Source organism: Microbacterium sp. NPDC089189 (assembly GCF_040685095.1).
Taxonomy (GTDB): Bacteria; Actinomycetota; Actinomycetes; order Actinomycetales; family Microbacteriaceae; genus Microbacterium.
This window is the reverse complement of sequence record NZ_JBFBHG010000019.1, coordinates 1-57,188: the sequence shown is the minus strand read 5'-3', so window position 1 is coordinate 57,188 and position 57,188 is coordinate 1. Positions and strand designations below refer to the sequence as shown.

Below are 57,188 nucleotides of genomic sequence, written 5' to 3'. Positions count from 1 at the left end.
GAACTGCCACGTGACGATGTTGATGATTGAGCCGAGGATGTTGTCGGGCGAGAGCAGCTGCGGTGAACCGAAGCCGATCGCCCTCATGACCTGGGCGATCGGACCGAAGTTGTCGCCGTATAGGTACCCCCACATCAGGGTTGCGACGACCCCGGGGACGGCGTAGGGCACGAAGATGGCCAGTCGCGCGAACTTGCCGCCGCGCACTCTGGCGCTGTCGAGCGCGAGAGCGAAGACGAGGGCCAGGATGAGCATGATCGGCACCTGGATGACCAGGAAGAGACACATCCGCAGGACGCCCCCGATGAACCGCTCATCTGTGAGCGCGCGGGCGTAGTTCTCGAGCCCGACGAAGGCACCGCCGCCGATGAGCTGCGTCTTGAACAGACTCAGGTACCCCGCGTAGAACAGCGGGAGTAGGAGCATCGTGACGAAGAGGATCATGAACGGCGCGATGAAGACGTAGGCCGCGGTGTTCTTGCGGCGCTTGTCGCTCCAGCGCGTGCGCCCGAGAGCTGTGGTGCTCATCGGCGTCGCCTTTCTACTGAGGGTCGAGGGGGCGACGGGAGCGGGGCACTCGCCCCGCTCCCGCGCGGTCATTCGGTGACGACGGTGAAGCCCTGGGCTTCGCCGTAGGAGACCAACTCGTCCTTCCACTCCTCGAGCGCGGCCATCAGGTCGCCCTTCTCGGTGATGGCTGCGCCGAGGGTTTCCTTGAAGCTCGAGCTCGCGTAGTCGTTGTACGGAAGCCACTGCCAGTCGGCCGCAACGGTCTCGGAGATGTCGGCGAAGACGGCGTTGACCTTCTGACCCGCGTAGAACTCCAGCTCCTGGTCGCGCACAGCGGGTGATTCCAGAGTCTCGGTCAGCGACGGGAAGATGAACTGCTCCGTCGCGAGGCTCTCGGTGGCATCGCTGTTGGTCGTCAGGAACTTGGCGAACTCGGCCGCCACGATCTTCGCATCGGAGTCGGCGGTCACGGCGATCGCCGATCCGCCCTGGTTGCCCGAGGCGGGCTTGGCCGCATCCCACTGCGGCATCGGCGTGGCCTGCCACAGACCGCTTGTGTCACTGGCGGTCCCCTGCAGGAAGACGGGGCCCCAGGCGGCGGCGAGCCAGCTGGCGTAGCGTCCGCCGGCGATGCTCTGGTACCAGTTGTCATCGAGCTGAGGAGCGGTGTCGACGAGGTCGCGCTGGATCAGATCGTCCCAGTACTCGATGACGCGCGTGACTTCTTCGGACTCGAGATCGATCGTGACCGTCTTGTCGCCGTCGTAACCGAACGGGCGCGCGCCCGACTGCCACAGCAGCGCGAGGATCGGGGAGAAGCTGTTACCCGGCAGATCCGAGATGTACGAGCCGGTCTTCTCTTTGATCGCCGCCGCCGCGGTCGCGTACTCGTCCCACGTCGTCGGCACCTCGACTCCCGCGGCCTCGAAGATATCAGTGCGGTAGAGCTGCCCGGTGGGCCCGAGGTCCTGCGGAAGACCCCACACGGCGTCATCGGTGGAGACGACGCCCCACGCGCTGGGCGCGAAGTCCTCGGCGAGATCGGCGGCACCGTACGGAGTGAGATCGAGAACGGTTCCGGTGAGAGTGAAAGAGGGCAGGAACGAGTACTCGATCTGCACGACGTCGGGAACGTCGCCGGACTTCGCCGCCGCGCGCAGCTTCTGGTACTGCGCCGTCGCACCGCCCTGATTCGAGAGCTTCACCGTGATCTCCGGGTGCAGCTCTTCGAACATGTCGATCTGGTTCTGGATGTCGGGCACCCACGACCAGAAGTCGATCGTGGTGGGTGTGCTCAACGCCTCGTCGATCTGATCCTGGGTCACCGTCTCGGCGTTGCCTGCGTTCCCGGACCCGGGTGCGCCGCACGCGGCGAGCATCAGGGCCGACGAGGCGATGAGCGCGCTGAGGGCGACCCCGCGGCGACGTTGCACTGTGGTCATTGGTGTTCTCCTCTGGGGTGCTGCGCCCGCGACAGGACCCACGAAGGAACGGTCGGCCTGAACGAGTCAGGGACCGCCGGAGTTCTCACCCACGACGGCAGCGGCGTAAGAGGACGTTATCACACGAGAAACGTGGAACGTATGCTTTAAAGAATTCCTGGCACCGAAGAAGAATCCCCATCGTCAGCCGCGTCGGACTCGCTCGGCTGGGGCACACCGAGCGACAGCAGGTCGATCTCGTCGCGCGCGGTCACCAGGATCGACCGCATGATCGCGTAGGCGGCCTCGGGATCGCGACGCTGGATCGCGCCCGCCACATCCACGTGCAGCTGGAGGGCGACGCTCGCAGGGCGATCGGGCACGAGCCCGTGCTCGGTGCGACTGACGAGCACCTGTCCCACCAGCTGATCGAGACGCGAGAACATCGGGTTGCCCGACAGTTCCAGAATGCGGGCGTGGAAGAGGATGTCGAGGCTCAGGAAGCGCTCGTCATCACCCTGCTCGCCGGCCGCCCACAGCTCTCCTGACAAGGCGATCAGCTCACTCACCTGCTGGGATGTCGCGTGCGTGGCCGCCAACCGCGCGGCCTCCGGCTCGATCGCGGCGCGCAACTCGACCAGGGAGACCAGCTGGCGCGAGCGGTCCGGGGAGTTGAGCCGCCACCGGATGACCTGCGGGTCGTAGAGGTTCCAGTCTGCTTCGGGCAGGACCACCACTCCGACCCGCCGCCGTGACGCGACCAGCCGCATGGCTTCGAGCACACGAACCGTCTCACGCGCAACGGAGCGGGAGATCCCGCACCGCTCCTCGATCTCCTCGAGGGTGAGGCTCGCGCCGGGCAGCACCTCCCCCGCGCAGATGAGCTGGCCGAGTTCGTCCAGTGCGCGGGAGTGCTGTCCGGGTAGCGACACCAGCGAGCTGGCGGGCGAAGTCGACATGTATGAGAAGTTACCAGTCTTCGACTGACTAAAAGACATACGTTATAGTCCAGACGAAGACATTTATGCCCAGTTCGGTCGGTGGAGACAGGACGGGGTCCCCGAGACGAGGACACCATGCAGATAACGCGAATCGAGACATTCCTGGTGCCGCCGCGATGGCTATTCGTGCGCGTCGAGACCGACAGCGGCATCGTCGGATGGGGTGAGCCCGTCGTGGAAGGACGCGCCGAGACCGTCCGCACAGCGGTCGAACAGCTCTCGGAGCTGCTCATCGGCGCCGATCCGCTGCGCATCCAGGATCACTGGCAGGTCATGACGAAGGGGTCGTTCTACCGCGGCGGTCCCATCCTCTCGAGCGCCGTCGCCGGGCTCGATCAAGCGCTGTGGGACATCGCGGGCAAGGAAGCAGGACTGCCGGTGCACGTGCTGCTGGGCGGCCCCGTGCGCGATCGCATCCGGATGTACGGGTGGGTCGGCGGCGATGAACCCGCCGAGGTCGCCGACGCGATCTCGGAGCGCCTCGCGCAGGGGCTCACCGCGGTCAAGATGAATGCCTCCGGCCGCTTCGACCGCATCTCGAACAACCGCGGCATCGACGAGGTCGTGGCCCGCGTCGCAGCCGCCCGCGAGGTACTCGGTGACACGGGAGACGTCGGCATCGACTTCCACGGTCGCATCAGCCTGCCTGACGCGAGACGGATCATCCCGGAGCTCGAATCCCTGCGGCCCATGTTCGTCGAAGAGGCGACGACGCCCGAGAACAGTCACCTGTTGCGCCGGATCACCGAGAGCACGTCGATCCCGATCGCCACCGGCGAGCGCCTCTATAGCCGCCACGAGTTCCTTCCCGTGCTGCAGTCCGGCATCGCGATCGCGCAACCCGACCTGTCCCACGCGGGGGGCATCTCCGAGGTCCACCGCATCGCGAGTCTCGCCGAGATCTACGACGTGCAGTTGGCTCCGCACTGCCCGCTGGGCCCCATCGCTCTTGCCGCGAGTCTTCAGATCGGCTTCGCGGTTCCCAACTACTTCATCCAGGAGCAGAGCATCGGCATTCACTACAACGAGGGCGGAGAAGTGCTCGACTACGTCGCCGACACCTCCGTCTTCGACTTCTCGTCCGGGTACGTCGATCGGCTCACGGCGCCGGGACTCGGCATCGAGGTCGATGAAAAGGCCGTGCGCGACGCCGCCGCACGGGGCCACGCCTGGCGCGGGCCGATCTGGCGCCACTCCGACGGAAGCTTCGCGGAATGGTGACGCCGGAGGAACTGCTCGCGCTGCTGCGGGACGAGCGGCTGATGCCGATCATCCGCAGTGATTCCGCGGAGGCCGCGGCCTCGATCGGGCACGCGCTCATCGCTGGCGGCTACACCATGCTCGAGGTCTCGCTGACGACGCCGGGCGCGCTGAACGTCATCACCGAACTGTCGCGCACATCTGCGGAGGTGGGGGCGGGCACCGTGCTGACCTCGGCCGATGCTGAGGCAGCGCGCGACGCGGGCGCATCATTCATCGTCACGCCCGCCGTCGCCGAATCGATCCCCGCGGCGGTGCGAATGGAACTACCGGTCCTGGCGGGAGCATTGACTCCCACCGAGATCGTCGCCGCCGTCGCGGCGGGTGCGACCGCGGTCAAGCTTTTCCCTGCCGAGCTGGGCGGCGTCGACTACTTCACCGCGTTGCGGGCGCCGTTCCCCGACGTTCCGCTGATCCCCGTCGGCGGCGTGACCCTGACGTCGGGCCGCGCCTACCTCGATCGCGGGGCGCTCGCGCTGGGGCTGGGCTCGCCGCTCACGGGAAAGGCCTCCGATCCCGTGGATGTCGCAGCGATCGGGGCGCGCGCGGAGGCATTCCGCCGGATGGTGCGAGGCGAAGAGTGACCGCGGTCGTCACTTTCGGCGAGGCGCTCGTCGCCGTCCGCACGCACGGGCGACTCAGCCTCGGGGCCCCTATGTCGGCGACGCCGGCGGGCGCCGAGATGAATGTCGCCATCGGTCTGGCGCGACTCGGCCACGACGCGCGCTGGGTCGGCGCGTTGGGCGTCGACCCAGCCGGAGATCTGGTGGCGCGCACCCTGCGCGCCGAGGGCGTCGACACCGTCGGAGTCCGTCGCGACGCCACCGCGCCCACCGGGCTGATGCTCGTCGATATGCCTGTGGGCCTGCCGCCCATCGTGACCTACCACCGCCGCGACTCCGCGGGCTCGCAGCTGTCCGAGCAGGATGTCGCCGACCTGGGCGCCGCGCAGATCCTCCACGTGTCCGGGGTGACGCCCGCACTGTCGGCGACGGCTCGGCGAGCGACGTCCACCGCCATCGACGCCGCGCGCACCGCAGGGACACGGGTGTCGTTCGACGTGAACTTCCGCGCGAAGCTGTGGCCTCGCGAGGAAGCGGCGGCCGTGCTGGCTCCACTCGCCGCGCGCGCAGACATCGTGATCGCGTCGGAGGACGAGCTCGCACTCGTCACGGCTACCGGCGACGAGGCGAAGAGCATTGCAGCTCTCCTGGAGGCGGGCGTTCGTGAGGTGGTCGTCAAACGAGGGAGTCGGGGCGCCGACCACACGGACGCGAACGGCGTCATCTCATGCAGCGCCCACCCGGCGAACGAGGTCAACAGCATCGGTGCCGGCGACGCCTTCACCGCGGGATACCTGTCGGGTCTTCTTGACGGCCTCCCCGTACGCGAGCGGATGCGACGCGGAGCGTTCTGCGGCGCACTCGCGGTCAGCGGGCACGGCGACTGGGAGCAGGCCCCGTTCCGCGCCGACCTCGCCTCGTTGGAGGCTCGGAGCTCCGAGGCCGCGCGCTGACGGGAGGGAGCCGATCGCCCGAGCCGGATATCTCCGCGAAACCGGGGGGCGCTATCGTTTCCTCATGATCCCGATGGAGAACCTCCTCGCCTTCGCGATCGCGTCGGTCGTCATCATCGTGATCCCCGGCCCGAGCGTGCTCTTCGTCATCGGCCGCTCCATCGCCCTCGGTCGTCGCGCGGGCGTGCTGAGCGTCATCGGCAACGCGCTGGGCACGGTCCCGGCGGTGGTCGCCGTCGCTTTCGGCGTCGGCGCGATCGTCGCCTCATCGCTCGTCGCGTTCACGGCGATCAAGATCGCGGGCGCGGCCTACCTCGTCTACCTCGGCGTCCAAGCGATCCGCCATCGACACGAGCACGCCGGCCGCCCTGACCGCACCCCGGCATCCACGGCGACGCTCTTGCGCCAAGGCTTCATCGTCGGCCTCACCAACCCCAAGACGATCGCCTTCTTCGTCGCGGTGCTGCCCCAGTTCGTCGACCCTGCAGCGGGCGCCGTGTGGGCACAGCTGCTCCTCCTCGGGCTCACGTTCCAGACGCTCGCTCTGGCCTGCGACAGCGTGTGGGCGCTGGCGGCCGGCACCGCCCGGGCGTGGTTCGCGAGGTCGCCCCGTCGCATCTCCGCGCTTTCGGGTGCCGGCGGCGTCATGATGATCGGCCTCGGCGGCACGCTCGCACTGACCGGATCGAAGAGCTGACCCGCCTCGCTGCGTGGTGACCGATCCGCGCCGCGACGGCGAACGGGGCCGTCGGGCAGGATGAAGAGCATGGCCGACGACCCGCGCACGGTGATGCAGCAACTGACGGACACCACGACCGACGGCCCGGTGTTCTTCATCGCGGCGCTGCCGTGGGTGCGGGCGGCGCAGGACGGTGAGCCCGCGCCGCAGCGCGGGATCTCGTTGGTGCACGCGGCGCAGACACTTGCGGATTACGCGACGCTCGACCAACTGACCAGCCACGTCGGGATGGGCTACAACTCGTTGCTGATCGGCCAACGCATCGGCCTGATGCGCGGAGGCGAGGTGGCAGCGGCCTGGCCCGTGGACAACACCGGGTGGCCGTGGTCGGGAACACGCGAAAAGGGTGCCGCGTGGGCCTTCCGCGCGGACTCCACGCGCGGCTACCAGCGACACCCCACATCCAGTCGGGGGATCGTCGTGTCGCACGGCGACCTGACGGACGTCATCGACGCGGTCGCCGCGGCATCGGCCGAGGATCCCGACGAGACGTTCGTCGTCGCCGGCCAGTGCTACTTCCAACCTCACTGGCACTGACGCGGGGTCGACGCAGGAGCGGCCCTGGACGCGGCACCCTTCTTCGTTCTTCGCCTCCAACTTCTGGCTCTACAGGGCTACGACGTTCGCCTTCGTCACCGACCGCGGTGGCGCGTGAGAGCTGTGGAAGACCTTGGCCGAACGCGATCGCTCGCTGGGCTATCCCGAGAAGTTCAGCGAGAACATCCCCGACGCCAACTGGACCATCTCGGCCACGGTCACCCTCACCGACGACAAGATCGCTCCGTACATCGAGAAGATCACGGGCCGCGATCCCCGCAACGGCAAGATCGTCACGGGCGGTCCGTGCAACATCAAGGACTCGAGCTGGCTGTACGGCTTCACGATGAGCCGCCAACCGCACTTCGCGGCACAAGACCCGCAGAAGGAGCTGGTGGTCTGGCTGTACGGCTTGTTCTCCGACAAGCCAGGTGACTACGTCAAGAAGACGATCCGCGAGTGCACCGGCGCGGAGTTGACGGCGGAATGGCTCTTCCACCTGGGAGTTCCGGTCGATCAGATCGACGATCTCGCCCACAACTCCGCCCGCACGATCCCGTGCAACATGCCCTACATCACGTCCTACTTCATGCCGCGCGCCGTGGGCGACCGCCTGCTCGTCGTGCCGGAAGGCTCGAAGAACCTGGCATTCATCGGCAACTTCGCCGAGACGGAGCGCGACACCGTCTTCACCACCGAGTACTCGGTGCGCACCGCGATGGAAGCGGTGTACACCCTGCTGAACGTCGACCGCGGTGTGCCCGAGGTCTTCGCCTCATCGTTCGACGCCCGGATGCTGATGAACGCGCTCTACTACCTCAACGACAAGAAGCCGCTCGCGGAGATCAAGCTGCCGCTGGTGGGCCGTCTGGTCGAGAAGGCGGCGCTCGCGAAGGTCAAAGGCACGTACATCGAGGAGCTCCTCGCGGACGCGAAGCTCATCTGACCGCGCGTCAGAGTCGCGTTGGGACCGGTGCTTCGCCGGAGTGCCGTGGGTGTGGATCGTCGGAACGACCGACACCCACGGCGGTGCGGCCGGGACGTCAGGAACCGGGCGTGCGGGGCATCGGTTCGACGTCGTCCACGGCGGGGAGCTCGCGACGTTCGATCAGCCGCCGGTACCAATGGGCGGAGTCCTTCCAGCGCCGCTCGAGCGTGTCATAGTCGACCCGGATGATGCCGAAACGGCGCGAGTAGCCCCACGCCCACTCGAAGTTGTCGAGCAGCGACCAGGCGAAGTACCCGCGTACGTCGGCTCCCGCGTCGCGGGCTGCGGCCACGGCCGCGATGTGGTCGTGCAGGTAGCTCACACGGCGCACATCGCGCACACGACCATCCGGCGACACCTCGTCGTCGAACGCCGCCCCGTTCTCGGTGACCATCGTCGGCAGGTTCGGATAGCGATGAGAGAGATCGATCAGAAGCCCCGTGAGCGCTCCCGCGTCGATGTTCCATCCCATCGCCGTGTACGGCCCGGGCTCGCGCACGAAGGCCACCTCGCGCGCGCCGATCCAGGGCGTGTGATCGGATTCGCGGTGACCGGAGTTGTCGGAGACCTCGTCGGCCACATCCGAGTGGCGGACCATCGTCGTGGCGTAGTAGTTGACGCCGAGCGCTGTCAGCGGCTGATGAATGACGTCGAGATCGCCGTCGCGGACGAAGCCCCAGTCGGTCACCGTCGCCGTGTCCCCAGCGAGGCGCGCCGGATAGGCGCCTTCCAGCATCGGCCCTGTGAATGCGCCGTTGCCGAGAGCGTCGATGCGGTCCACGGCGTCGCGGTCGGCCGCACTGTCGGGGTCGAGCGGCCGGATCACGTGGAAGTTGAGAGTCACCGATACCCGCGCCTGCGCACCCAGCACGTCGCGGATGGCGCGGACTGCGAGACCGTGCGCGAGGTTCAGATGGTGAACGGCGGCCAATGCCGCCGCGGGTTCGGTGCGCCCCGGAGCGTGGACGCCGGAGGCGTAGCCGAGGTACGCGCTGCACCACGGTTCATTCAACGTGGTCCAGGTGTGCACGCGATCGCCGAGCGCGACCGCCATGAGCCGCGCGTACTCGCCGAATGCCTCAGCCGTCTGCCGCGCGGGCCATCCGCCCGCATCCTCCAGCTCCTGCGGCAGATCCCAGTGGTACAAGGTGACGAGCGGCTGCACCCCCGCCGCGTTCAGAGCATCCAGCAGATCGACGTAGAACGCCACACCCTCCGGGTTGAGCTCACCGGTGCCCCCGGGCTGCACACGGGACCACGAGATCGAAAGCCGGTAGGCATCCAGTCCGAGCGCGGCGATGTGCTCGACATCCTCCGGCCAGCGGTGGTAGTGGTCATCGGCCACATCGCCGGTGTCGCCGTACTCCGTGGCGCCTGGAGTGTGCGAGTACGTGTCCCAGATCGAGGGCGTACGACCTCCCTCGGCTGCTCCCCCCTCGATCTGGTAGGCGGCGGTCGCCGATCCGAAGACGAAATCGTCGAAAGTACGGGGGCGTGCTGAGTCGGTCATGGGATCCTTTCGTGACAGTGATGTCGGAAGTATGTCGATGTGTGCGCGGCTAACGGCCACGCTGCGCGAACGGCCCGATGGTCACCGACCCCGATCCGACGGCGTACGCTCCCGCGACCACGCCCACGAAGCCGTTCGCCACGGTGGTGGAGAGATGGGCGAGATCGACGACGGCCACGACCTCGCGGTGACGGTCGGTGTGCCAGACGATCTCTGCGGTTCGCCCTCGCACCTCGACGACGGCGGAGCCGGGGCCGGCGACAGCCACCCGTGAGACCTCGTCCCGGATGCCATCGACACAGCGCGTGACCACCAGAACCGATCCGCGGGGCTGGTCGCCATCGGCGGCCATCCCGACGGTCAGCCACTGCCGGCCCGACTGCCGCAACGCGAGGCCGTGCTCGACGACCTCGCCCATCGGCTGCGGAGTGAGCCCCAACGAGACCGTCGTATACGGCGACAGCAGGCGCTGGCCGATGAACGCCGGCATAGGGTCGTCGAGCGCGCCACCCGCGCGGAGGACGAGCCCGGACTCATCGCCCAGATCAGCAATCTCTTGCGGAAGCCGACGGACGGCGACCCAGGGCTCATCGGGCTCGCTCACCTTCACCGCCGGCTGCCCGTCCGGGCCTACCGGTGTGTCCGGCTCCGGAACGAGCGTGCCGACCCCGGGAGCGAAGATCGGTGCCCCGTCTTCCCAGACGACCGGCACCAGGAACGTCTCTCGTCCGAGAAGGTCCACGCCGTCCACGAGCCTGGAGGCGAGGACCGTGGCCCACCACGACCCGTCGGCGGCCTCCACGAGGTCGGCGTGACCGACATTGACCACGGTCGAACCGGAGCCCAAGTGCCGGTGGGTCAGCACTGGATTGCTAGCCCCCGCCTCGAACCGCTCGGTCGCCACATTGCCGCGCGCCGCCACGACCGCGTGATGGCGCCCCGTGCCCCCCTCGGCGGCGATGAGGTGCAGGAAGTCCCCGCGGCGGTAGAGGTGCGGGCCTTCGGTCCAGATCGCACCGATCACCGCGCCGGTGAAGACGACCGATTCGGGACCGGTCAGCTGCAACGTCAGCGGATCCACCTCACGAACCCAGATCTCCCCCTGACCGGACCAGTCCTGACGGTCGGTCTGACGTGCAGCGTGCGCCCAGATCCTGCCGTCCTCCAGGAAGAGCGACGGATCACCGCCCGTCGCCTGGCGCCACCACACCGGCGCCGACCAGGGCCCGGCGGCATCCTCGGCCGTCACGATGAAGTTGCCTTCACCGCCCGCGGGACCGCCGACATGTTTGCACACCACAAAGAAGCGCTCGCCGTCGTGACGAATCGTGGGCGCGTACAAGCCGTCGGAGTCGGAGATCCTCGAGAAGTCGAGCTGGTCGGTGATGACGTGCCCGACGAGCTCCCAGTTGACGAGGTCGCGCGAGCGGTGCACGGGCAAGCCCGGCAAGTACTCGAAGGTCGAGGTCACGAGGTAGTACCAGGCGTCCGCCCCTTCCCCGACCCGGCACACGGACGGGTCCGGGTGGAAGCCCGGCAACACCGGATTCGTCGCGCCGACCCACGCCTGCGCATCCATGACCTCCGACATCGGCGTCGTCACAGCGCCACCACCACCTCGCCGGCGCCGGCGGCCGAGCCGGCGGCCGGGGCTGTCGCGCCCACCGCGACCGACCAGGGGCCGGTCGCGTCCGTCGTGGCGACGCGAACGTCGCCGCCCCGGCGGGTGACGCGGAACGTCGCGCCGCGACCGGTCCCGCCGGGGACGAGGAGCGTGGCGTCGTAGCCGTCGGGCAGTTCGAACAACCGCAGGGTGACGCCGTCGGCCCACGCGTAGTCCGGCTTCGCCGCATCGCCGCCGACCGGCAGCACGGTGCCCGGACGCACGTAGAGGGGAAGCGAGTCGAAGCCGTGCTCCTCACGGCGCCAGCCGCGACCGGTCACGCGCTCCCCGGTCAGAAGATGCGTCCATACGCCCTCCGGCAAGTAGAACTCAGTCTCACGACCCGCCGAGAAGACGGGCGCGACCAGGAGCGCATCACCCAGCATGTACTGCGTGCCCAGCCCGGCGACGCCGCGATCCGCGGGGAACTCGAGCGCCATCGCCCGCATGACGGGAACGCCGGTCGCGCTGGCAGCCTCGCCCGCCGCTCCGATGTAGGGCATGAGGCGCATCTTCAGCTGTGTGAACAGCCGTGTCACATCGACGGCCTCGTCATCGAACGCCCACGGCACTCGATAGGAGTTGGAGCCGTGCAGACGCGAGTGCGAGGAGAGCAGACCGAACGCGATCCACCTCTTGAACACTGCGGGGTCGGGCGTGCCCTCGAATCCTCCGATGTCGTGGCTCCAGAAAGCGAACCCGCTCATGCCGAGCGAGAGTCCGCCCCGCAGCGACTCCGCCATCGCGACGAACGTCGATTCGCAGTCGCCGCCCCAGTGCACCGGGAACTGCTGCCCGCCCGCCGTGGCCGAGCGGGCGAACAGCACGGCTTCGCCCGCGCCGCGCTCGGCCTCGAGAAGGTCGAACACCGCCTTGTTATAGAGGTGCGAGTAGTAGTTGTGCATCTTCTGGGGATCGCTGCCGTCGTGCCAGACGACGTCGGTCGGGATCCGCTCGCCGAAGTCGGTCTTGAAGCAGTCGACGCCGTCGCCCAGGAGCGCGCGCAGCTTTCCCTGGAACCAGTCCACGGCCGCGGGGTTGGTGACGTCGACGAGGGCCATGCCCGCCTGCCACATGTCCCACTGCCATACGCTGCCGTCGGCGCGCTTCACGAGGAATCCTCGCTCGCGGGCTTCGTCGAACAGGTGACTGCGCTGTGCGATGTAAGGGTTGATCCACACGCAGATCCGCAGACCCTTCTCCTTCAGCCTGCGGAGCATCCCCGCCGGATCGGGGAACATGTCCGGGTCCCACAGGAAGTTGCTCCAGTGGAACTGCCGCATCCAGAAGCAGTCGAAGTGGAACACCGACAGGGGCAGGCCCCGCTCTGCCATCCCGTCGACGAACGAGGTGACCGTCCCCTCGCTGTAGCTCGTGGTGAAGGATGTGGACAGCCACAGACCGTAGCTCCACGCCGGCACCCGCGCCGGACGACCGGTCAGAGCCGTGTACCGCTCGAGGATCTCCTTGGGCGTGGACCCGTAGATCACGTAGTACTGCAGCTCCTCACCGGCGACCGAGAACTGCGAGCGCGAGGCGACCTCCGTCCCTATCTCGAACGACACGTGCTCGGGGTGTGCCACGAACAGTCCGTAGCCGGCGTCGGAGAGGTAGAACGGAACGTTCTTGTACGCCTGCTCGGATGCCGTGCCGCCATCCTCGTTCCAGATGTCCACCGTCTGGCCGTTCTTCGCGAAGGCACCGAAGCGCTCACCCAGTCCGTAGATCGTCTCGGCCACGCCCATCGTCAGCTGTTCGCGGACGAAGGAACCGTCAGGGGTGGTCAGCAAGCCGACGCTCTGCGAGATCGACGAGGTGAGAACGCGACCGTCCGGCGCGACGAAATCGACGTTCCACGGACCGTCCGTGGCGACCCGCGCTGTCAGGCGGCCGGCGCGCAGCGTCGCCGGCGCGTCCCCGAGTGGCTCCGGCACGCTCAGCACCACCTCGGGATCGCTCGTCGCCACCGCGAAACGCGGCCCGCGCTCAATGCCGCCAAGGTGGTGCGAGATGCGCACACCGATGACGTCCGGGAGGGGTGCGCTCAGACGCACCGTGACCAGCGCGCGGTTGAGGGTGTCCCCGCGCGAAGCGATCGGGCCGGTCGGCGCGTAGACCACCAGGTCGTCGCCGTCGACGACGATCTCGTCGATATCGCGCGGACGGAGCATGTCGACACCGGGTCGCAACTGCCAGTATCCGTGGGTGAACTTCATCGTTTCTCCATGTCGTGCCGGTGCTCGAACGTCGCAACCCTCGAACCACCGACGATACGTCGCGGGATCGGCGCAGGGCATTGATGCGGCTCGGAAGCCGCCGACGGACCACCGTGCGTCGAAGCGTTTCGATTCAGCATATCGAATACTCGCCGAAGCTGCAGACAGGGCGACTTCGGATAGCGTGTGATGCGGACGGCGGCGATCGGCCGACGCGGAAGGGGACCGTCGTGGCGACGATCGAGGACGTGGCTCGGCGCGCGGGCGTGTCGCTATCGACGGTCAGCTACTCGCTGTCCGGCAAACGGCCTATCTCCGCCGAGACTCGACGCCGGATCGAGAAAGCGATCGAGGAGCTCGGATACCGTCCCCACGCCGGCGCCCGCGCACTCGCCTCCGCGCGCACCGACGTCATCGGCCTCCTCGCCCCGCTCCGCACCGGTGTCGACCTCCACGTCATCATGCAGTTCGTGGGCGGCGTCGTCACCGGAGCGAGCAGCGCCGGCTACGACGTCCTGCTGCTGACGCAGGACGAGGGGTCCGTTGCACGCGTGACGGGATCCTCGATGGTCGACGCGCTGATCGTGATGGACATCGAGGATGAGGACGAGCGGCTGCCCGCGCTGCGCACCCTGGCCCAGCCCTCCGTCCTGATCGGGCTCCCCCGCGATGTGCACGGACTCTCATGCGTCGACCTCGATTTCACGCAGGCCGGCGAACTCGCCGCACGGCGGCTGCTGACTGCCGGGCATCGCTCGATCGCGCTGATCGGAAGCCCCGTGGAGGTCGTCGAAAGGCACACCTCGTACGCCGACCGTATGATGCGCGGGTTCACGGACGCGTCGACCGAGGCAGGCGCTGCGTTCGCGGTGCTGCCGACGGACGCCTCCGCGGCCGGCGCTGTCGCCTCCGTGGACACCCTCGTGTCGACGATGCCCGATGTCACCGGCATCGTCGTGCACAACGAATCGGCTCTTCCCCACGTCATCTCGCGTCTGCGCGAGCACGGACGACGCGTGCCCGAAGACATGTCGGTCGTCGCGGTCTGCCCCGAGAGCGTGGCGGTCTCGCTGCCGACTCCGGTGACGAGCATCGACATCCCCGCGGAGTTCATCGGACGAACGGCCGTGGAGATGCTGATCGGGCTGATGCGCGACTCCCCGCGCGGGGAGGCCCGACTCGTCAGCCCCCGGATCGTGGAACGAGGAAGCGTCGCCGACGCACCCGCATCCGCATCCGCCCGGTGATCCGCGGGCGGATGCGGGTGCGCTCAGCCCTTGACCGCGCCGAAGATGACGCCCTTCGTGAAGTGACGCTGCACGAAGGGGTAGACCAGAAGGATCGGGATCAGCGCCAGCACCATGATCGCCATCTTCACCGGGAGCCCGGTGACCGCGCCCACGGCCACATCGACCTGGCCGGCACCCGATCCCGGGAGCGTCACGCCCTGCAGGACGAACGAGCGCAGCACGAGCTGCAGCGGCCAGAGAGTGTTGTCGTTGATGTAGAGCATCGCGTTGAAGAACGAGTTGAAGTAGCCGACCCCGTAGAACAGGGCGACCACAGCGGTCACCGCGGTCGACATGGGCATGACGATCTTCCACAGGATGCGCCAATCCCCTGCGCCGTCGATGCGCGCGGCCTCGATGATCGACGAGTCGATTCCCATGAAGAACGACCGCAGGATCAGCACATTGAACGCCGAGACGGCACTGGGCAGGATCAGCGCCCACAGGTTGTCGATCAGGCCGAGGTTGCTCACCAGAAGGTAGGTCGGGATCATGCCCGCCCCGAAGAACATCGTGATGAGGAAGACGAACAGGATCGGTCGATGCAGCAAGGATGAGGGCCGCGACAGGCCGTAGGCCGCAAGGACCGACACGGCCGTGGACAGTGCGGTCCCGACGCCGGTGACGACGATGCTGACCATCGCGGCGCGCGTGACGATGCCACCCGAGAGGATCTGCTGGTAGGCCGCGAAGGTGAGTTCGCCCGGCACGAGCACCATGCCTCCCGCACGGTTCACCTCGGCCGTCGTGGACAACGACGTCAGCACCACCGTGTAGAGCGGGAGCAGGACCGTGAGCACCACGATCGTCAGGATGAGCGCTTTGAGCGCCTGGCCCACAGCGGAAGGGCGTCCTTCCCACGCGTTGCGGTTCTTATTCGCGCGGGGACGGCGAGGCCGCGGCCGCGCATCTTGTTCGGGCTCCGGCACGGGAACCGCGTCGGGGTACCCGAGGGGTCCCTGGCCTACGTCTGTCTGAATACTCATGACTTGCGATACACCCCGTCTTCACCGAACACATGCGCGAGCTTGTTGGCACCGAGCACCAGAACCAGCGACACGACACCCTTCATCAGGCCCGCTGCAGCGGCGAACGCCCAGTCGCCGTTGATCACGCCCTGGTAGTAGACGTAGGTGTCGATCACCTCGGCCACCCCGGGGCCCACGGCTCCGCGTTGCAGGATCATCTGCTCGAACCCGACAGTCAGCGCGTCTCCCAGGCGAAGGATCAGCAGCAGGATGATCGTCGGGCGAATGGCGGGCAGCGTGATGTGCCACATCCGACGCCACCGTCCGGCGCCATCCATCGCCGCGGCCTCGTAGTGGGCAGGGTCCACGGTCGCCAGCGCGGCGAGGAAGATGATGATCCCCCACCCGGCGTCCTTCCAGATCGCCTGCGACGTGACCAAGAGCAGGAACGTGTCGGGGTTCGTCATCAGGTCGAACCCCGTGTACCCCGCGTCGGCCAACAGCCTGTTGACGAGACCGGCGCCGCCGAAGATCTGCTGGAAGATCGTGACGACCAACACCCAGGAGAAAAAGTGCGGGAGGTAGATGATCGCCTGGATGCTGGTGCGGATCGCCGGCGTGATCACGCTGTTGAGCAGAAGCGCCAACATGATGGGGATCGGGAAGTAGAACACGAGCTGGAACGTCGTGATCAACAGCGTGTTGCCGACCGCATGGAGGAACTGCGAGTTGTTGAGGACGCGGATGAAGTTGTCCCACCCGACGAACGGACTGTCGAGAATCCCCACGTACGGCGAGTAGTCCTGCCAGGCGATGACGTTGCCGAGCATCGGAACGTAGGCGAACAGGCCCAGCAGCAGGACTGCCGGAAGGGTCATCAGGAGCAGGCTGCGATCGCGGCGCAGCCTCTTGCGCCACGTATCACGACGAATCGGCTCGCCGTCCAGCATCGGGGGCGCACCCGCTCGGCGACCACGGGCCTTCCGGCCGGCCGGCGCTGACGCCGGCCGGCCGGAAGGCCGTGTCGTATCGGTACTGCTCACGAGCCGGACTCTTCAGCCGACTGCTGTGCGTCGTAGATCTCGGTGTAGAAGGCGCGAAGATCGTCACCACCCGAGCTGCGCCATGTCTCGATAGCAGCGTCAAGATCGTCCAGCGACGCACGGCCACGCGCGATGTCCTTCTGCAGATCATCGAATGGCTGCCCCAGCGAGGCGAACCGGTTCGGCACGGCGATGTTCATCCCGTAGAACAGCGGCTCGGCAAGATACTGCGCATTCTCCGCAGACCAGGTGCTGCGTCGCTCGACGTAGTCCGGCAGATCAGCGCGCGCCGTCACCGCGGGAGGACTCGTCAGGAAGGCGAACGTGGGCTGCACTTCACGCTGCGCCTCGGGCGTCGCCACGGGCACCCCGTTCGCGTCCAGCATGAAGTGCACACCCTCGACCCCGTACGTGATCAGCTGGTTCTCCTCGGTGCCGAAGGGAGCGGCGAGGAAGTTGGCGGCCTCGAGGAGCTCAGCGATGCGAGCGTCATCGTCGGTCTGCTTGAGGAACGAGCACATGGCCGCACCCTCGGGCTTGTAGATGACCGGGTCGACGCCTTCCGGGCTCAGGAGGGGGAGCACGTTGATGTCGAACTCCGGGTCGTTGCTCCGGTTACGAGCGAGCGCCTCGCCCCAGTAGGTCAGACCCGTGGAGTTGAGCACCACCTGACCGCTCTCGAAGCGCGTTCCGGAGTCGCTCTGATTGTCGGCCACCGCATCCGGATGAACCGCGCCGGAGGCGTAGAGCTTCGCCATCCACTCGACCGCCGCACGGTACTCGGGCGTCTCGACACGGTTGACGAGCTCGCCGTCCTCGTCGAGCTTCCAGCCGTTCTCCGGGAGGACGCCGAACATCGCGGTCGCCGTAGACCAGAGGTCGTTCGTCCCCCACGTGCCGTCGCCCGTGTGAGCGACGGCGAAATCGATCAGCTCGTCGGGGTTCGTCGGAAGAGCGTCGTCGCCGACGAGGTCGGCCCGATAGAGCGCGTAGTCCGTGATGCCGATCTCGCGCGGCTGCGGCAGACCGTAGATCTTGCCGTTCCACGAGCAGGCCTGCCACGCCTCGGTCGGGATGTTCGCGAGATAGGGGTAGTCCTTGATCGCGTCGCCCGCGAGGTAGGGCGTGAGATCCGCGAAGATCGACCCGACGGCCTCGTGGAAGCGCGGCGGGACGTTCCATTCCGGGATCGTCGTCCAGTCGGCGACATCTCGCGGAGAGGCCAGGACCGCCGCCAGCTTGTCGCCGTAGGTGTTGCCGTCTGAGATCTGGAACCTGATGTCCGTCCCGATCGCCTCGTTGACGGCGTCGAAGTATGCGTTGCCCTCGGTCGGGGGGATCGTTCCCCAGAGCGGCGTCATCGCCGTGTAGCTCCCCCCACTCCCCGGAGCGGCGTCGAAGGCGTCCGCGAGCGGGTTCGGCATGGACGTGAACCCCGCCGCTGAGCCGTCGACGCCAGGGAAGTCCGGCTGGACGAGTTCGACGGGGACGTACGTCGGCGTGTTCTCGGGCGAGAGGCCGTAGACGCCGTCTTCCACCGGAGCGCCTGCACCGCCCCCCGCGCAAGCCGCGAGCATCGCTGCACTCCCGGCCACTGCGGTGATCGCCAGGATTCGGCGTCGCCCTACGGAGGGTCGGCGTACCCGATCGGTCGTCTTCATCGGCGTAACTCCCTGTCTCAACGGAAGGCGTCGATGCTCTTCCTTTGGGTGCGCTATCTGATCGTCGAAGCGCTTCGCCTAGCGTAAGACCACCCCCTCCGATGCGCAAATCTTTCGCACCGGCTCGCGCCGTTGGGCGCGCGACGGACTCCGCGTCGCCGGGCAGCGACTCCGCCCTCAGTCCTCGAGCTCCGCGGCCCATGGGAGGTCGGCACCGGCGCGCGACACCGTGATCGCCGCGGCACGAACGGCCCGCCCACCCATCGCCGCGATCTCCGCTTCCGTGCGCGGCATCCCGTCGCGGGCCAGCGAGACCAGCAGCGACGCCATGAAGGTATCGCCCGCTCCGATCGTGTCGACCGCGCTCACGCGCACGGCCGGAACGTGCACCCGGATGTCGCCGCCACCGAGGAGGGCGCCGTCGCTCCCCAGGGTGACGACCACGAGAGACGGCCCCCACGCGAGCACCGCATCGACGGCTTGCTCAGGGGTGCGATCCGGAAGGAGCCAGGCAGCATCCTCGTCGCTCATCTTCACGACGTGAGCGAGGCGGCACGTCTCTTCGAAGAGCGCGAGAGCCCGCACGTGGTCCCCGACGAGAGCAGGACGGATGTTCGGATCGAAGGTGACCAACCCCGCATCGGCCGACCGGAGGATCGCTCGGACGCTGTCGTCGCCGGGAGCCAGGAACGCCGCGATGGAACCGGTGTGCAGGATGCGGGAGCGCAGGCCCTCCGGCTCGGGGAAGGAGTCCCACACGATGTCGAAGTCGTAGGAGGCCGAGCCGTCGGGACCCAGATGCGCGACCGCGGTCGAGGTGCGGGCGAGCGACACGGACTCATCTCTCACGGTGACCCCGGATCGCCGCAGATGCTCCTGGATCATGGCGGCACGGTCGTCCGCGCCGATCTGCGTCAGCAGGGCGACGTCGATGCCACGCCGGCCGAGCCCCAGCGCGACGTTCGCCGGACTTCCGCCGACGTGCTCGACGGCGCCATCCGGAGTGCGGACGATGTCGATCAGCGCCTCACCGATCACGAGAACATCGACGGTGGTCATGATCGCTCCGCCCTGTGCGCCCCGGCCGCGTCGTCGGGGACGCCCGGGGTGAACCTGAGGGCATTCCGACGCGCGTCCGCCACCACCTGAGCCGCGGTGCCCGAGTCGAGGACCGTGTTGCTCGCCGACGTCGGCGCGACGAGGACCGTCGTCACGTCGAGCTCGTCGACGTCGTCGGTCGCGAGGAGCGCGTCCACCTGCGCCTCGAAGGCGGATCCGCCGGTCCGGGCGGCCGTGTTCACGGCGACCATGTGATTGGCGGCGACGTAGTTGCCCGTTCCCCCCTGCAACCGGATGACGATGGGTGTCGCCGCCGCCGGCCGGATGCTCGCCGCATCGATCGCTGCGGAGAAGTGATTGCCGATGATCGAGTTGTTGCTGCCGTCCACGCGCACGAGCCCGAACTCGTCGTCCAGGCCGTTGTCGATGCCGAGGAACGGCGTCCACGGTTCGTGATCCCGCAGCAGATGGTTCGACCCGATGAGGTTCTCGCTGCTGTCCCCCGCGACCACGAGCATCCCCGGGTAGAACGAGTGGAGGCGATTGCCGGTGATGCTCGAACGCGTGACGCCCTCGAGGTGCACACTGCTCGCGCCGCGCGGGAAGACGTTGTTGGTCGAGATCAGAAGCCCCCCATGGTTCTCGGCGTAGATCGAGTACCCCCGAGGACCCGCACCGATGAGGTTGTCGGTGATCTTCGACGCCTGACCCCAGCCGCGCAGTTCGATGCAGCTCCCGCTCTCGGCGATGAAGTTGTCGTGGATCGAGAGCGCATCGGCATTGTGCACGGTGAGCGCATGCTCCAGGTAGATGAAGCCCATCCCCGTGAAGCGCAGGGAGTCGTTGGCGGTCGCGACATAGACGCCGGTCTTGCCGTTGCGGTAGGTGTTCTCGGGATGCTGCGACGAACCGTCCGAGACGAAGTGGAGTCCGTCGATGCAGAAGTTCGAGAACTCGATCGAGCTGATCCGCGGACTTCCTTCGCGGGCGATGTAGAAGGCGGCACCCTCGGCATCGGAGGCTCGCTCGGCATCGGGGATGTCGACGAGGATCCGGCTGCCGCCCGGCCACAGTTCATGCAGGTCGGCCCACTCCCCCTCGGGCACATTGAACCGGATGCTGGATGACGTGAACCCGTGGCCGCCGCCCTCGATGCGCAGGAAGCTGATGTCGATGACCACCTGGGTGCGCAGGCGGTAGTCGCCGGGAGGGATCCGGATCACCGCACCGGGGCGGCCACCGTCACCCCCGTGTGGAGCGGACTGCCGTTCCTTGACGTCGGCGATGATGCTGTTCAGCACCTCCCCGATGTCATCGACCGGATCGCCGACCGGCCACGTGGTCACGTCGTACTGGTTCGCGTTGGGCATCGGAGATCTCACTTCTCGGGTCACGGGAATGCGCATCGGTCGTCATCGAACGTCGAAGGCCGCCGGCGACGCCACCGAGTCGCGTCGGACCAGCGGCGCGGGCAGAACCGCGCCCGCGTCCGCCTCCCCGGACGCGCCCTCCGCGTCGGTCCAGCCGCGTTCGAGCAGATCCGCGAGCGTGTTGAGCGCCCATTCGCCCATCTCGTAGTGGGGCAGAGCCACGGTCGTCAGGGCCGGATACAGGCCCTCGGCGAGGATCTCCTGATTGTCGAATCCCACCACCGACAGGTCGCGGGGGATGCGGAGGCCGAGTTCGGATGCGGCACGGTACGCACCCATGGCCATCCGATCGTTGTAGCAGAACAGACCCGTGGGCCTGTCGGGGCGGGACAGGATCTCTCGAGCCGCTTCGTAGCCGCCCACGGTCTCCGACGGACGCGCCACGACGAGCGAAGGGTCGTACGCGATGCCCGCATCGGCGAGCGCGCCGCGGTAGCCGGCCAGCCGCCCCCGGGTCGCGGGTACCTCGTCGAGGTTCGTGATGAAGCCGATCCGGCGGTGTCCGTGGGCGAGGAGTTCGCCGACCGCCGCTCGCGCGCCCCCCTCCTCGTCGGGAACGACCGACGGCAGATGCGCGTCCGAGGTCGACGCGTCGATCAACACCGTGGGCACACCGATGAGCGCGGTGGGCAGGTCGATCTCACGGTGGAACATCGTCGCGTAGAGCACTCCGTCCACCTGCTGACGCAGCATGGCCTCCGTGTCGCGGGCCACATCGGCGGGAGCCCGCGTGGTGTTGATCAGTACCAGGGTCAGACCCCGTGCGCGTGCGGCTTCCTGCGCACCGAGGATGATTCGACCGGCGTGCGGCGTCGTCGCGATCTCCTCGCTGATCAAGCCGATCATGTCCGACTGCTGGCGGCGCAGGCTGCGCGCGATGCGGTTCGCTCCGTAGCCCAGGCGCCGGGCGGTGTCTTTCACGCGAAGACGGGTCTCGTCACTCGCCCGAGCGGACTCGACGTCGTTGAGGATGTGCGAAACGGTCGTCACCGACACCCCGGCTTCTCGCGCGACATCGCGGATACCTACTGCCTTACGTGGCATCGTCTGGCCCCATCTCCGGTCGGTCCCCTGACAGCAGTCTCATCCCTTGACGGCGCCGAGGGTGAGTCCGGCGACGATGTGGCGCTGCAACACGAGCGCCAAGAGGATCACGGGTAGAGAGTACAAAACGGCGAGCGCTGTCATGGCACCCCAGTCCAGCCCGAACTGCGTCTGGAAGTTCGCGATCACGATCGGGGTGGTCTGTGCGCGGGTGGCCGTGAGCAGCAGCGCGAACAGGAACTCGTTCCACGATGCGAGGAAGGCGAAGATCGCCGTCACCGCGATCCCGCCCGCGGTGACGGGGATGACGATGCGCCACAACGCGCCGAGCCGGCTTGCTCCATCGATCTTCGCGGCCTCTTCGAGCTCACCCGGCACAGCCTCGAAGAAACTGGACATCAGCCAGATCGACAGCGGCAGCGAGATCGTAGTGTGCGCGATCGCCAGGGCGAACGATGTGTCCGCGATACCCAGGTTACGGAAGATCGCGATCATCGGGACGCCGATGACGATGGGCGGCACCATGCGCATCACCAGCGCGCCGACGATGAAATACCGTCCGAACCGTGTGCGGAAGCGAGTGACGGCGTATGCCGCGGGGACGGCCAGCACCATCGAGATCGCGGTGCTGAGCACGGCGGTGACCACGCTGTTGATGAACGACGCGACCACCCCGTCGCGTCCGATCGCGGCGGCGTAGTTCTCGATCGTCCACTGCGAGGGCAGCACCGTCGGCGGTACCGCGATGGTCTCGAGAGGTGTCTTGAAAGAGGTGAAGAGCATGTAGGCGAACGGGAAGGCGTAGAGCACGACCAGCAGCACCAGGGCGATCCAGAGGATGGCGCGCGAACTGACGCGCGTGGTCTCGAGGCCGTTCATCAGTTGTTCTCGCTTCCGGGACGCCAGATCAGGAGGATCGCGACAACCGAGACGGCCAGCATCGCGATCAGGTACATCGTGCCCATGGCGCTCGCGAGGCCCGGCTCGCCGAAGCGGACCATCGTGCGGTAGATGAGCAGTGACATCGTCTCCGTACTCTGCTGGGGACCGCCGTTGGTCTGGATGAGGATCACATCGAACGCTCGCGCGGCGTCGATCCCGCGGATGATGAGCGCGACGGCGATGACGGGGCGCAGGAGCGGGAGGATGATGCGGAACAGGATCGTCGGATACCGCGCGCCGTCGATCCGAGCCGCCTCGATGACGTCGCCGGGGATGTTCTGCAGCCCGGCGAACAGCACCAGCGAGATGAACGAGGTCGTCAGCCAGATATCGGGGATGGCGACGGAGAACAGAGCGATGTTCGGATCGCTGAGCCATTGGATCTGGCCCGGGTCCTGCAGGATGCCGACCGTGGTCAGCAGCTGGTTCACGATCCCGAAGTTGTCGATGAGCAGGAAGCGCCACAGCAGGCCGGCGACGATCGGAGCGATCATCAGCGGGTACAGGAAGATCGTGCGAAAGACCCGCGACCTGTCGCCCAGTGCGGTGAAGATGAGGGCGACGATGAGGCCGAGCGCGAACTCGAAGAAGACGACGATGACCGTGTAGATCACCGTGCGGACCGCGGCCCCGGAGAAGTCCGTCGAGGTGAGCGCCGCGATGTAGTTGTCGAGACCCACGAAGGTTCGCGGACCGCCGGCGAACTTGCTGATCTCGAAGAAGGAATCCGCCACGAACTGCACGAGCGGCCATCCCACGAACACGGCGAGGAACAGGGTGGCCGGCACCATCAGGAGCGTTGCGAACCGGCGATCGGTGATGCGCAAGGGAGTGTCTTTCGAGTAGGGGGGTGCGGGAACCGGACGACCGGCCCCGCACCCCGGGTCGCTACTGTCCGAGGATTTCCTCGGTCTGGATCTTCGCGTCGTCGAGGAGCGCCTGATTGTCGGCGCCGGGCACGACGGCCTTCTGGATCAGGGGAATCAGGACGGAGTCGACGATCTGCTGCCACTGCTCGGTCGCAGGACGCGGGATGGTGCCCGGAGCGTTCAACGTGGCCAGGAGCGGGCCGTAGTTCTCGTACCCGGGCTCGTTCTCGTACTTCTCGATCACCGAGATGCGCGATGCGAGGCCGAGCGCCGTGTCGACGCTGAGCTCGTTGTGGTCGTACGCGTACTGGACGAACTCGAGGGCCTTCTCACTCTTCGGCGTCGCGGCAGGCACAGAGAGGTACCACGCCCCGGGTACGCCGGCCACTCCGCCCGGGCCGCCGATCATCGGCGCGACGCCGATGTCGCCGGCGACCGGAGAGTCGGCCGGGACCTGCCGGTAGGCGTGGGCCCAGAACCGCATCATCGCCAACTGCCCCTGGTTGAAGAGGTTCTGCGCGCCGGCCCAGTCGAGCTGCGCAGCGCCTGACGGCGCATACGGCAAGAGGCTGGTGTAGAAGTCCAGCGCCTCGAGGCTCGCGTCGTCTCCGAGACTGACCGATCCGTCGGCACCGACCACCATGTCCTTCGCGCCGGCCTGCGAGAGCGTCGCCAGGTACTCGGTCTCGACGGCGCCCTTCACGTCCGTGCCGTAGAGATCGACCTGACCGTCTCCGTCGGTGTCCTGCGTGAAGAACTGAGCCACATCCGCGTACTGCTCCCACGTGGTGGGCGGCGCGAGGTCGTAGCCGTACTGAGCACGGAAGTCGGCTTGCTGCGTCGGGTCGGAGAACAGATCGGCCCGGTAGTAGAGGATTTCGGAGTTGGTCCACGCGGGCATGCCGACGAAGTGATCGCCCACCTGGGCCTCCGTCACGAGGGCCGGGAAGAGATCATCGGTCACCTCGCTCGTGAAGAGATCGTCGAGCGGCGTGAGCGCCTCGGCGAACGTCGGCAGCCAGATGGCATCGAGCGCCGCCACATCGAACGAGAGCGCACCCGATCCGAACTCGCTGTTCAACCGGTTGTAGAGCCCGTCGTAGGGCAGTTCGACGAACGTCACCTCGGTGCCGGTGTCCTTCGTGAACTGGTCGGCGATGGGTTGAAGCTCGCCGTGCCCGCCCGCCTCCACGAGCACCGTCAACGAGTCCTCACCCGACGACGTCGCTCCCCCTCCGGCGCCACACCCGGTGAGCACCAACGACGAGAACGCGGTGACAACGACGGTGCCGACGACGGCCCGTCGAGCGCGGCCCTGATTTCTGCGAAGCATCATTACTCCGACTCCCATTCTTTCTGCTGCGTTGCCTGATCGAGAGTGTCACTGCGCCGAGAATGTGTCAGCGACGGGATTGACAATACGTTTTGCCAAAACGTCTTGTCAAGTCGATAATGAGACGGATATCGACCGCCACCGCCGACGGTCACACGAAGGAGAACACGTCACCCATGGACGCACACGGTGCTCGACCGCTCATACACTTCACTCCGGCACGGGGATGGATGAACGACCCGTTGGCCCTCACCTGGCACAACGACCGCTACCACCTGTTCTTCCAGTACGTCCCCGACCGCACGAGCTGGGCACCGGAGTGTCGCTGGGGGCACGCGACGTCCGTCGACCTTCTGCACTGGACCGAGCACGCTGTCGCACTCGAGCCCGGCGACGGGGACGACGGCATCTGGTCGGGGTCGCTGGCATTGGACGACGACGGACACCCCACGATCTTCTACACGTCGGTCGCGCTTCCCGACTTCGGGGTGGGCCGCATCCGCACCGCCACACCGATCGACGACGACTGGATGCAGTGGCGCAAGGGCGACGTCGTCGTCGAGGCACCGGAAGACGATCTGGTCGCCTTCCGGGATCCGTTCGTGATGCGCGACGGTGACGGCTGGCGGATGCTCGTCGGCACCGCGCTCGCGGGCGGCGATGCGGCGGCCGCATCCTTCGCCTCGAAGGATCTGAAGGAATGGACCTACGAGGGGCTCGCGGCGCGTCGGAGCACCCGCGAGATCGCACCGGTGTGGACGGGGGCGCTGTGGGAATGCCCTCAGGTGTTCCGGCTGGACGGAAGGGATGTCCTGGTGACATCCGTCTGGGAGGACGACCGGCTGCACGATGTCGTCTACGGCGTCGGCGAGTTCGCCGACGGCACCTTCCACGCCGACCACTGGGGCCAGCTCACCTACGGAGAGGGGTTCTACGCGCCCTCCTTCTTCCGCGATGCGGAGGGCCGAGCATGCCTCATCTTCTGGGTCCGCGGGGCGTCGGATGCGGACGCAGGATGGGCGAGCGCGCTCAGCGTTCCCCACGTCCTCACACTCGAGGGGGACCGCCTGTTGTCGCGCCCGCATCCTGTCGTGGGAGAACCGGCCGCGCTCACGACCGCGACGATCGCGCGAAGCGGCGACTACGAGTGGACGGCCGACATCGGTGCGGCGCTGCACGTCGGGCAGGCGGAGGCACCGTCGGCCACGCTGACCCGCACGGGGAGCGGGCTGGATGTCGTGACCGGAGGGAAGACGTTCTCGATCCCGCTGACCTCATCGGCCGTGCGCGTTCTGCTCGACGAGCAGGCTCTCGAGATCTTCACCGACGCCGGGGCGGCCTCGGTGGGCGCCCCGGCGTCCTTCACTCCGCAGATCGCATAGGACCGCCGGCGTGCGCCGCCCGCTACCGCGCGAGCGGCGCACGCGGGCTCGCCTCAGGGCGTCGCGCGGAAGCCGTAGCTCGTCGACAGTGCGTGAAACTGCGCCTCGGTCCCGGAGTCGTAGACGTGCGAGTTCGTGGTTCCCGCCTCCAAGACCACGGTGCGCACATCGAGGTTGGAGATGACGTGGTTGGCGCCGATCACGTTCTGATCGCCCTGCACGACCCTGAAGATCGCAGGAATCCCGCCGGCGGGGGCGACCTGCTCGGGCGGAATGATCAAGGTCACGTGGTTGGCGGTGACGGTGTTGCCGTCGCCGTTGATCTGCACCACGCCGACGTCGTCCGTCAGACCATTGCCCACTCCGATGAACGGCCCGTAGGACTCGACCTGCCGCTCGAACATGTTCGAGCTGATCAAGTTCTCTTTGCAGCTTCCCTCCAACGTGATGCTGCCCGGGTAGAACGAGTGCAGACGATTGGCCGAGATGTTCGTCCGGAAGCAGTTCTTCAGATGTATCGAGTCGATGCCTCGCGGGAAGACGTTGTTGCCCGTGATGAGCAGTCCATTGCTGTTCTCGGCGAAGATGGAGAACCCGACCGGACCCGCCCCGATGTGATTGCCCCGGATCGTCGTGGCCTGCGAACCGCCGAGCAGTTCAATGCCGTTGCCGCATTCGGCGATGAAGTTGCCTGACACATCCAGCGCGTCCGCACCCTGGACGACCAGTCCGCGCTCCAGGTAGACCATGCCCACGCCACGCACGCGGACGGAGTCGTTGTCGGTCGCAAAGCGGATGCCGACCTTGCCGTTGCGATATGAGTTCTGGTTCACGCCGAAGCTGACGCCGTCGAGACAGACGTTCTCGAACGCGATCGCTCCGAGCCGCGGCTGGCCGCCCCGGGAGACGAGGAAGGCCTCGGACGCACCGTCCGTGTTCTCCACCTTGATGCGGCTCCCACCGGGATTCAGCTCGTGCCAGCCGGTCGTGTCGGAGTTGTAGCGGATCGAGAGCGAGGCGAACCCGTGGCCGGACCCCCTGATGGTCAGGTTGCTGATGTCGACGACCACCCGGGTCTTCAGCGAGTACGTTCCGGGCGGGATGTAGATGACGGCGCCCGGTTTGTCCTCCGGATTCGTCTGCCGCGTCTTCACGTCGGCGATGATGCTGTTGATGACCGCACCGATGTCATGGGTCGCATCGACCGGCGCGCGGCGGGACGTCCGCCAATCGGTGACGTCGTACACGTTCGACTGCATGGCTCTGCTCGTTCCTTCTCTGGAGATCGCGGTCACAACAGCCCCACCGGCACACGCCGCCGGCGGCGCGAACCGGCGTCAGCAGCTGTCGTGGAGTCGGAATCGTGCGCAGGGCCCGGACGCATCGAGCCCGCCCCGACCGCCAGAGCCGCGGCGAACGCGCCCTGGAGGAAGGCGCGACGGCTGACCTGCATCCGCGGGCTCATCCTTCGCCTCGGCGGCAGCGGGGCCTCTCGCTGCCAATACGATTTGTCACGTTCATGGTCAGTCACCATAGAAGAGCGCCCGCCCGCGCTGCAAGGTCCGGGCAGGTGGCAAAATTGCCAAAATCCACCGAAGAAGTCCGACGACCAGGGCGCCCTCCTCGCGCGACAGCGTCCGATCGAGCCCGACCGCGGGCGCGACGGTCAGAGTCCGGAGACCACCCGTCGCAGGAACTCGGGGGCGATCCGCAACATTGCGGGCATGACCTTGGTCTGCCCGGGGAACGCCATGTTCCGACGCCGCCGAAGAGCGTTCATCGTGACAGCCGCCACCTGGTCAGGGCTGAGCTTCTTTCCCGTAGCGGCGGCGTTCATCGGCGTGTCCGTCGACGGCGGGAGAACCTCGAGGACGTGGGTGCGACCCCGGCGAGCGAGTTGACGCCGCAGTCCGTCGGCGAAGCCGTGCAGACCGGCCTTCACAGCGCCATGCGTCGGCGCGCGAGTCGGCGAGACCAGCGCGAATCCCGACGTGACGAAGACGATCGCGTCCGGGGAGGGCCAACGCTCGAGCACCTCGCCCGTCAGGTGGATGGGGGCGGTGAGATTCAGCGCCACCTCGTCATCGAGCGTCGCGTTCGGGTTCGGCCCGGCCGCGAAGTCGCGCTCCTCAAAGGTGCCGGCGTTGTTGACCAGCACATCCAGACCGCCGAAGCGCTCGGCGACCGCACTCAACAGCGCCGCCCGATCCGCCGGGTCGGTGACATCGGCTCGGACGGCCAGTGCCTGCGGGTGCGCCTGGGCGAACCGGTCGAGCGCAGCCTGCGAGCGCCCGCATACGACGACGGACGCACCCGTCTCGAGGAAGGATTGCGCGATGCTCAGGCCAATGCCCGAGGTCCCGCCGGTGATGAGAACTGTCTGAGACACGTTGCCGCCTTTCAATAGCGTACCGATCGGTACGCTTCGCAAAACTACCACATCCGTACCGATTGGTACGTCAGCGGTAAGGTGGGGGCGTGACCACGACGACCCCACCGAGAACCGGCCGACCTCGTACGTTCGACATCGACGAGGCACTGGACCGAGCGGTCGTGGTTTTCTGGTCGAAGGGATTCGAGGGCGCCAGCCTTGACGATCTCACCGAGGCGATGGGGATCAGCCGCCCGAGCCTGTACCGAGCATTCGGGAGCAAGGAGGACCTCTTCTCCCGCGCGCTCGAGCGGTACACCGAGGGCCTGACCTCCTACTTCGTGCGAGCCCTCGCTGAGCCCACGAGCGAGGCGGTGGCTACGGCGGTGCTGCACGGAACGGCTGAGGCGGCGACGATGCCGGGATTCCCCACGGGCTGTCTGGGCGTCCAGGGTGCTCTCGCCACCGGAGATGAGAGTCGAGGCGTGCGCGACGCGCTCGTCGCGTGGCGCGAGGGCGGCATCGTCCACTTGACGCGTCGTTTTGAGCAGGCGATGGCGTCCGGCGATCTTCCGGCGTCCACCGACCCGCATTTCCTGGCGCTCTACCTCAGGACGATCGCCAATGGCATTGCGGTTCAGGCGACGAGCGGTAGTTCACGCGCCGATTTGCTACGCGTCGCCGACCTCGCGTTGGCCGGCTGGCCGCGTCAGGGCTGATTCCGACGGCGAGGCCCCATCTCTCCGGTCGTCGTCTTCATCGTGAGCGAGGTCGGAGCACCCCTCGCGCGTCCCGCGATGCGCGTCGCCGACGGCCCATCGTTCGAGATGGCGGAGTGGACCTGGAGCTTCGATGAGCAACTGTTCGACGATCACGCCGCGGCGCCGTGGCCGCTGCTCATAGAGAGCGGGCCGGGGACATCCGCTCACGCGGATCGCGTCACTCGGCGTACGGGGAGACGTAGACGAAGTCGGGGATCGCGCCTGGATTGAGGACGAGGACGTCGCCCGGCTGAAGAGCACCGTAGCCTTCCGGATTGCCGTGGAGCCGCGGGAGCTGACCGCCGTTCATGCAGAACCGGTCGCTGATCGCGTACAGAGCATCACCCGGAGCGACGGTGTAGGTGGCGATCCGGCCATCGTCCGCGTAGCCGACTTCTCCGTGCGCGAACTCCCGCTCGCCCATGTCGACGAGGTCCGGACCGAGCAGCTTCGCGATCCACGGGCCGTCGCCCTCTTTCGTGATGTTCACCAGGGAGGTCGTGGCGCAGTCACCGGGACCTCCGGCCGGGATCATGACGCCGTCGCCCACGTAGACGTGTCCTTCAGGAACCTCGATCGTCTCGCCGTTCGGCCCGGTGACGGTCTCCGGTGTCGACGACGGCGCGCCCGACCTCGACGACTCGGAAGATGTGTCGACGGATGCACCCGCACCGGCACAGCTGGACAACCCGACGGCGGCGACGATCACCGCGAGTATGACGGAGGCCGAGCGCTTCACGGTCCGATCTTCGCATCTGCGGCGAGGCCTACTCAAGCCGTGGCGAGATCGCAGCGGCTTCCCCGCAGATACGGAGCCGACCAGGAGTTCAGATGGCGGAGACGGAGGGAAGTGAACTTTGGCGAGAGGACGCGCGCAGCAATGGCGCGGCTAGTTCCGAAAGCCGAGAGTGCGGAACTCCGCGGGAATCCACGCCTGAGGCATTTCCTCAGAGAGCCCACATGACCACCGAATTTCACGGATTGGTGGTCAGAGAGTGTGGTCACGCTCACAAGCTGGCACCAACGAACGAGGCGCGCGGTAGGGCGGCGTGGCCCGGCGCCACATCGTCATGGTCGCGCGATGCGCGGAATCCGCCGCTTCGGAAATGCCGAGATCGCTCACACATCCCCCTTTGCGGGGTTGAGGCGTGCGCTGCACATTCCGCCCACCACATCGAAAGTCACCACGACCCGGAGTCCCTCGTTTTGATGTACGCCTCGTCACCCTACGTTCCTGAGCTTTGGATCAGCTCGGGCCAGCTCCACGGTGGGACAGGTCCAAACTCCACGAGCGCGCACGGCATCACACGATCGGGCTCGGCATCGCCCGGGATGTCGGCTTCCGCAGGCCGACCGTCTCGATCGCCGAAGGACACTCACCCATCGCTGACGTCTGGCTGTACGGGTTTGACCAGGCGCCGCCGCTCCTCCGCCTCGTCGGTCTGGGCGCCACCGACGCGACAGAACTGCCCTACCTATGGGGCAACCTGACCGCAGGGGCGAAGGACCCAACTTTCCGACTGGGCGTCCGCCGGACCGCGGAGTCCGTGTCCATGAGGATGCAACAACGCTGGGCCGCCTTCGTGCACGGAACTGCGCCGGATGCCGACGGAGAGACCCCGTGGATCCGATACGAGTACGTCTCACCCGAGTCCGGGCGCCAGACGCTCGTCATCGACCATCACGACACCCTGCTCTCCGACCTCGACGCACCGCTCCGTGCCGCCTGGGGCGATCAGGCACTGACGTTCCGGGGATGATCGTCAGGAAAAAGGCCGGTCTCGCATTCGGCTCTCTCAGCACATCCAGTGCATCTCGCCCGCCGCCGCATCGATGGCCGCGGGGTCTGGTGTGGCGAAGGCGGGGGTGAGGAGACGGGAAAAGGTGACTCGCTGTGGCAAGGCGGTGACCGCGATGGGGCTAAGCGGGTGCGTCACATTCGCGTGCGTGGCGAGCGGATGTTCGAACGCGCTGGCCCATCCGGCATGGCGGAGACTCGGCTACATCGATCCGATACAGCTCCGCGTCAACGCCGGCCGCATCGCTGACGGCGGACAGGAGCGAGGCGGTGAACCCTCTGCCGGTCAGCGGACATGCCCATCATGACAGCGCAACCATGCGCTGCATTACAGAGGGGAATCCTCATGGGCAGAGGGAAATTGCGCGCCCTCCTCGGCGCGCTCGCAACGCTGGTCGTCTCGACCGCGCCCGTCTCGGCCGCCGCCGCCGCGACAACGGACAGCACGGGGCACCACTGCGTGGTTCAGGTGCGTCCGATCGAGTCAGCCGCGCCGACCGCTGAGCCGGTCTGTTTCAACACGCCGGAAGAGGCAGCCGCGTATTTGAGTAGCATCGGGGTTGGTGGCCCGGCGACGCGAGGGGTCGCTGTGAGCACCATCGTTGGGACGGTCTATAAGGACTACAACGAAGGTGGCGACAGCTTGACACTCTGGGGATCGAGCGGCTGCGCCGGCGCGACGTTCGGATTCCCGTCGCTCGCATCGGGCTGGGACAACAGCATCAGCTCCGTGCGAGCTTCGAACGGGTGCTGGGTGACGCTGTACACGACCACGAGCTACGGCGGCAGCAGACTGAACTGCACCCCCTACTGCGCGTCGATCGGCACATGGAATGACAACGTGAAGTCGCTGGTGTTCCGCCCGGAGGGCACCTTCGGATGATCAGCTACTCCTCCAAGGAAGCCATGCCGAGCGACTGACACACAGAAGCGCTGCTACTCGGCACCACCGCTGCGGTCCCATCGCGCATGACGCACACCTGCAATGGGGGCACCATTCCTGGGCTTTGCGTCGGCGCGGTGGGATCGACGCTCGGATTGAGCGCCCCTTGTTTCCACATCTGCGCACAAAGCGCGAGCGCGTCGTCTACACGGCCCGGGCCGTTCCCATCAGCAATCGTTGCCGACGAGCCAGGGTAGGTGCCATCCGCGTCGCGAATGGTGGAGCTCAGGCAATGGACGATGGTCTTATCTGTCACCGGGGTGGCCCCGAAGAGGATCGCGGCGCCCGTCGTGAGCGCGACAGCACCGACAAGACCCGCGCTGCCCCACACCGCGATCCGTCGCCGCAGACGCTTGCGTCGGATCGCGGGGTCGTCTCGAATGCGCTGTGCGAGCAGCTCACGGATGGCTCGGGTTCTCGTCTCGGACATCCTCGGTTCTTGCCGTGTCATGTCAAGCTCCCCTCCTCCGGGTTGTTCGGGGCGAGTGACTGCATGGATATGTCCGCAGCCTCCAATTTGGTTCGCAGCTGTGCGCGCGCACGATGAAGGCGTGACTTCACGGTCCCGAGTGGGAGGTCGAGGGCGGCGGCAGCGTCCGCCAGCGGCAACTCCTCGACAAGACATAGCTCCACCACCGCTCGATCGCGTGGTGCGAGAGACATGATGGCCGCAGCGACCGTGCGACGCCTGTCGTGACCGTCGATCCGTTCGTCGACGTCGACGAACGGGTTCTCGTGCTGGTCCGGTGATGGCAGCTGAGCGACCATACGGGCATAACGACGTTGTGAACGCGACAGGTTGGACGTCACGTGGGTGGTCACGGCGAGGAGCCACGGCAAGAGCGAGCCGTCGACGATGCGCACTCGTTTCCTCAGCCGCCACGCTTCGAGAAACACGATCGCCACAGCATCCTCGGCCTGGGTCACATCCAGCACCCGTCGGTAGGCCGCGCGAAAGACGCGGGTTCGGTATCGGTCGAAGATCACGACGAACGCGCGCTCCGTCCCGGATACCGCCTCAAGCCAAAGCGTCGCGTCGGATTCGTCCTCGCGCACTGTAGCCCTCCCCCCGCCTCTTCAAGTTTAGAGACGGAGTCGCTTTCATCGGATCGTCGCATGAACCTTTCCAGCGGGTGCGGACATGACAGTGACGAGCCTGCGAACCAGCCGATGCGATGAAGGACATCGGGCAGACCCCCACCACAACCAGAAAAAGCAACACGAGAGCAGTCGAAGGAGATCTAATGACCAGCAGATTCACGCGTCGCGCCCTGGGCATCACGGGCGCGACGGTTTTGACGCTTATGGTGGCACTCACACCGCAAGCAGCGTTCGCAGACACGCCCGATCCCGAGGCGCCGACGACATTCAGCGAGAGTGCGCCCATGACCATCGTCGGCTACGACGAGGCGGTCGCCAAGGCCAACGGCTTCCAGGTCATCACCAATCCGGATGGTTCGCAATCTTCGATCGCGGTCACCGACGAAGCGACGGCACAGCTGCAACAGGCTGCGGTGCTGCGAGCTCAAGCCCAACTCGCAGCCCCCGCGGCCGATCCCGTCCCGGGCAACTGCGGTTCGTCCTGGGCTTCCGGCTCAAAGATCGCCAACGACACGGTCGCGTTCAGCACGGGCTTCCTCGTCTTCCTCGCCGCCTACGAGCACGACTGGAGAGTCAACGCAACCGGATTCGTTACCGGGAACCACTGGAACACCGGCGGCGCCGGTCCGGCGAGCGGCACAAAGAGCTGGACCGGTGCGATTCCAGGCGTCATCGGTCCAGGCTTCGGCGGTGTGCCCGCGTACTCCGCTTCGGCTTCAGTCATCCTGGTCGACGGTGCGGTGTGCTACTCCGTAGGGCCGACGTTCTCGTTCGGGTGAGCCGGTAGCGCGCTTCGGCGGTAGGTAGAGCGGGTCTGCGCTTCTTAGCGCATCGACCCGCTCTGCCTATGTGCGTGAGGGGACGGGGACACCAGCTCTGGCTTGACCGTCCTCGACGAACTCGATCCGTATCTGACTGCCGCGTTCGACGGACGAGCCCGCAGGTGGCTCCTGCGACGTGACCCAGAACAGCCCGGGCCATGTCCGCGAGCCGATCCCCGGGCCATCGGGGTCGCCGCTGGCCAAGCCCAGTCCGACGGTGGCGGCTGCATCGCGAGCAACGTGGACGGGCTGCCCTACAAGGTCAGGGACGATCACCGTTTCAGCCATGCACGCGATTCTTCTGCGGTCTCGTCCAAGTATCCACCCGTGTTCGCCATGAGCATGAACGCGCTAGATGCGAAGCCGAGCGAGAGCAAGGCGATCAGACCAGTTGTTGCTGGTCAGAAGGTTGCTGACACAGGGACCGTGGGCTTCGACCATGGGCTTCGTTGGGCAGTCACGAAGCACCAGAGCAGTTGTGACCGGGCCGTATCGCGCCGGCGTGTCCACGACAGCCCCTGCCGGGTGGCGTCCGGGCAGTGCATCTCGAAGATTAGCCAGTCTTCTCCGGCGACCCTGAGCGCGGAGGTGATCGCGCACTCGGGCGGCGATTCGATTAAACGAGCTTGAGGGCAAACCATGGGCAAACGACCCCGCGCGAGACAACCCGAGGCTCAGATAGCCGCAGAAACACGCGCAATTTTGATGCCGTCAGATGGCGGAGACGGGGGGATTTGAACTTTGCCGGGTGCGACGACGGGGTAACGGGACGTCTACCTGCGACATCTGAAACCGCGATATCCCGCGGCCTGTGCGTCCCCGGTCATTTCACCGATCGGCGCAGCCCTCCGTCTGCTTTCGGAAGTTTGTGGTCAAACTGTGGTCAGTACCGGCGCAGGAATCCGGGCCATTCAACTTGAGCAGCCGTCGCGCCCTCAAGTGCCGGCGGCGTCGAGCGTCATCCCGCCAAGTTAGGGAGTGCGAATGACTCCGGCCCCCTCTCCCAGCGCCAACGCAATCAACGTAGGCGTCGACCATTCGCCGTGTGGGCCGAGACGAACGCTCACACTCGTGCGTGGTTGACATCACCGCATATCGCGACGCGCTCGGAATTCACTCACCGGAAGCTTCCAGTGGACAGTAAGCATGGGCCAGTCCTTCGCTACACCATCGAGCCCGGTACGCCACACCATCACGGACGGATGGAGACTCTCGCCGCCTTGAAGGCTGGAGCTCAGGTGCGCGGTCGCTGAGACTCGCGCCCCGTGGACCGAGTGTCCAAGCACAAGTCCTCGCAGTTCGCGAACTTTTCCTTCGCCCACCGCATACCCAATGAAGGCGAATGTTGTCCATGCCTCCCAGGGGTCCAGCCCTAAGCGCTGCCGCTGCCAGACGAGAGAGAACACCCCGGGCGGTCGCTGATTATCACGAGGCTCAACTTGTGAAGCGGCTTCCGCTGCCTGTGCGAAGGCCGGAAGCTCCGAAAACACGAAGGCACGCAGTCCGACCACGCCTCGCCTTCGCGCGAGACGCTCGGAGCGCGGAGTTGTGATGTTTCGGTGGAGCACTCGTTTACCTCGTGCAACGATCTCCCAGTCAACAACGTCCGGTTCTGTCCCCGCGCTCTCCTCACCCGGAAGCCGGATTCGCGCATCGGCCGCGGCTCGAAGCTTGCGACCCAGCCACCCCGCGAACTCGTCCGCCACATCCGACGGCATCGACAGCACCGATTCGCGGAAGTCGAACAAGCTCTCCTCCGTGTATCGCGCGCCCAGGCTCGACATGACCGGCCAGAACTCTAGATCGCCAAGCTCAGTCCCATGCGCACCAACCGGGCTAACGAGAGAAAGCGCTCCGTCTACCCACACACCGCCATCGCCGCCGAACAACGCGACGGCACGCTCGGAGATGATCGTGGCACCTGTTGCTGCCCGTGGGTCAAACGGCTGCCGAGACAATATGAGCGGTGCCGGCTCTGCCTGCTCCCAGGGCCTTGCACTCGAGTCTGGCTGAAACACCACTACGTCGTCCGTGCCGCGCCCCCGCGGGACCACTATCCTCGTCGTCCAGCCCTGTCGAATGAAGCCGCCAACGTAACCCTGACTTTCGAGCTCGCGAGTCCTTCCCGCGCGTAGCGCCTCCTCTCGGAGCGACGCCTCGTTCATAATGACCTGATTCCTCACTTACCGCTCGGGTTCTGCCCAGGAGGACATTGCCCGTGGATATTGTTTCGCGCGTGGGAAGCCAGCCTTTTCGTACGTGCCCAGCCCGAGGGGGCTTCGCTCTGGGCATCCGCGCTGCACGACCTCCGTTAGAACCAAGCGAGGTGGTTGTAGTTTCGGTCGATCACAATCCTGGCCGACTGCTCATCCCCGTGATCGTCGGTCCAGAGGACGTCGAGCCCACGGCCAAGAGCCTCAAACAACGATGAGTCCGCGATGCGTCCTTGGAACGCGACGTGCTCCCCGTTCTCGATCAGGTCCCACACCGGTCCCGCGATAACCTCGAAGGATCCGGGCAGAGGAGGGTCCAACCGAACTCGTCGAGCGCTGCGCGCGTTGGTGTTTCTGAGGATGTAACGCTGTTCCTGCGCGCGGTTCGTGTGGATTGTCCACTGATCCTTCATTTCGCCCGCGCGGCGGCGCTCGTCCCGCGCAAGGGCTGCTTCATCGTCCGCCATCCCTGCTTGGCGAGCGCGTCCGGTTGGAGCTCTGGCGTGCGCGTCGACCTTCTCTCGCATTGAGGCCTCCGCGGTTTCGACTGCCGCCTCAATCTCCTTCACTACCGTCGATTTCCGTGTTAGGCGAAGGTCTCTCACCCAGGCCCAACAGCGCCGAAGGAATCCAGCGATCCAGGTATGGAACAGCCACCCAAGGCAAGCCAATACGAAGCCGCTCACCAGAGCTTGCCCAAGCCACGTCTCAAAGAGCAGATGTCCGACGGACTGCGCCACATTCAAGCTCGACGAGGTGGGCGACGGCGATCCCATGCGCTCAGCCTAGCGATCGCGGAGGCAGCGGCCTCCGCTAGCCGCCCTCCGCGCCGCGCAAAGTGAACTGCGGTGTGGGAACCGGGGAGGGGTATGGGAAGGATCCGCCGCCGAGAATGACGGCGCGTTCGAACCAGCCAAGTGGCGCCAGCTCGCGGATTGGAGCGTGGGACTCCCAGGCCTCATCGTTCCCTGGGGCGGGAATCAACCTCCCTGCGGCGAGGTCCACCCCGTAGAGGAAGCCGGACGTGACCAGTGCAGCTGACTCACACTCGAACCACACGGCGATGTGTGTTGAGGCAGCTTCCGGTGTGGCAGCGGGTATCGAGCTGAGCGCGACGTACTTGACGGAAACATGCTTGTCCCCAGGCTCCACATCCCAGGTCTCTCCTCCTGGCTCAGCGAGCACAGAGAGGTATTGACTCGGCTGACCGGCCTCATCCGTGCCCTGCCAGCGTGTCGTGCACCCACTCAGATGAACCTGACCCGTGTTAACGAGCTCCAGCTCAACCCGAAGCTCCGATTCTCCGGTCTCCTCTCGCTCCCCCAAACTGGCGTCGATGGAATTCACGAAGACATCGACCTTCGGCGCGAGTGCTTCACTGAGCGAGTACGCGCTTTCGCTGATCTCATTCGCCCGCTGGGTTTGGAAGACAGCGAAACCGGCCGCAGCGACGCTCACAAGCAGAGCAAGAATGGCAATTCTGTCAGACGTCGTCCACTCATGTCTCTTCTGTTCGGGTGAGGTGGTCGCCATATCCCACATTCTGGGGGATCGGTCGCTGCTGAGTCTTTGAAGACACATCAGCCGTTTCGCCAATGCACGTGGAATGCGGTCGGTGATGAGCGCGTGAACGCTGGAAAGAGGTCAAAGTAGCGCGCCGGGGACGCGGTCGCGTTCGCGCAGATGCTCACTCCCCACGAGCTCCGTCACACAGCAGCGTCTCTGGCAGTGCAGGCCGGCGCCAACGTCAAGGTCGTCGAACGAATGCTGGGGCACGCGTCCGCGGCGATGACGCTGGACTACGCCGATCTGTTCGACAAAGATCTCGAGGCGCTATCGGACGTGATGGACCGGGCACGACTGAATGAACTTGCGGGCAAACCGTGGGCAAACGACCCCGCGCGAGACAACCGCGGGCTCAGATAGCCGCAGAAACACGCGCAATTTTTATGCCGTCAGATGGCGGAGACGGAGGGATTTGAACCCTCGGTCCCCTTGCGAGGACTCCACCTTAGCAGGGTGGTGCACTAGGCCTGACTATGCGACGTCTCCAGGTGCGACCTTGCGGAACGCACACCTGGCAATCATAACGGGTCCGTTCGCGGTTCACGAACTCCACCCGACGGCGGGATGCCGCACGGATACCGCAGGCGCGGGATACTCGTCACGGGCCGCCATCGGGCGCCCCACCGAGGGGGGCGAGATGAGCGTGCACGGCGGCACACGTCGATACGTGGCGGGCTTGTCACTCGCCCTGATGGCGGGATTCGTGGACGGGTTCGGGTTCGTCTTCCTGGGCGGCTACTTCGTCTCGTTCATGAGCGGCAACACGACGCAGGCCGGTGCAGAGCTCGTCCAAGGGTCCTTCGGCTCGGCGGCGTTCTGCGCGGCGCTCATCGTGTGTTTCGTGGCGGGGTCGGCGGCCGGCACGGCGACGGCGCTCACCGGAGTGCGTCCGGCGGGCCGGGTGCTCGCCCTGGTCGCTGCGGCGCTCGTGATCGCCGCCCTCTTCGCCGGTGCAGAGGCGCTGCTGCCGACCGGCGCAGCACTCGCGTTCGGGATGGGGGCCGTCAACACCGTCTTCTCGCGAGACGGCGTCGCCGCGGGCGGCATCACGTACATGACCGGCGCGCTGATGAAAGTGGGCGAGGGGATCGTCGCGGCCCTGCGCGGCCGCGACCGCACCGGCTGGCTCCGCTACCTCGGCATGTGGGCGGCGATCGCGGCGGGCGCGATCCTCGGCGCGGCAGCCATGCGCCTCGGGACCACAGCTCTCTGGGCGCCCGCCGCTGCGACCCTCATCGCCGCGATCGTCGTGCTCACGCGCCGACGCGGAGCCTGACGTCGCGGCTCAGCGCTGAGGAACGGTGCAGGTGACCTGGGCGGCCGACTGTCCGGGGATGCTGGAGGGCAGCTCCACCGCCGGCGCACCGGGATCGACCGGCGCTGCGGACGGGTCGGTGGTCGCCCCATCCACGGGCTCCTCGGGCGCGACGGGGTTCTGCGCCTCGCCGGTCACCTCGACGCCGAACCCGCCGCTCGCGTCGCCGGTGAGCTGCAGCGGCGCGTTGGCGTTGAGCGCGGCGAAGAGCTGGTCGGCGGCCGAGGTGATCGGGCGCACCCCATCCCCCTCGTAGTACGTGGGGTACTGCACGAAGACGATGTCTTCGAACGGGATGCCCTTGAGCGCCATCGCGATCTGCACCATGGTGTTCGGGTTCGCCAGCCCCGTGTCGAGCACCAGCTGCTTCTCGCGCACCTGGTCGAGCGCGGTGCCGGCGAAGTTCAACAGCGTGCCGGCATCGCCGAACACCGCGTCGCTCTGCAGCTTCCGCACGAGCGACGACATGAACTGCTGCTGGTTCGAGATGCGTCCGAGATCCGACCCGTCGCCGATGCCGTGGCGGATACGCAAGAACTGCAGCGCCTGCACGCCCTGCAACGTGTGCGTTCCCGCGGTGAGCGCGAGCCCGGTGTGCCGATCGGAGATGTCACCCGACAGGCATACGTCGACGCCGCCGACGGCATCCGACATGTTGATGACGCCGGTCCACCGGATGGCGGCGGCGTAGTCGATGTCCTCGCCCGTGAGCTCTTCGACGGTGCGCACCGAGCACGCGAGACCGCCGTACATGTACGACGCGTTGATCTTCTCGGTTCCGCCGCCGAACGTGCCGCCGTCGGCCTTCTCGCACTCGGGGATCGACACGTAGGTGTCGCGCGGGATGGAGACCACCGTGACACGGCGCGGCTCGTCGCTGATGTGCACGAGCATGGTGACGTCGTTGCGCTCACCGCCGTCGTCGTCGATGCCGCACCGCGGGAAGAGCGCCAGGTCCTGGCCTTCGCACGAGTCGGTGCCCACCAGCAGCAGGTTGACCCCGCCCTCGATCTCGCCCATCGAGGGCGGGGCCTGACCCTCCGGGTTGATGTCGACGGCGTTGTCGCGGACGGTCGCCGCCGCATCCCACACGTGATAGCCGACGACACCCGTCAGGGCGACGACGCCCACCACCACGGCCACGCCGATCAGCGACACCAGCTGCATCAGCGGATGGGGCGAGCGCAACCGCGCGTGCCGAGCCACCGGACCCCGGCCGCGCCGAGGATCAGACGACATCAGCGCAGATTTCCGTTCGAGCACGTCTCTTCGGCCGCCGTCTGACCCGCGATCGCCGACGGCAGCACGGCGACGTCAGCCGGCACCGAGGGATCAGCCACGTCGGCTCCCTCGGTGGGCTCCACCGTTTCGGTGCCGTCGGTCGGGACCTCGGGGGTCTCCGGCGTGATGACGACGGTGCCGTCGCCCTGGCTGGTGGTGCCGGTGAGCTGCAGCTGCTGGTTGGCCTCGAGCGCGGCGAAGAGCGCGTCGGCCGCGTCGTAGTTGGGCACCACGCGGTTGGCGTCGGCCGGGTCGGTCAGCGTGGGGTACTGCAGGAAGACGATGTCGTCGAACGGCACGTCCTTGATCGCGAGAGCGATCTGCACGAGCGTCAGCGGGTTGGTGAGGCTCTGGCTCGGGGTGATGTTGTCGACCGTCACCGTCGCGAGCTTGGAGAGCGTGCCGACGTTCGAGAGCACGTCGTCGCTCACGATCTTGCGAGCCAGCCGCGACATGTACTGCTGCTGGTTCGAGATGCGACCCAGATCGCCGCCGTCGCCGACGCCGTGACGGGTGCGCAGAAACTGCAGGGCCTCGAGCCCCTGGATCGTGCGGTTGCCCTCGGGCCAGTCGATGCCGGTGTAGCGGTCTCGGATGCCGTTGGCGATGCAGACCTCCACGCCGCCGATGGCGTTCGTGATGTCGATGACGCCGCCCCACGTGATGGCCGCGGCGAACGGGATGTTCTGCCCGGTGAGCTGAGCGACGGTCTTCGTCGCGCAGTTGAGCCCGCCGTACATGAAGGTCGAGTTCAGCTGCTGCTTGCTCATGGCCGACGTGGTCGAGCCGTCCTCGCGCGTGCAGGAGGGGATCGGCAGCATGAGGTCGCGCGGGAAGGAGATGACCGTGACGCGGCGCGGGTTGTCCGAGATGTGCAGCAGCAGGTTGACGTCGTTGAGCTCGCCCTCCGAGTCCGCGCCGGTGCAGCGGTCGCCGAAGTACTCGGCGAACTCCGGCTCGCACGCGTCGGTGCCGGCGAGGAACAGATTGACGCCGCCCTCGATCTCGCCGATGTTCGGCGGCACGGCCGCCTGACCCTCGAGCGTGACGGCGTCCTCGGTGAAGCTCGTCGCGAGGCTCAAGAAGTTGTAGCCGACGACACCGATGCCGGCGACCAGCACCACGGCCAGCGACACCGACAGGATCTTGAAGAACTGGGAGACCGGATGCGGCGAGCGCAGCTGGCCGTGCCGTGCCACCGTACGGCGGCGCGCGGTGCGGTTCGGGCTCACTCGGGTCCTCTCGTAACGGAAGAGCGCCTTCCCCTCCCCCAGGGCGGGTCTCGGCGCGTACGGGCGAACCGGGAACCTGCGGAGGGTGTGGGATTCGAACCCACGGGACATTTCTGCCCACCAGTTTTCAAGACTGGATCCTTCGGCCGCTCGGACAACCCTCCCGAGAACACCGGGCGACCGGCATCCATCGAACGAGCCCCGAGTCTAGTCGACAGCACTCGCCGCCATTGTCGCAACGACGTCTGAGCGGGTGCTGAACGACGCGCCCGCAACGGCCACTCCCGATCAGAGCCCGCGCAGCACCGCCGCGACACCGCCGTCGATGACGGAGGCGGTCACCTCGCCCGCCGCATCGCGGACCTCTTGCGGCCCCTGGCCCATGGCGACCGCGCGCCCGCCGTTCTCGCGCGCCCAGGCGAACATGCCCACGTCGTTGCGGCCGTCGCCCATGACGAGGACCTGCGCGGGGTCGATGTCGAGCCAGTCGCGCACGAGAGCGAGCGCGGTGCCCTTGTCGACGCCCTTGGGGGCGATGTCGAGCCAGGCGGTCCAGCCCACGGCGTACGACACCTGGTTGAGACCGACGCGGGCCACCATCTCGACGAAGTCGCGTTCGTCGTGCTCGGGCGAGACGACCACGACGCGGGTCACGGGCTGACGCGCGAGATCTTCGAAGGCCACCCTGTCGGCGCGGTCGAGGTTCCAGTCGTCCATGTAGTCGGTGTACTCGCGGCGACCGTCCGGCAGCTCCACGAGGTAGTGCGCGTCGGGCAGCTGCACGCGCAGCAGCTGCAGCACCTCGCTCGCGTCGAAGGTCTCGATGTGGCGACGCTCGTACGTCAGGGGCACCGCATCCGCGGCGCTCGTGCGCGCCATGATGACGGCGCCGTTCGAGCAGACCGCGAAGTCGGGCGCGATCGACAGCAGCTCCTGGATGCCGCGGGTCGCCTCCCAGCTGCGGCCCGTCGCGAGCATCACCTCGTGTCCGGCGCGGCGCGCGTGCGCCACGGCCTCGACGATGCCGGGGCTCGGGGTCTCGTCCTCGAGCAGCACCGTGCCGTCGATGTCGAGCACGACGAGCATCTGCCCGACCTCGGCGCGGTCGGCGGCGACGTCCTCGACGAGCGCGGCGGCCTCCGCCGGCGTGTCGATCTCGATCTCACCGGTCTCGGGCAGCCCCGCCTCGGTCATGCGATCGGCTCCATGACCTCGAGTCCGCCCAGGAACGGCCGCAGCACCTCGGGCACCGTCACCGATCCGTCCGCGCGCTGGTGGGTCTCGAGCAGCGCGACGATCCAGCGGGTGGTGGCGAGCGTGCCGTTGAGGGTCGCGACGGGTGCGGTCTTGCCGCCGTCGGGCCGGTGGCGGATGTCGAGGCGACGCGCCTGGTAGGTGGTGCAGTTGCTCGTGCTGGTGAGCTCGCGGTACGCGCCCTGCGTCGGCACCCACGCCTCCACGTCGTACTTGCGGGCGGCGCTGGAGCCGAGATCGCCCGCCGCGACGTCGATCACGCGGTAGGCGAGCCCCAGGTCCTGCAGCATCCCCTCCTGCAGCGCGATGAGCCGCAGGTGCTCGTCCTCGGCGTCGGCCGGGTCGGTGTAGACGAACATCTCGAGCTTGTTGAACTGGTGCACCCGGATGATGCCGCGGGTGTCCTTGCCGTACGAGCCCGCCTCGCTGCGGTAGCACGTCGACCATCCGGCGTAACGTTTGGGGCCCGCCGCCAGATCGAGGATCTCGCCCATGTGATAGCCGGCGAGCGGCACCTCGCTGGTGCCGACCAGATAGAGGTCCTGGTCGTCGAGGTGGTAGACCTCGGCGCTGTGCTTGCCGAGGAACCCGGTGCCCTGCATGACCTCGGGACGCACGAGCGTGGGCGGGATCATCGGGGTGAAGCCGGCCTGCAGCGCGCGGTCGAGCGCCAGGTTCATCAGCGCGATCTCGAGCCGCGCACCGATGCCGGTGAGGAAGTAGAACCTGCTGCCCGACACCTTGGTGCCGCGCTCCATGTCGATCGCGCCGAGCTTCTCGCCGAGGTCCAGGTGATCGCGCGCCTGGAAGTCGAAGGTCGGGATCTCGCCGTGGGTGCGGAGCGTGATGAAGTCGTCCTCGCCGCCGGCGGGGACCCCGTCGACGACGATGTTCTCGATCTTCGCGAGCGCCTCGGTCGCGGCCTGCTCGGCCTCGGTGACGGCGACCTGCGCGGCCTTGACCTGATCGCTGAGCTGCTTGGCCTGCGCCACCAGCGCGGCCTTCTCCTCCTTGGGCGCGACGGCGACGGTCTTGCCGTGCGCGTTCTGCGCGGCACGCAGCTCTTCGAAGGCGGTGATCGCGGCGCGACGGTCACGGTCGGCGGCGAGCGCCGCATCCACCGTGTCCGCCGATTCGCCGCGGGCCTCCTGCGAGCGCTTGACGAGGTCAGGGTTGTCGCGGAGCAGGGCGAGATCGATCACCCGTCGAGTCTAGACGCGCCCGGGAAACACGGGGATCGCCCGGTGGTGTCACGAGCACGCCACGCCGTCGCGTCACGGATACTGTGTGACTCATGACGGCGGATGCGGCACCCCCGCGCCGCGCCGCGCTCATCTACAACCCGACCAAGGTCGACGCCGAGCGCCTGCGCGCGCAGGTGCGGCACGCGTCGGAGGGCGCCGGCTGGACCGAGCCGTTGTTCTTCGAGACGCGGATCGAGGACTTGGGCCAGGGCGTGACGCGCGAGGCCCTGAGGGCCGGGGCGGCCGTGGTGCTGGTGGCCGGCGGGGATGGCACCGTGCGCGCCGTGTCGGAGGCCATGGCCCACACCGGCATCCCGCTCACGATCGTGCCCAGCGGCACCGGCAACCTGCTCGCTCGCAATCTGCGCCTGCCCCTCGACGATCCGGAACGCGTGATCGCGACGGCCTTCGACGGCGACATCGCTGAGATGGATGTGGGGTTCGCCGAGCTGCACCAGGCCGACGGCAGTCGCCAGACGCACGGCTTCGTCGTGATGGGGGGCATGGGGCTCGATGCCGCGATGATCGCCAACACGCGCCCCGCCCTGAAGAAGAGCGTCGGATGGGTCGCGTACGTCGACGGCGCCGCGCGCTCCCTCGTCGGCGCGACGCCGTTCCGCATCGTGCTGCAGGTCGATGCCGACCGGCTGCACTCGGCCCGCATCCAGAGCGTGCTCTTCGCCAACTGCGGCTCGCTGCCGGCGGGACTCGAGCTGATCCCCGGCGCCTCTATCGTCGACGGCTCGATGGATGTGGTGCTGTTCCAGCCGACGCACTGGTGGGACTGGCTGTTCGTCTGGCGGCGCGTGGCGTGGGACAACAGCGTGCTGCGGCGCTTCCGCGCCGGGCGGCGCGTGCTGGCGCTGCGCACCCGCGACAACGCGGTGCGCTACCAACGCGGCCGCACGCTCGAGGTCGCCGCCGCCGGCGCGCGGCCTGTGCAGCTCGACGGCGACGAGTTCGGCACCGCCGTGCGGGTCGTCGCCCGCATCGACCCCGCCTGCCTGCGGGTCACCGTGCCGCGCGGCCACGACCTCTCCCGCCTCTGAGCGGGCGGGGGGCGTGCCGGCGGGTGCGGTGAGCCCTGCGTGCGGGCGCGTGTCAAGCCTGCGGGGCAGGGCGGGGGCGTCCGGGCAGGATGACGGAGTGAGTTCTCCCTCGATCGTGTGGTTCCGTGACGACCTGCGGCTGGCCGACAACCCGGCGCTGCGCGCCGCGCTCGATCGGGGCGAGCCGGTGATCTGCCTGTACGTGCTGGACGAGGAATCCGCCGGTGTCCGCCCGCTCGGCGGGGCCGCACGGTGGTGGCTGCACCACTCGCTCGCATCGCTCGCCGAGCGCATCGGCGAGCGCGGGTCGGTGCTGGTGCTGCGACGGGGAGCCGCCGCATCCGAGGTGCGCCGCGTCGTCGCCGACACCGGTGCGGGCGCGGTGTTCTGGAACCGCCGCTACGGCGGGCCCGAACGCGAGATCGACGCGGAGCTGAAGGCGGGGCTGCGGGAGGACGGACTCGAGGTCGGCTCGTTCGCGGCGTCGCTGCTCTTCGAACCGTGGACCGTCCGCACCGGCGGCGGCACGCACTTCTCGGTCTTCACCCCGTTCTGGCGGGCCTGCCTGCACCTGCCGGCGCCGCGGCATCCGCTGCCCGAGCCGCGCGAGATCGCCGGACCGGACGCCCGCATCGACTCCGACGCGCTCGACGATTGGGCGCTGCTGCCGACCCGGCCCGACTGGGCCGGCGGCCTGCGCGAGAGCTGGGAGCCCGGCGAGCCGGCTGCCCGGGCGCGCCTGCGCACCTTCCTGCGCGACGATCTGGCCGACTACGACATCGCCCGTGACGAACCCGCATCCGGCGTGACGTCGGGACTCTCGCCGCGCCTGCGCTGGGGCGAGATCAGCCCGCACACGGTGTGGCACGAGACGATGGCCTCGGGCGGGGATGCGGGCCGCTTCCTGTCCGAGATCGGATGGCGCGAGTTCGCCTGGCACACGCTCTTCCACGCACCCGACCTGGCCGAGGTCAACCTGCGGCGCTCGTTCGACGCCTTCCCGTGGCCGCGCCTCTCGCCCTCGCACCTCGAGGCCTGGCAGCGCGGGCGCACCGGCATCCCCCTCGTGGACGCGGGGATGCGGGAGCTCTGGCACACCGGGATCATGCACAACCGGGTGCGCATGGTGACCGCGTCGTTCCTCATCAAGAACCTGCTGATCGACTGGCGCCACGGCGAGCAGTGGTTCTGGGACACGCTCGTCGACGCCGACGCCGCGAGCAACCCGTTCAACTGGCAGTGGGTCGCCGGGTCCGGGGCGGATGCGGCGCCGTACTTCCGCATCTTCAACCCCGAGACCCAGGCGCAGAAGTTCGACGCGCACGGCGCCTACATCGGTCGGTGGGCTCCGGACTCGCGGTCGATCGAGCCTCTCGTCGACCTGAAGGAGAGCCGCAAGGCGGCGCTCGACGCCTACGACGTGGTCAAGCGCTCCGGCTGATCAGTCCCAGGGGTCGGTCGGGTTGCCCGCATCGAGCAGGGCGAGTACTTGCTCGATCTCGTCGGCGATGCGCTGCTCGTGACCCTGCAGGTCCTGCAGCACCAGATCGAGGTTCGTGGCACCGTTCGTGACGTCCCACGAGAGGTTCTTCAGCAGTTCGTGGAGCAGCCAACGCAGCCGCGCCCATTCCGTGCCGGGGCCGCGGGCCCCGATGCCGATCGAGGCGTCGCGCATGACGCTGCTCATCGACGCAGACAGAACCGCCGTCGACACGGCGGTCAGCTCGCCCGCGATCGTCGGCAGGTAGGTCTTGGTGATCTCGGCGATCAGCGCAGGCTGGTAGGCGATCACGTCGTCGGGGTCGGCCGGATCGTTGCGCACGCCGGGCACCGACAGATCGTACGAGGACTGGTCGGCGGCGATGTTCGCAAGGTTGTCATTGAGGTTCGTCTGCAGCTGCGACTCCTCATCCGCGATGCTCTGGTTGAGGGCGGCGAGCGCGTCCTCGAACGACGCGATGACGGCTTCGGCGTCCGCGCCCGAGATCTGCTCCTCGCTCGACCCGGCGGGCGTGCCGCTCAGGATCTCGATACCGAGGCTGCCCACCTCGAGCACCGCTCCCGCGCCCGGCAGGAACACCTTGGCGCCCTTCACGGCCCAGCCCGCCACCTCGAGCACTGCATTGAGGTTGCCGCTCGAGCCCGAGTCGGCGAGGCTCTGCGACGCGTCGCGAGCGGCGGCGACGATGTCGGCGACCCCACTGCGAGCCGCCTCCCACAGCCCCTCCTCGGCCGCCAGCGCACTGCCGAGGACGAGCGAGATACCGTGCTGCCCGCCGATGACCGGGCCCAGTTGGGCGAGGAAGTTGGACTTGAACGCGGCGATCGCCGTGCCCGACATGGCCGAGCTGTTCTCGATCACCAGCGAGATGTTGCCCGGGATGATGCCGGCACCGCTCTGGCCGCCCGCCGACGCCGCCGCGGCGCCCGAGAGCCGACGCGTGATCTGGCGGCATTCCTCGACCTCGGGAGTGAGATCGGCCGGGTCGGGCAGGGTGAGCCACGGCTCGATGGCGGTGTCGATGCGGGAGCGGATGGAATCGAAAGCCGCCGTCCACTGCTCGTCCTGAGACCCGCCGGTGAACCACTCGGCGATGAAGTTGTCGCTCGACCAGTCGCCGCCGCCCTCGCCGTCGGGACCCGGCCGGGTCACCTTGGTGTGGGTGCTGCTCGAGTTGATCTCGTAGTGGTCCCCGTCGATCGTCCACGCGTACGGCTGGGTGCGCATGTAAGCATCGATCGCTGCGCGCTTGAACTCGCGGACGAGTCCGGGGAGCTCGCTGTACTCAGCCATCGGCGGGGATCCTCTCGGGTGACGCGACGAAGGGGCGGCGCGAGCGGGCGGCAAGCGCGAGCGCGCTGCCGAAGACGGCGATGAGGACCATCCAGGTCGCGCGCTGCTGCTGGGCGGCGCCGCAGGCCGCCTGCACGCTCGCGGAGACGGCGGACATCTGCTCGGCCGTCGGGGACTCGCCCTCGTCGAGGTAGCCGACCGCGACGAGCCATTCCTCGGCAATCTCGTTCTGCTGCGGCGTGAGATTCTGCACGAGGCTGATGCCCTCGACAGGTGCGAGAACCGCCCGACATTCGAGCGACCCCACCCAGTTCGACACGGAAGCCGATGTCGGAGCCACCCCTAACCAGGCCACAGCAGCCACCGTCACCACTGCCACGGCCGCACTCAACCAGCGCATCTTTCCCCCTCGCGTCCGCTCCACCGTATTCCTCATCGCGCGATGGCCGGGGAATGCTTCCACAGGTGGTCCGGTTGCGATAAGTGATGAGCATCGAACTTTCCGTCCTCGACCTGATCCCCGTTCGCACGGGCCAGACCAGCGCGCAGGCCATCGCCGCATCCCTCGACCTCGCCCAGCACGCCGACCGGTCGGGCATCGCCCGCTACTGGTTCGCCGAGCACCACAACATGCCGGCGGTGGCCTCCACATCCCCGCCCGTTCTGATCGCCGCGGCGGCCGCGCGCACCGAGCGGATGCGGATCGGATCGGGCGGCGTCATGCTGCCCAACCACTCCCCCCTGATCGTCGCCGAGCAGTTCGCCGCCCTCGAGGCGCTCGCGCCCGGACGGATCGACCTGGGCATCGGACGCGCGCCCGGCAGCGACCCCGTGATCACGCAACTGCTGCGTCAGAGCGGCACCACGAGCGACGTCGACCAGTTCCCGCAGCACATCGCCGACATCCTGTCGCTCACGAGCGACACCGGGGCGACGGTGCGCTTCACCTCGGGCGGCACCTACACGGTGCACGCGACGCCCGCCGCGCGCAGCACCCCCACGGTGTGGCTGCTGGGCTCGAGCGACTACTCGGCACAGCTGGCCGCCGCATCCGGCCTGCCCTACGTGTTCGCCAACCACTTCTCGGGCGACGGCCTCGACCGGGCGCTCGCCCTGTACCGCGAGCAGTACCAGCCGAGCGAGGCGCACCCGACCCCGCGCACTTTCGTCACCGCCAATGCGGTGGTCGCGCCCACCGAGGATGAAGCCTGGGCCCGGGCGCTGCCGCAGGTGCGGATGATGTCGCGCCTGCGCTCCGGGCGCCCCCTCATCCCGCTCGAGACGGTGGAGCAGGCGCGGGATGCGGAGGCCTCCGACGGTCTCGGCGAGCACATCGCGCAGAACGCCCGCCGCACGTGGTTCATCGGTGCGCCCGAGCGCGTCGCCGGCGAGCTCACGGCGTTCGCCGAGCGCCACGGGGTCGACGAGATCATGATCTCGCCGGTCGCGGGAGCGTACGACGCGGAGCCCATGGACACCGCCGGCGGCCGCGCCCAGACCCTCGACCTGCTGACCTCCGCCCTCGCCTGACGCGGCCGTCCCTGCCCTTCGCCCCGGTGCTGCTGGCGCCGGTGGTGGTGCCGGTGGTGGTGCCGGCTCTGCTGATGACTCTGCGGGCCTGCTTGGCCCTGCTTGCCTTGTTCACTCGTCGCAAAAGCGGGGTCCTCACGCCACCGCACCCCGCATTTGCGACGAGTGAAGCGACGTCGCTGGCGCCGGGCGCACTCGGCGCAAAGATAAGGCGTCGCGCTTGCGTGCCCCGTCTTTGCGACGAGCGGGCGGGGCGTCTGAAGCCCACCAAGCTCATTCGTCGCGATAACCGGGTGTCGCGGTCGCGCACCCGGCACTTGCGACGAGTGAGCAGGGTGTCTGGAGCCCACGCAAGGCTTACTCGTCGCGAATGCGGGGTGTTGCGTCACTGCACCCGGCATTAGCGACGAGTGAGCGGGATGTGGCGGCGCCCCCATGTTCACTCGGCGCAGGTGCAGGGTGCTACGGGCGGGGACCCGGCTTTTGCGACGAGTGAACAGGGCGCGCGGCACCCGCGGCACGCGGCACACCCGCGTTGCGCAGGGCGCGCGGCACACGCGGCGCGGGGGCGGGTCAGGACTCGGGTTCGCCGCTGACGAGACCGCGCAGCCAGTCGCGGGCCTCGACGAACACGTCGTCGGAGTAGCGGTCGGGGTACCGGTTGATGGCGCGGTCGGCGCGGGGGTACGAGCCGAGGAAGATCATCTTCGGGCTGAAGCGGCGAAGGCCCAGCAGGGCGTCCGCCATCCGCTCGTCGAGCACGTGCCCGTCGGCGTCGATGACGAACCGGTACCGGCCGAGCGCGTCGCCGATGGGGCGGGATGCCAGCAGGCTCAGGTTGATGCCGCGAGTGGCGAACTGCTCCAGCATCTCGAGCAGGGCGCCCGGGTGGTCGTCGGGCAGCTCGACGATGAGCGACGTCTTGTCGGCGCCGGTCGGCGCGGGCGGCGCCACGGTGCGGGCCACGAGCACGAAGCGCGTGACGGCGTCCTTCTTGTCGCCGATGCCCTCGGCCAGCAGCTGCAGGTCGTGATGCTCGAGGATGCCGGGGGGCGAGATGGCCGCATCCGCATCGCTCGAACCGTCGATCAGGCCCAGCGCCGAAGCCACGTTGCTGGACGCGGGCAGGTGCGCGTGGGCGGGGAGCTCGCGCCCCAGCCACTGCAGGCACTGCGCGTACGCCACCGGGTGCGCCGCAACGAGCGACACGTCTTCGAGCCGCGTGCCGGGGCGACCCACGAGCACGAAGTTGACGGGCACCAGGTACTCGCCGATGATCCGCACGCCGGGCATCGTGGCCAGGGCGTCCTGCGCCGTCGACACCCCGCCGTCGACCGAGTTCTCGATCGCGATCATCGCCGCATCCGAGCGTCCGTCCACGACGTCGGCGAGCGCCTCGGCGACGTTGCGCACGGGATTCCAGATCTGGCCGCGGGCCTCGGGAACCTGCGCGAGAGCCGCCTCCGTGAAGGTACCCGCCGGCCCGAGGTAGCTGTAGGTGCGGCGAGGAACGGATGCGGTGGTCACGGCCACTCAGCCTAGACCGGGGCGGGCGGCTCGGCGGCGATCCGTCGGCGTCGATCACGCCACGCGCCGACGAACATCCACCCGGCGTACACGAACAGCGCCCCGGCCAGGATCGGAACACTCCACATCCGCATCTCGCTCGAGAGCACCGTGTCCATCCAGCCGAGCCAGGGCAGCGCGTAGACGACCGCGCCGCGGATCTGCACCGCGCGGACGGGCTCGGCGTCGGCAGTCTCGTTCGCGTCGCCCCGGGTGACGAGCGTGCGGTCTCCGTCGTGCACCCCGAAGCCCACGACCCGATGTGTGGCGACCGCGCTCTGCCCCGATTCGAGCTGGAACGTCACGATGTCGCCCACGCGGATGTCGTCGATCGCGGTGGACTGCACGACCACCATCGAGCCGCGCGGAATGGCGGGCTCCATCGAGCCGCCGGTGATCGTGTACCGCTCGGCTCCCGTGACGGCGGGATAGCCGACGACGAGGATGGCGATGGCCGCGACGAGGGCGAAAAGCCCCCACGTCAGCCCCCGCCGCACGAACCAGCCGAGGCTGCGCGCCGACGCGCGGCGCGGCGCGTCGGCGCGCGCGATCGGGATCACCCGTCTTCGGGCTCCGGCGCCGAGGTGCGCGGCAGCTGCGTCAGCGTGAGATCGGACGGGCCGAACTGGATGATCTGGTTCGCCGCGGTCTGATCGGTGCTGTTCTCCGGCCAGACGAGCGTGATGTTGACGCGGCCGGTGTACGAGCCGTTGACGGTGTACACGAGGGGGTCGGCGGTGGGGGTGAACTGCATGTACGTCGTGTCGTTCGACACCGGCTCGACCGTGATGTCGAGCGCGGCCTCGAGCGCTTCCGCGGCGGCGGGCGAGTTCGAGTTGAACTCCAGCGGCGCGATCGTGAGCTGCGCGGGGGTCGTGACGAAGAGGTCGATGAACTGCGAGATGACGATCTCGTCGCCCGGGGCGAAGCCCCGCGCCAGCAACTCGGTCTGGGTGACCTGCTCACCGTTGATGAATCGTTGCTCGCCGTTCGCGATGAAGGAGAACGGCGCGGTGCCGATGTAGGTCGTCCCCACCTCCTGCGTGCTCTGCCAGTAGGCGAGCGAACCGATCCCGCCCCCGAACAGTGCGACACCGGCCGCGACCGCGATGGTGCCCTTGATGACCTTGTTCATGTGATCCCCCTCACAGGTTTCCGTCCGCGCATGATCGCCCGAACACTCGACACGCTACGGACGACCGCCTCGGGTGCGACGGGGTTCCGGCCACCAGTTCCGGTGGTTGACCACACGTGAGCGGTGTGCGGGTGGCGCCATCGCCGCCCATCCGCTCGGTGCTCGAGCAGGACTACTCGCCCGGGAAGCTCATCCCGGCGCCCTGATCGAGGTCGATGGCGATCGCCCGCCCATCCACCACGACCTGCGCCGCGTGCGCCCGCCCGCCCGGCAGCATCCGCCCCACGAAGGTGGCCTGCGCGCCGTCGAGCATGTCGCGCATGCGCTCCACGACCGCCGCGACGTCGCCGTCATCGATCGCGGTGGTTCCCGCGTCGTCGAGGAGCACGACGTCGACGCACCGGATGCGGGCGGCCATGGCCGCATTCGTCAACGGATCGCGCACCAGACGGCCGGCGCGGTACCTGTCGCGCAGACGCCCCTCGATCGCGCCCGCGTGCGCACGCTCTTCGGCGTCCAGCGCCTCGCCCGCGGCGAGCCGGACGAGCGTGTCGCCCGCGAGCAGGTCGATCTCATGGGCGTGGGTTTCGAGCTCGCGGCGCGCGGCGTCGTCCCAGGACCGGCGTCGCGTGGCGCGCAGTGCCCGGAGCGCGTAGATGCGGATGGCGCGCTGCATCCGCGCCACGGTGACCGCGAAGAGCAGCGCGAATCCCACGATGATCACGGTTCGCACGGCGACGCTCACGAACTGCACGGGCGCGGCATCCCGCAGCACCGCCACGGTCACGAACACCGCCACGAGCACGACGAACGCCCCACCGGCGATGGCGGGTCGTCCGCGCAACGCGATGACGGCGAGAACGAGACCGGCGGCCGGCACGAACCACGCCGTTCCGTACGTGAGCGCCTGGGTGGTGCCGGCGAGCGCGACGAGCGCCGCGCCGACGACCACCGCCGAGCCCGCGGCCGCGCGGCGCACGCTCAGATCGGTGCGGGGCCGCAGGCGCAGGATGGCAGCGGCGGCCAGCAGCCCCGCGAGCGCGACGACGGGCACCCATGCGGCGCTCGCCGTGGTCACGGCGACGGCGACGGCGGCGACGACCGACTGCGTCGCCAGGAACAGGGCGCCGATCGCACCCAGCCCGCCGAACAGAGGCGCCGTCGGATGCGTCGGCAACTCCTCCTCCGACGTCGCGTCCACCGGATGCCAGGTGAGCGTCACGGTCGTGCCGACGCCCGAGGCGGAGCGCACCTCGGCACGGCCACCGGGGAGGGCCGCCATCGCGCCCACGATGCTGGTGCGGGTCCCGAGCCGGCCGGGCGTGGGACGCGCCGGGTCGAATCCGACACCGTCGTCGGCGACCTCGACGCGCATATGGGTCTCGTCGCTCACGATGCGCACGCTGAGCCGACTGAGCCCGGCGTGCTTCCGGCTGTTGTCGAGGGCTTGCCGCATCGCCCGGGCGAGCACATCCACCGCAGCCGCATCCGCGGTGACCGCGGCCGCGCCGCGATCGACCTGCACCTCGGCCGCGTACTCGCGGGCAATCGCCTCCAGGTCGGCCTCGCCGGTGCCCGTGGCCCGGTCGGCGTCGACAATCCGGGTCGCACGGTCGGCCTGCCGCCGCAGGGCCTCGGCCGATCCCGGCGCCCCGTCGGCCGCGCCGCGCAGGGCCGCCAGCACCTCGTCGTGCACGAACGCCGCGGCGCGGGCGCGGGCGGCCAGCTGTCCGCGCGCCGACGACTCGGCGGCACCGGCGATCTGTGCCTGCGCCGCGGCCGCGTCGACGTCGCGACCGACCTCCAGCAGCCGGGCACCGAGCAGGCATACCGCGGATGCCGTGACGAGCGCCTGCGAGTCGTTGGCCAGCCCGGTGAGGTTGTAGCCACCGAGCCCGATGCGATAGACCACGACCAGCACGAGCCACACCCCGACGACGGCCCATCCCACCCGGTGACCGCCCGCGACGACGGCGGCCATCACGACCCCGCCGATCGCCGTGAGCGACCACGGCAGCACGCCGACCGGAGGCGTCGCCCCCACCAGACCGCTCGCCGGTGCGAAGAGGAGGAGGGCCGCCAGGAACAGCGCCACCCCCACCGCGCTGCCCACGCGCAGCACGCTGGCGCGCGCCCACCGCGCCACGGCGCCCGTCAGCATCAGGACGACGAACGCCGAGAATGTCAGCCCCGCGTGCCACGGCGGCACCACGATGCGGCCGGTGGGGTCGGCGACGGCGAGCGCGACGACCACCGACACCGCGATGGATGCGGCGACGCCGACGATGAGCACGCGGCGGGCGGTCAGCTCCGCCGGCGCCCGGTCAGTCACGGTGCGGGGCGGGCAGGAACCCGTCTTCGATGCCGCGCTGGTAGAGCTCGACCTTGGTCGCGGCGGGCCGACCCAGCTGCTGGTACACGGCCCGGATGCGGCGGAGGTGGTCGTTCACCGTGTTCTCGCTGACGAAGAGCGCCGACGCGACCTGCTTGGCCCCCATCCCGGCGGCGTACAGGCCCAGCACCTCGCGCTCGCGCGCGGTCAGCGGCGCCCCGTCGAGCACCGGGTCGGTGTCGAGGGCCGACGCCCACTCCGCGCTCGGCACGTGCTCGCCGCGGGCCGCATCGCGGATGGCGGCGATGAGCGAGGCGCCGGGCGCCGACTTGCGGACGATGCCGAGCGCGTCGGTGCGCGACGCCTCGCGAACGAGGTAGGGGTTCTCGGCGGAGGTGAGCACGAGCACGTGGGCTCCCCATCCGCGGATCGCCGTGACGTTCTCGCCCGGCGTCGATCCGTCGCGGAGGCTCAGATCGAGCACGACGAGATCCGCATCCGGCATGGCGCGCACCAGGTCGGCGACGTTGCGCTCGTGGCGGATGAAGAGGAGGTCCTCGGTCTGATCGACCAGACCCCGCACGGCCAATGCCACGAGTTCGTGGTCGTCGACGATCGCGACGCGCAGCGCATCCGGCATCCGGCGGTTCCTCCCCAGGCTCCCCGCTCCGACCATAGCGAGCACGAAGGGTACGGACGCGCATTATTGCGAACGTGACCCCACGCGTCCTCGGTGACAGACTGAACACATGAGCCGCGCCGGACAGCCCGCAGAACCCTCTGACCTCATCGACGTCGACGAGCTGATCGCCGCCTACTACGACCTCGCGCCGGATGTGTCGGTGCCCGCGCAGCGCGTCGTGTTCGGCACCAGCGGCCACCGCGGGTCGAGCCTGTCGACGAGCTTCAACGAGAACCACATCCTCGCCACGACGCAGGCGATCGTGGACTACCGTGCCGGCCAGGGCATCCACGGTCCGCTGTTCCTCGGCCGCGACACGCACGGCCTGTCGCTGCCCGCCGAGCGGAGCGCGATCGAGGTGCTCGTGGCGAACGGCGTGGATGTGCGCGTCGACGCCCGCGACTCGTGGGTTCCGACCCCCGCGCTCAGCCACGCCATCCTCGCGTACAACCGCGAGCGCGCGTCCGACGACCCCGGCCGCGCCGACGGCATCGTCGTGACCCCGAGCCACAACCCTCCCCGCGACGGCGGCTTCAAGTACAACCCGCCGCACGGCGGCCCGGCCGACACCGACGCGACCTCGTGGATCGCGGAGCGCGCGAACGAGTTGATCGCAGCGGGCCTGGAGGGCGTCCAGCGCACGCGGTACGCCGACCTCGACGCCGAGGCGCTCGAGCAGTACGACTTCCGCGAGGCGTACGTGCGCGACCTCGACGCCATCATCGACATCGAGGCGATCAAGAAGTCCGGCATCCGGATCGGCGCCGACCCGCTCGGCGGTGCGTCCGTCGAGTACTGGTCGCTGATCGCCGAGCACTACGGCCTCGACCTCACCGTCGTGAACCCCGACGTCGACCCGACCTGGCGCTTCATGACGCTCGACTGGGACGAGAAGATCCGGATGGATCCGTCGTCGCCCAACGCGATGGCGGCGCTCGTCGCCCGCCGTCACGAGTACGACCTGCTCACCGGCAACGACGCCGACGCCGACCGCCACGGCATCGTCACCCCCGACGCGGGCCTGATGAACCCGAACCACTTCCTCGCGGTCGCGATCGACTACCTGTTCTCGCACCGGCCGGGATGGCCCGCCGAGGCCGCCGTCGGCAAGACGCTGGTGTCGTCGATGATCATCGACCGCGTCGTCGAGTCGCTCGGCCGCGAGCTCTACGAGGTGCCGGTCGGTTTCAAGTGGTTCGTTCCGGGGCTGCTCGACGGCTCGGTCGCGTTCGGCGGCGAGGAGTCGGCGGGTGCATCGTTCCTCCGCCAGGACGGCACCGTCTGGACCACCGACAAGGACGGCATCCTGCTGTGTCTGCTGGCCGCCGAGATCCTGGCCGTCACCGGCAAGTCGCCGTCGGAGCGGTACGCCGAGCTCGAAGACACCTTCGGCGCCTCGGTCTACCAGCGCGTCGACGCGCCCGCGACGCCCGCCCAGAAGGCGGCGCTCGCGAAGCTGTCGCCGGATGCGGTCGCCGCCACCGAACTCGCCGGCGAGGAGATCATCGCCAAGCTGTCGCACGCGCCCGGCAACGGGGCCGCGATCGGCGGCCTCAAGGTCGTCACGGCCGACGCGTGGTTCGCCGCCCGCCCCTCCGGCACCGAGGACGTCTACAAGCTCTACGCCGAGTCGCTGCGCGGCGACGCCCACCTGCGCGATGTGCAGGACGAGGCCCGCGCCGTGGTCTCCGCCGCCCTCTCCGACGCCTGACCCCGCCCGCGGGCCCGGGCCGCCGCCGGACCCGCGGCTGGACCCGCGAGACAGCAGTTTCGCGCCGAGACGGTGGGTTTAACCCACGGTTTCGGCGCGAAAGTGCTG

General features: G+C 68.1%; 52 protein-coding genes, 2 tRNA genes and 1 pseudogene (1 of these 55 running past the window's edge). 18 read left to right on the top strand and 37 right to left on the bottom strand.

Annotated features, from left to right (window positions below; translation table 11 throughout):
- The 3 genes from AB0N73_RS12005 to AB0N73_RS11995 all read right to left on the bottom strand — a co-directional run.
- On the bottom strand, positions 1–528 hold the 5' portion of the coding sequence (locus AB0N73_RS12005; protein ID WP_363563724.1) for a sugar ABC transporter permease. It extends 390 nt beyond the left edge of the window; only the first 528 of its 918 coding nucleotides appear in the window; the start codon lies at positions 526–528; its stop codon lies beyond the left edge, outside the window.
- Between the two features lie 68 nt (positions 529–596).
- Positions 597–1,952: an extracellular solute-binding protein gene (locus AB0N73_RS12000; RefSeq protein WP_363563722.1), complete on the bottom strand. Its 1,356-nt coding sequence runs from the start codon at positions 1,950–1,952 to the stop codon at positions 597–599.
- Between the two features lie 146 nt (positions 1,953–2,098).
- Positions 2,099–2,890 carry a FadR/GntR family transcriptional regulator gene (locus tag AB0N73_RS11995; protein WP_363563720.1) on the bottom strand — a complete coding sequence of 264 codons (792 nt, stop codon included), beginning with the start codon at positions 2,888–2,890 and terminating at the stop codon, positions 2,099–2,101.
- Positions 2,891–3,007: 117 nt separating this feature from the next.
- Here AB0N73_RS11995 and dgoD point away from each other — a divergent pair, with 117 nt between their 5' ends.
- The 6 genes from dgoD (at position 3,008) to AB0N73_RS11965 (ending at position 7,930) form a co-directional block, all read left to right on the top strand.
- Positions 3,008–4,153 (top strand): galactonate dehydratase, encoded by a 1,146-nt coding sequence (dgoD, locus tag AB0N73_RS11990; protein ID WP_363563718.1) that lies wholly within the window; start codon positions 3,008–3,010, stop codon positions 4,151–4,153.
- Positions 4,147–4,776, top strand: coding sequence for a bifunctional 4-hydroxy-2-oxoglutarate aldolase/2-dehydro-3-deoxy-phosphogluconate aldolase (locus AB0N73_RS11985; RefSeq protein WP_363563716.1), 630 nt, complete (start codon positions 4,147–4,149; stop codon positions 4,774–4,776). Before dgoD ends, AB0N73_RS11985 begins: the two co-directional genes overlap by 7 nt.
- Entirely contained in the window at positions 4,773–5,708 is a 936-nt protein-coding gene (locus AB0N73_RS11980) for a sugar kinase (protein WP_363563714.1), read from the top strand. The genes AB0N73_RS11985 and AB0N73_RS11980 overlap by 4 nt, the downstream gene beginning before the upstream one ends.
- A gap of 64 nt (positions 5,709–5,772) precedes the next feature.
- Positions 5,773–6,405 (top strand): LysE family translocator, encoded by a 633-nt coding sequence (locus AB0N73_RS11975; protein WP_363563712.1) that lies wholly within the window; start codon positions 5,773–5,775, stop codon positions 6,403–6,405.
- A gap of 69 nt (positions 6,406–6,474) precedes the next feature.
- Positions 6,475–6,984, top strand: a complete 510-nt coding sequence (locus AB0N73_RS11970) for a hypothetical protein (RefSeq protein WP_363563710.1) — start codon at positions 6,475–6,477, stop codon at positions 6,982–6,984.
- Between the two features lie 121 nt (positions 6,985–7,105).
- Positions 7,106–7,930 carry an oleate hydratase gene (locus tag AB0N73_RS11965; protein WP_363563746.1) on the top strand — a complete coding sequence of 275 codons (825 nt, stop codon included), beginning with the start codon at positions 7,106–7,108 and terminating at the stop codon, positions 7,928–7,930.
- A gap of 97 nt (positions 7,931–8,027) precedes the next feature.
- On the opposite strand, the gene AB0N73_RS11960 is transcribed toward AB0N73_RS11965, so the two are convergent.
- The 3 genes from AB0N73_RS11960 to yicI are packed head-to-tail and all read right to left on the bottom strand — an operon-like array spanning position 8,028 to position 13,361.
- The gene (locus AB0N73_RS11960) at positions 8,028–9,482 is read right to left on the bottom strand and encodes a GH1 family beta-glucosidase (RefSeq protein WP_363563708.1); all 1,455 of its coding nucleotides are present in this window, start codon (positions 9,480–9,482) and stop codon (positions 8,028–8,030) included.
- 49 nt (positions 9,483–9,531) lie between these two features.
- Positions 9,532–11,085: a family 43 glycosylhydrolase gene (locus tag AB0N73_RS11955; protein WP_363563706.1), complete on the bottom strand. Its 1,554-nt coding sequence runs from the start codon at positions 11,083–11,085 to the stop codon at positions 9,532–9,534.
- Positions 11,082–13,361, bottom strand: coding sequence for an alpha-xylosidase (yicI, locus tag AB0N73_RS11950; RefSeq protein WP_363563704.1), 2,280 nt, complete (start codon positions 13,359–13,361; stop codon positions 11,082–11,084). Before yicI ends, AB0N73_RS11955 begins: the two co-directional genes overlap by 4 nt.
- Before the next feature lie 230 nt (positions 13,362–13,591).
- Here yicI and AB0N73_RS11945 point away from each other — a divergent pair, with 230 nt between their 5' ends.
- Positions 13,592–14,608: a LacI family DNA-binding transcriptional regulator gene (locus tag AB0N73_RS11945; RefSeq protein WP_363563702.1), complete on the top strand. Its 1,017-nt coding sequence runs from the start codon at positions 13,592–13,594 to the stop codon at positions 14,606–14,608.
- 23 nt (positions 14,609–14,631) lie between these two features.
- Here the strand turns inward: AB0N73_RS11945 and AB0N73_RS11940 are convergent, their stop codons facing one another.
- The 9 genes from AB0N73_RS11940 to AB0N73_RS11900 form a co-directional block, all read right to left on the bottom strand.
- Positions 14,632–15,636, bottom strand: a complete 1,005-nt coding sequence (locus AB0N73_RS11940) for a carbohydrate ABC transporter permease (protein ID WP_363563700.1) — start codon at positions 15,634–15,636, stop codon at positions 14,632–14,634.
- Positions 15,633–16,568, bottom strand: coding sequence for an ABC transporter permease subunit (locus tag AB0N73_RS11935; protein WP_363563698.1), 936 nt, complete (start codon positions 16,566–16,568; stop codon positions 15,633–15,635). The genes AB0N73_RS11940 and AB0N73_RS11935 overlap by 4 nt, the downstream gene beginning before the upstream one ends.
- A gap of 89 nt (positions 16,569–16,657) precedes the next feature.
- The gene (locus AB0N73_RS11930) at positions 16,658–18,199 is read right to left on the bottom strand and encodes an extracellular solute-binding protein (RefSeq protein ID WP_363563696.1); all 1,542 of its coding nucleotides are present in this window, start codon (positions 18,197–18,199) and stop codon (positions 16,658–16,660) included.
- Positions 18,200–18,499: 300 nt separating this feature from the next.
- Positions 18,500–19,381, bottom strand: coding sequence for a carbohydrate kinase (locus tag AB0N73_RS11925; RefSeq protein ID WP_363563694.1), 882 nt, complete (start codon positions 19,379–19,381; stop codon positions 18,500–18,502).
- Positions 19,378–20,751 carry a NosD domain-containing protein gene (locus AB0N73_RS11920; protein ID WP_363563692.1) on the bottom strand — a complete coding sequence of 458 codons (1,374 nt, stop codon included), beginning with the start codon at positions 20,749–20,751 and terminating at the stop codon, positions 19,378–19,380. The genes AB0N73_RS11925 and AB0N73_RS11920 overlap by 4 nt, the downstream gene beginning before the upstream one ends.
- A gap of 42 nt (positions 20,752–20,793) precedes the next feature.
- Entirely contained in the window at positions 20,794–21,855 is a 1,062-nt protein-coding gene (locus tag AB0N73_RS11915) for a LacI family DNA-binding transcriptional regulator (RefSeq protein ID WP_363563690.1), read from the bottom strand.
- Positions 21,856–21,894: 39 nt separating this feature from the next.
- Positions 21,895–22,734 (bottom strand): carbohydrate ABC transporter permease, encoded by an 840-nt coding sequence (locus AB0N73_RS11910; protein WP_363563688.1) that lies wholly within the window; start codon positions 22,732–22,734, stop codon positions 21,895–21,897.
- Entirely contained in the window at positions 22,734–23,624 is an 891-nt protein-coding gene (locus tag AB0N73_RS11905; protein WP_363563686.1) for a sugar ABC transporter permease, read from the bottom strand. Before AB0N73_RS11905 ends, AB0N73_RS11910 begins: the two co-directional genes overlap by 1 nt.
- A 61-nt stretch (positions 23,625–23,685) precedes the next feature.
- Positions 23,686–25,002 (bottom strand): extracellular solute-binding protein, encoded by a 1,317-nt coding sequence (locus AB0N73_RS11900; protein WP_363563684.1) that lies wholly within the window; start codon positions 25,000–25,002, stop codon positions 23,686–23,688.
- A 116-nt stretch (positions 25,003–25,118) separates the two neighbouring features.
- Between AB0N73_RS11900 and AB0N73_RS11895 the strand changes: the two genes are divergently transcribed.
- Positions 25,119–26,381: a glycoside hydrolase family 32 protein gene (locus AB0N73_RS11895; protein WP_363563682.1), complete on the top strand. Its 1,263-nt coding sequence runs from the start codon at positions 25,119–25,121 to the stop codon at positions 26,379–26,381.
- Positions 26,382–26,434: 53 nt separating this feature from the next.
- Here the strand turns inward: AB0N73_RS11895 and AB0N73_RS11890 are convergent, their stop codons facing one another.
- From AB0N73_RS11890 to AB0N73_RS11880, 3 genes are all read right to left on the bottom strand, one after another.
- On the bottom strand, positions 26,435–27,640 hold the full coding sequence (locus AB0N73_RS11890) for a NosD domain-containing protein (RefSeq protein WP_363563680.1): 1,206 nt from the start codon (positions 27,638–27,640) through the stop codon (positions 26,435–26,437).
- 32 nt (positions 27,641–27,672) lie between these two features.
- Positions 27,673–27,834 (bottom strand): twin-arginine translocation signal domain-containing protein, encoded by a 162-nt coding sequence (locus tag AB0N73_RS11885; RefSeq protein ID WP_363563678.1) that lies wholly within the window; start codon positions 27,832–27,834, stop codon positions 27,673–27,675.
- 213 nt (positions 27,835–28,047) lie between these two features.
- Positions 28,048–28,785: an SDR family NAD(P)-dependent oxidoreductase gene (locus tag AB0N73_RS11880; protein ID WP_363563676.1), complete on the bottom strand. Its 738-nt coding sequence runs from the start codon at positions 28,783–28,785 to the stop codon at positions 28,048–28,050.
- Positions 28,786–28,859: 74 nt separating this feature from the next.
- On the opposite strand from AB0N73_RS11880, the gene AB0N73_RS11875 reads away from it, so the two are divergent.
- Positions 28,860–29,471 carry a TetR/AcrR family transcriptional regulator gene (locus AB0N73_RS11875; RefSeq protein WP_363563674.1) on the top strand — a complete coding sequence of 204 codons (612 nt, stop codon included), beginning with the start codon at positions 28,860–28,862 and terminating at the stop codon, positions 29,469–29,471.
- Positions 29,472–29,691: 220 nt separating this feature from the next.
- On the opposite strand, the gene AB0N73_RS11870 is transcribed toward AB0N73_RS11875, so the two are convergent.
- Positions 29,692–30,252: a LysM domain-containing protein gene (locus AB0N73_RS11870; protein ID WP_363563672.1), complete on the bottom strand. Its 561-nt coding sequence runs from the start codon at positions 30,250–30,252 to the stop codon at positions 29,692–29,694.
- 502 nt (positions 30,253–30,754) lie between these two features.
- Between AB0N73_RS11870 and AB0N73_RS11865 the strand changes: the two genes are divergently transcribed.
- Both AB0N73_RS11865 and AB0N73_RS11860 read left to right on the top strand, forming a co-directional pair.
- Positions 30,755–31,273 carry a hypothetical protein gene (locus tag AB0N73_RS11865; RefSeq protein WP_363563670.1) on the top strand — a complete coding sequence of 173 codons (519 nt, stop codon included), beginning with the start codon at positions 30,755–30,757 and terminating at the stop codon, positions 31,271–31,273.
- A gap of 384 nt (positions 31,274–31,657) precedes the next feature.
- Positions 31,658–32,194 carry a peptidase inhibitor family I36 protein gene (locus AB0N73_RS11860; RefSeq protein ID WP_363563668.1) on the top strand — a complete coding sequence of 179 codons (537 nt, stop codon included), beginning with the start codon at positions 31,658–31,660 and terminating at the stop codon, positions 32,192–32,194.
- Positions 32,195–32,198: 4 nt separating this feature from the next.
- On the opposite strand, the gene AB0N73_RS11855 is transcribed toward AB0N73_RS11860, so the two are convergent.
- Both AB0N73_RS11855 and AB0N73_RS11850 read right to left on the bottom strand, forming a co-directional pair.
- Entirely contained in the window at positions 32,199–32,684 is a 486-nt protein-coding gene (locus AB0N73_RS11855) for a hypothetical protein (RefSeq protein WP_363563666.1), read from the bottom strand.
- A gap of 17 nt (positions 32,685–32,701) precedes the next feature.
- A complete protein-coding gene (locus AB0N73_RS11850; RefSeq protein WP_363563664.1) occupies positions 32,702–33,310 on the bottom strand; it encodes an RNA polymerase sigma factor in 609 nt (202 codons plus the stop codon).
- 188 nt (positions 33,311–33,498) lie between these two features.
- Between AB0N73_RS11850 and AB0N73_RS11845 the strand changes: the two genes are divergently transcribed.
- Positions 33,499–34,134: a hypothetical protein gene (locus AB0N73_RS11845; protein WP_363563662.1), complete on the top strand. Its 636-nt coding sequence runs from the start codon at positions 33,499–33,501 to the stop codon at positions 34,132–34,134.
- Between the two features lie 66 nt (positions 34,135–34,200).
- Here AB0N73_RS11845 and AB0N73_RS11840 read toward each other — a convergent pair whose 3' ends face one another.
- The 3 genes from AB0N73_RS11840 to AB0N73_RS11830 form a co-directional block, all read right to left on the bottom strand.
- Positions 34,201–34,464: a PASTA domain-containing protein gene (locus AB0N73_RS11840; RefSeq protein WP_363563660.1), complete on the bottom strand. Its 264-nt coding sequence runs from the start codon at positions 34,462–34,464 to the stop codon at positions 34,201–34,203.
- A gap of 2,023 nt (positions 34,465–36,487) precedes the next feature.
- Entirely contained in the window at positions 36,488–37,165 is a 678-nt protein-coding gene (locus AB0N73_RS11835) for a hypothetical protein (RefSeq protein ID WP_363563658.1), read from the bottom strand.
- A gap of 37 nt (positions 37,166–37,202) precedes the next feature.
- Positions 37,203–37,922 (bottom strand): hypothetical protein, encoded by a 720-nt coding sequence (locus AB0N73_RS11830; RefSeq protein WP_363563656.1) that lies wholly within the window; start codon positions 37,920–37,922, stop codon positions 37,203–37,205.
- A 153-nt stretch (positions 37,923–38,075) separates the two neighbouring features.
- Here AB0N73_RS11830 and AB0N73_RS11825 point away from each other — a divergent pair.
- Positions 38,076–38,315 (top strand): annotated as a pseudogene (locus AB0N73_RS11825) (tyrosine-type recombinase/integrase); the annotation flags it as partial.
- Between the two features lie 34 nt (positions 38,316–38,349).
- Here AB0N73_RS11825 and AB0N73_RS11820 read toward each other — a convergent pair.
- Positions 38,350–38,441, bottom strand: a tRNA-Ser gene (locus tag AB0N73_RS11820).
- Positions 38,442–38,592: 151 nt separating this feature from the next.
- Between AB0N73_RS11820 and AB0N73_RS11815 the strand changes: the two genes are divergently transcribed.
- A complete protein-coding gene (locus tag AB0N73_RS11815; protein ID WP_363563654.1) occupies positions 38,593–39,231 on the top strand; it encodes a DUF1275 family protein in 639 nt (212 codons plus the stop codon).
- 9 nt (positions 39,232–39,240) lie between these two features.
- Here AB0N73_RS11815 and AB0N73_RS11810 read toward each other — a convergent pair whose 3' ends face one another.
- The 5 genes from AB0N73_RS11810 to serS form a co-directional block, all read right to left on the bottom strand.
- Complete coding sequence (locus AB0N73_RS11810) at positions 39,241–40,509, bottom strand: LCP family protein (protein ID WP_363563652.1); 1,269 nt, start codon at positions 40,507–40,509, stop codon at positions 39,241–39,243.
- The gene (locus tag AB0N73_RS11805; protein WP_363563650.1) at positions 40,509–41,783 is read right to left on the bottom strand and encodes an LCP family protein; all 1,275 of its coding nucleotides are present in this window, start codon (positions 41,781–41,783) and stop codon (positions 40,509–40,511) included. The genes AB0N73_RS11810 and AB0N73_RS11805 overlap by 1 nt, the downstream gene beginning before the upstream one ends.
- 79 nt (positions 41,784–41,862) lie before the next feature.
- Positions 41,863–41,947, bottom strand: a tRNA-Ser gene (locus tag AB0N73_RS11800).
- Between the two features lie 124 nt (positions 41,948–42,071).
- The gene (locus AB0N73_RS11795) at positions 42,072–42,977 is read right to left on the bottom strand and encodes an HAD family hydrolase (RefSeq protein ID WP_363563648.1); all 906 of its coding nucleotides are present in this window, start codon (positions 42,975–42,977) and stop codon (positions 42,072–42,074) included.
- The gene (gene serS, locus AB0N73_RS11790) at positions 42,974–44,239 is read right to left on the bottom strand and encodes a serine--tRNA ligase (protein WP_363563646.1); all 1,266 of its coding nucleotides are present in this window, start codon (positions 44,237–44,239) and stop codon (positions 42,974–42,976) included. The genes AB0N73_RS11795 and serS overlap by 4 nt, the downstream gene beginning before the upstream one ends.
- Before the next feature lie 92 nt (positions 44,240–44,331).
- Here serS and AB0N73_RS11785 point away from each other — a divergent pair, with 92 nt between their 5' ends.
- Together AB0N73_RS11785 and AB0N73_RS11780 are read left to right on the top strand one after the other, a co-directional pair.
- The gene (locus AB0N73_RS11785; protein ID WP_363563644.1) at positions 44,332–45,330 is read left to right on the top strand and encodes a diacylglycerol kinase family protein; all 999 of its coding nucleotides are present in this window, start codon (positions 44,332–44,334) and stop codon (positions 45,328–45,330) included.
- A 97-nt stretch (positions 45,331–45,427) separates the two neighbouring features.
- On the top strand, positions 45,428–46,771 hold the full coding sequence (locus AB0N73_RS11780) for a deoxyribodipyrimidine photo-lyase (RefSeq protein WP_363563642.1): 1,344 nt from the start codon (positions 45,428–45,430) through the stop codon (positions 46,769–46,771).
- On the opposite strand, the gene AB0N73_RS11775 is transcribed toward AB0N73_RS11780, so the two are convergent.
- Positions 46,772–48,124: a hypothetical protein gene (locus tag AB0N73_RS11775; protein ID WP_363563640.1), complete on the bottom strand. Its 1,353-nt coding sequence runs from the start codon at positions 48,122–48,124 to the stop codon at positions 46,772–46,774.
- A complete protein-coding gene (locus AB0N73_RS11770) occupies positions 48,117–48,503 on the bottom strand; it encodes a hypothetical protein (RefSeq protein ID WP_363563638.1) in 387 nt (128 codons plus the stop codon). The genes AB0N73_RS11775 and AB0N73_RS11770 overlap by 8 nt, the downstream gene beginning before the upstream one ends.
- 107 nt (positions 48,504–48,610) lie before the next feature.
- Between AB0N73_RS11770 and AB0N73_RS11765 the strand changes: the two genes are divergently transcribed.
- A complete protein-coding gene (locus AB0N73_RS11765) occupies positions 48,611–49,654 on the top strand; it encodes an LLM class flavin-dependent oxidoreductase (RefSeq protein WP_363563636.1) in 1,044 nt (347 codons plus the stop codon).
- Between the two features lie 573 nt (positions 49,655–50,227).
- Here the strand turns inward: AB0N73_RS11765 and pheA are convergent.
- The 5 genes from pheA to AB0N73_RS11740 all read right to left on the bottom strand — a co-directional run bounded on the left by pheA (position 50,228) and on the right by AB0N73_RS11740 (position 55,327).
- Complete coding sequence (pheA, locus tag AB0N73_RS11760) at positions 50,228–51,181, bottom strand: prephenate dehydratase (RefSeq protein WP_363563634.1); 954 nt, start codon at positions 51,179–51,181, stop codon at positions 50,228–50,230.
- Between the two features lie 11 nt (positions 51,182–51,192).
- Positions 51,193–51,780, bottom strand: a complete 588-nt coding sequence (locus AB0N73_RS11755; protein WP_363563632.1) for a signal peptidase I — start codon at positions 51,778–51,780, stop codon at positions 51,193–51,195.
- On the bottom strand, positions 51,777–52,355 hold the full coding sequence (locus AB0N73_RS11750) for a hypothetical protein (RefSeq protein ID WP_363563630.1): 579 nt from the start codon (positions 52,353–52,355) through the stop codon (positions 51,777–51,779). The genes AB0N73_RS11755 and AB0N73_RS11750 overlap by 4 nt, the downstream gene beginning before the upstream one ends.
- 172 nt (positions 52,356–52,527) lie before the next feature.
- Positions 52,528–54,687, bottom strand: coding sequence for an ATP-binding protein (locus AB0N73_RS11745; RefSeq protein ID WP_363563628.1), 2,160 nt, complete (start codon positions 54,685–54,687; stop codon positions 52,528–52,530).
- Positions 54,680–55,327 (bottom strand): response regulator transcription factor, encoded by a 648-nt coding sequence (locus AB0N73_RS11740; RefSeq protein ID WP_363563626.1) that lies wholly within the window; start codon positions 55,325–55,327, stop codon positions 54,680–54,682. The genes AB0N73_RS11745 and AB0N73_RS11740 overlap by 8 nt, the downstream gene beginning before the upstream one ends.
- Positions 55,328–55,436: 109 nt before the next feature.
- Between AB0N73_RS11740 and pgm the strand changes: the two genes are divergently transcribed.
- A complete protein-coding gene (gene pgm, locus AB0N73_RS11735; RefSeq protein ID WP_363563624.1) occupies positions 55,437–57,080 on the top strand; it encodes a phosphoglucomutase (alpha-D-glucose-1,6-bisphosphate-dependent) in 1,644 nt (547 codons plus the stop codon).
- Positions 57,081–57,188: the final 108 nt, after the last annotated feature.

Excerpts from the sequence above, each read along its gene's own strand:
- yicI (WP_363563704.1), bottom strand. The coding sequence starts at position 13,361 with ATGAAGTTCACCCACGGATACTGGCAGTTGCGACCCGGTGTCGACATG.
- AB0N73_RS11795 (WP_363563648.1), bottom strand. The coding sequence starts at position 42,977 with ATGACCGAGGCGGGGCTGCCCGAGACCGGTGAGATCGAGATCGACACG.
- AB0N73_RS11935 (WP_363563698.1), bottom strand. The coding sequence starts at position 16,568 with ATGCTGGACGGCGAGCCGATTCGTCGTGATACGTGGCGCAAGAGGCTG.
- AB0N73_RS11940 (WP_363563700.1), bottom strand. The coding sequence starts at position 15,636 with ATGAGTATTCAGACAGACGTAGGCCAGGGACCCCTCGGGTACCCCGAC.
- AB0N73_RS11970 (WP_363563710.1), top strand. The coding sequence starts at position 6,475 with ATGGCCGACGACCCGCGCACGGTGATGCAGCAACTGACGGACACCACG.
- AB0N73_RS11910 (WP_363563688.1), bottom strand. The coding sequence starts at position 22,734 with ATGAACGGCCTCGAGACCACGCGCGTCAGTTCGCGCGCCATCCTCTGG.
- AB0N73_RS12000 (WP_363563722.1), bottom strand. The coding sequence starts at position 1,952 with ATGACCACAGTGCAACGTCGCCGCGGGGTCGCCCTCAGCGCGCTCATC.
- AB0N73_RS11785 (WP_363563644.1), top strand. The coding sequence starts at position 44,332 with ATGACGGCGGATGCGGCACCCCCGCGCCGCGCCGCGCTCATCTACAAC.
- AB0N73_RS11900 (WP_363563684.1), bottom strand. The coding sequence starts at position 25,002 with ATGATGCTTCGCAGAAATCAGGGCCGCGCTCGACGGGCCGTCGTCGGC.
- AB0N73_RS11845 (WP_363563662.1), top strand. The coding sequence starts at position 33,499 with ATGACCAGCAGATTCACGCGTCGCGCCCTGGGCATCACGGGCGCGACG.
- AB0N73_RS11765 (WP_363563636.1), top strand. The coding sequence starts at position 48,611 with ATGAGCATCGAACTTTCCGTCCTCGACCTGATCCCCGTTCGCACGGGC.
- pgm (WP_363563624.1), top strand. The coding sequence starts at position 55,437 with ATGAGCCGCGCCGGACAGCCCGCAGAACCCTCTGACCTCATCGACGTC.
- AB0N73_RS11835 (WP_363563658.1), bottom strand. The coding sequence starts at position 37,165 with ATGGGATCGCCGTCGCCCACCTCGTCGAGCTTGAATGTGGCGCAGTCC.
- AB0N73_RS11925 (WP_363563694.1), bottom strand. The coding sequence starts at position 19,381 with ATGACCACCGTCGATGTTCTCGTGATCGGTGAGGCGCTGATCGACATC.
- AB0N73_RS11775 (WP_363563640.1), bottom strand. The coding sequence starts at position 48,124 with ATGGCTGAGTACAGCGAGCTCCCCGGACTCGTCCGCGAGTTCAAGCGC.
- AB0N73_RS11890 (WP_363563680.1), bottom strand. The coding sequence starts at position 27,640 with ATGCAGTCGAACGTGTACGACGTCACCGATTGGCGGACGTCCCGCCGC.
- AB0N73_RS11750 (WP_363563630.1), bottom strand. The coding sequence starts at position 52,355 with ATGAACAAGGTCATCAAGGGCACCATCGCGGTCGCGGCCGGTGTCGCA.
- AB0N73_RS11830 (WP_363563656.1), bottom strand. The coding sequence starts at position 37,922 with ATGGCGACCACCTCACCCGAACAGAAGAGACATGAGTGGACGACGTCT.
- AB0N73_RS11885 (WP_363563678.1), bottom strand. The coding sequence starts at position 27,834 with ATGCAGGTCAGCCGTCGCGCCTTCCTCCAGGGCGCGTTCGCCGCGGCT.
- AB0N73_RS11860 (WP_363563668.1), top strand. The coding sequence starts at position 31,658 with ATGGGCAGAGGGAAATTGCGCGCCCTCCTCGGCGCGCTCGCAACGCTG.
- AB0N73_RS11840 (WP_363563660.1), bottom strand. The coding sequence starts at position 34,464 with ATGGCTGAAACGGTGATCGTCCCTGACCTTGTAGGGCAGCCCGTCCAC.
- AB0N73_RS11960 (WP_363563708.1), bottom strand. The coding sequence starts at position 9,482 with ATGACCGACTCAGCACGCCCCCGTACTTTCGACGATTTCGTCTTCGGA.
- AB0N73_RS11920 (WP_363563692.1), bottom strand. The coding sequence starts at position 20,751 with ATGCCCAACGCGAACCAGTACGACGTGACCACGTGGCCGGTCGGCGAT.
- AB0N73_RS11985 (WP_363563716.1), top strand. The coding sequence starts at position 4,147 with ATGGTGACGCCGGAGGAACTGCTCGCGCTGCTGCGGGACGAGCGGCTG.
- AB0N73_RS11855 (WP_363563666.1), bottom strand. The coding sequence starts at position 32,684 with ATGTCCGAGACGAGAACCCGAGCCATCCGTGAGCTGCTCGCACAGCGC.
- AB0N73_RS11975 (WP_363563712.1), top strand. The coding sequence starts at position 5,773 with ATGATCCCGATGGAGAACCTCCTCGCCTTCGCGATCGCGTCGGTCGTC.
- AB0N73_RS11895 (WP_363563682.1), top strand. The coding sequence starts at position 25,119 with ATGAGACGGATATCGACCGCCACCGCCGACGGTCACACGAAGGAGAAC.
- AB0N73_RS11740 (WP_363563626.1), bottom strand. The coding sequence starts at position 55,327 with ATGCCGGATGCGCTGCGCGTCGCGATCGTCGACGACCACGAACTCGTG.
- AB0N73_RS11915 (WP_363563690.1), bottom strand. The coding sequence starts at position 21,855 with ATGCCACGTAAGGCAGTAGGTATCCGCGATGTCGCGCGAGAAGCCGGG.
- AB0N73_RS11815 (WP_363563654.1), top strand. The coding sequence starts at position 38,593 with ATGAGCGTGCACGGCGGCACACGTCGATACGTGGCGGGCTTGTCACTC.
- AB0N73_RS11810 (WP_363563652.1), bottom strand. The coding sequence starts at position 40,509 with ATGTCGTCTGATCCTCGGCGCGGCCGGGGTCCGGTGGCTCGGCACGCG.
- dgoD (WP_363563718.1), top strand. The coding sequence starts at position 3,008 with ATGCAGATAACGCGAATCGAGACATTCCTGGTGCCGCCGCGATGGCTA.
- AB0N73_RS11995 (WP_363563720.1), bottom strand. The coding sequence starts at position 2,890 with ATGTCGACTTCGCCCGCCAGCTCGCTGGTGTCGCTACCCGGACAGCAC.